The 57,671-nt window shown below is 35.0% G+C and carries 46 protein-coding genes, 1 pseudogene and 1 riboswitch (2 of these 48 cut by a window edge); of the genes and pseudogenes, 10 read left to right on the forward strand and 37 right to left on the reverse strand.

Translation table 11 applies throughout. The annotated features are described in order from the left end of the window. Together N5B56_RS10285 and N5B56_RS10290 are read left to right on the forward strand one after the other, a co-directional pair. Positions 1–206 carry the 3' portion of a GntR family transcriptional regulator gene (locus tag N5B56_RS10285; protein WP_260978878.1) on the forward strand. 517 nt of this gene lie to the left of the window's left edge, so 206 of the gene's 723 nt are visible here — the last part of the coding sequence; its start codon lies off the left edge, out of view; its stop codon occupies positions 204–206. Positions 207–456: 250 nt separating this feature from the next. Beyond that, positions 457–771: a formate/nitrite transporter family protein gene (locus N5B56_RS10290; RefSeq protein ID WP_243003047.1), complete on the forward strand. Its 315-nt coding sequence runs from the start codon at positions 457–459 to the stop codon at positions 769–771. Here N5B56_RS10290 and N5B56_RS10295 read toward each other — a convergent pair. The 16 genes and pseudogenes from N5B56_RS10295 to pcrA form a co-directional block, all read right to left on the reverse strand. Next, positions 762–1,052, reverse strand: a pseudogene (locus N5B56_RS10295) (transposase); the annotation flags it as partial. The gene N5B56_RS10290 and the pseudogene N5B56_RS10295 sit on opposite strands and share 10 nt — an antisense overlap. A 759-nt stretch (positions 1,053–1,811) precedes the next feature. Next, positions 1,812–4,256 carry an ABC transporter permease gene (locus N5B56_RS10300; RefSeq protein ID WP_260978880.1) on the reverse strand — a complete coding sequence of 815 codons (2,445 nt, stop codon included), beginning with the start codon at positions 4,254–4,256 and terminating at the stop codon, positions 1,812–1,814. After that, on the reverse strand, positions 4,253–4,927 hold the full coding sequence (locus tag N5B56_RS10305) for an ABC transporter ATP-binding protein (RefSeq protein WP_260978881.1): 675 nt from the start codon (positions 4,925–4,927) through the stop codon (positions 4,253–4,255). The genes N5B56_RS10300 and N5B56_RS10305 overlap by 4 nt, the downstream gene beginning before the upstream one ends. A 177-nt stretch (positions 4,928–5,104) precedes the next feature. After that, positions 5,105–6,370 (reverse strand): sensor histidine kinase, encoded by a 1,266-nt coding sequence (locus tag N5B56_RS10310; protein WP_260978882.1) that lies wholly within the window; start codon positions 6,368–6,370, stop codon positions 5,105–5,107. Further along, positions 6,346–7,035 (reverse strand): response regulator transcription factor, encoded by a 690-nt coding sequence (locus tag N5B56_RS10315; RefSeq protein WP_118565645.1) that lies wholly within the window; start codon positions 7,033–7,035, stop codon positions 6,346–6,348. The genes N5B56_RS10310 and N5B56_RS10315 overlap by 25 nt, the downstream gene beginning before the upstream one ends. A gap of 582 nt (positions 7,036–7,617) precedes the next feature. Next, positions 7,618–10,491 (reverse strand): ATP-binding protein, encoded by a 2,874-nt coding sequence (locus N5B56_RS10320; protein ID WP_260978883.1) that lies wholly within the window; start codon positions 10,489–10,491, stop codon positions 7,618–7,620. Positions 10,492–10,599: 108 nt separating this feature from the next. Then, positions 10,600–11,937, reverse strand: coding sequence for a response regulator (locus N5B56_RS10325; RefSeq protein WP_260978884.1), 1,338 nt, complete (start codon positions 11,935–11,937; stop codon positions 10,600–10,602). A gap of 88 nt (positions 11,938–12,025) precedes the next feature. Next, a riboswitch (cyclic di-GMP riboswitch) is annotated at positions 12,026–12,101 on the reverse strand. Between the two features lie 415 nt (positions 12,102–12,516). Then, positions 12,517–12,915, reverse strand: a complete 399-nt coding sequence (locus tag N5B56_RS10330; RefSeq protein ID WP_260978885.1) for a SymE family type I addiction module toxin — start codon at positions 12,913–12,915, stop codon at positions 12,517–12,519. Positions 12,916–13,033: 118 nt separating this feature from the next. Then, positions 13,034–14,785, reverse strand: a complete 1,752-nt coding sequence (locus N5B56_RS10335) for a recombinase family protein (protein WP_346432197.1) — start codon at positions 14,783–14,785, stop codon at positions 13,034–13,036. Between the two features lie 6 nt (positions 14,786–14,791). Beyond that, positions 14,792–15,796: a virulence RhuM family protein gene (locus N5B56_RS10340; RefSeq protein ID WP_055176168.1), complete on the reverse strand. Its 1,005-nt coding sequence runs from the start codon at positions 15,794–15,796 to the stop codon at positions 14,792–14,794. 216 nt (positions 15,797–16,012) lie between these two features. After that, positions 16,013–16,216, reverse strand: a complete 204-nt coding sequence (locus N5B56_RS10345) for a hypothetical protein (RefSeq protein WP_260978886.1) — start codon at positions 16,214–16,216, stop codon at positions 16,013–16,015. Positions 16,217–16,809: 593 nt separating this feature from the next. Beyond that, positions 16,810–17,412: a peptidase E gene (locus N5B56_RS10350; RefSeq protein WP_260978887.1), complete on the reverse strand. Its 603-nt coding sequence runs from the start codon at positions 17,410–17,412 to the stop codon at positions 16,810–16,812. Positions 17,413–17,463: 51 nt separating this feature from the next. Then, positions 17,464–17,649 (reverse strand): DUF6440 family protein, encoded by a 186-nt coding sequence (locus tag N5B56_RS10355; protein ID WP_055267402.1) that lies wholly within the window; start codon positions 17,647–17,649, stop codon positions 17,464–17,466. Positions 17,650–17,697: 48 nt separating this feature from the next. Then, positions 17,698–19,365: a 23S rRNA (uracil(1939)-C(5))-methyltransferase RlmD gene (gene rlmD, locus N5B56_RS10360; protein WP_260978888.1), complete on the reverse strand. Its 1,668-nt coding sequence runs from the start codon at positions 19,363–19,365 to the stop codon at positions 17,698–17,700. Positions 19,366–19,699: 334 nt separating this feature from the next. Further along, positions 19,700–19,942 carry a hypothetical protein gene (locus N5B56_RS10365; protein WP_022088953.1) on the reverse strand — a complete coding sequence of 81 codons (243 nt, stop codon included), beginning with the start codon at positions 19,940–19,942 and terminating at the stop codon, positions 19,700–19,702. Positions 19,943–20,008: 66 nt separating this feature from the next. Further along, on the reverse strand, positions 20,009–22,267 hold the full coding sequence (pcrA, locus tag N5B56_RS10370) for a DNA helicase PcrA (RefSeq protein WP_260978889.1): 2,259 nt from the start codon (positions 22,265–22,267) through the stop codon (positions 20,009–20,011). Between the two features lie 174 nt (positions 22,268–22,441). On the opposite strand from pcrA, the gene N5B56_RS10375 reads away from it, so the two are divergent. Beyond that, positions 22,442–23,068, forward strand: a complete 627-nt coding sequence (locus N5B56_RS10375; RefSeq protein WP_260978890.1) for a DUF1836 domain-containing protein — start codon at positions 22,442–22,444, stop codon at positions 23,066–23,068. 171 nt (positions 23,069–23,239) lie between these two features. On the opposite strand, the gene N5B56_RS10380 is transcribed toward N5B56_RS10375, so the two are convergent. From N5B56_RS10380 to N5B56_RS10400, 5 genes are all read right to left on the reverse strand, one after another. Beyond that, the gene (locus N5B56_RS10380; RefSeq protein ID WP_022088956.1) at positions 23,240–23,533 is read right to left on the reverse strand and encodes a YerC/YecD family TrpR-related protein; all 294 of its coding nucleotides are present in this window, start codon (positions 23,531–23,533) and stop codon (positions 23,240–23,242) included. 75 nt (positions 23,534–23,608) lie between these two features. Continuing rightward, positions 23,609–25,435: a family 16 glycosylhydrolase gene (locus tag N5B56_RS10385; protein WP_260978891.1), complete on the reverse strand. Its 1,827-nt coding sequence runs from the start codon at positions 25,433–25,435 to the stop codon at positions 23,609–23,611. Positions 25,436–25,630: 195 nt separating this feature from the next. Further along, positions 25,631–26,500 carry an Hsp33 family molecular chaperone HslO gene (hslO, locus tag N5B56_RS10390; RefSeq protein WP_022088958.1) on the reverse strand — a complete coding sequence of 290 codons (870 nt, stop codon included), beginning with the start codon at positions 26,498–26,500 and terminating at the stop codon, positions 25,631–25,633. A 57-nt stretch (positions 26,501–26,557) separates the two neighbouring features. Continuing rightward, a complete protein-coding gene (locus tag N5B56_RS10395) occupies positions 26,558–27,301 on the reverse strand; it encodes a class I SAM-dependent DNA methyltransferase (protein ID WP_260978892.1) in 744 nt (247 codons plus the stop codon). Positions 27,302–27,504: 203 nt separating this feature from the next. After that, a complete protein-coding gene (locus tag N5B56_RS10400) occupies positions 27,505–28,017 on the reverse strand; it encodes an SEC-C metal-binding domain-containing protein (RefSeq protein ID WP_022088960.1) in 513 nt (170 codons plus the stop codon). A gap of 263 nt (positions 28,018–28,280) precedes the next feature. Between N5B56_RS10400 and N5B56_RS10405 the strand changes: the two genes are divergently transcribed. Next, entirely contained in the window at positions 28,281–28,469 is a 189-nt protein-coding gene (locus N5B56_RS10405; RefSeq protein WP_260978893.1) for a hypothetical protein, read from the forward strand. 424 nt (positions 28,470–28,893) lie between these two features. Here the strand turns inward: N5B56_RS10405 and N5B56_RS10410 are convergent, their stop codons facing one another. Further along, positions 28,894–30,168 carry an adenylosuccinate synthase gene (locus N5B56_RS10410; protein WP_022088962.1) on the reverse strand — a complete coding sequence of 425 codons (1,275 nt, stop codon included), beginning with the start codon at positions 30,166–30,168 and terminating at the stop codon, positions 28,894–28,896. A gap of 311 nt (positions 30,169–30,479) precedes the next feature. Between N5B56_RS10410 and N5B56_RS10415 the strand changes: the two genes are divergently transcribed. Continuing rightward, positions 30,480–31,163: a TIGR00266 family protein gene (locus tag N5B56_RS10415; RefSeq protein ID WP_022088963.1), complete on the forward strand. Its 684-nt coding sequence runs from the start codon at positions 30,480–30,482 to the stop codon at positions 31,161–31,163. Between the two features lie 224 nt (positions 31,164–31,387). Here the strand turns inward: N5B56_RS10415 and N5B56_RS10420 are convergent, their stop codons facing one another. The 5 genes from N5B56_RS10420 to thiS all read right to left on the reverse strand — a co-directional run bounded on the left by N5B56_RS10420 (position 31,388) and on the right by thiS (position 35,152). After that, positions 31,388–31,804: a PH domain-containing protein gene (locus N5B56_RS10420; protein ID WP_260978894.1), complete on the reverse strand. Its 417-nt coding sequence runs from the start codon at positions 31,802–31,804 to the stop codon at positions 31,388–31,390. 170 nt (positions 31,805–31,974) lie between these two features. After that, complete coding sequence (locus N5B56_RS10425) at positions 31,975–32,598, reverse strand: thiamine phosphate synthase (RefSeq protein WP_022088965.1); 624 nt, start codon at positions 32,596–32,598, stop codon at positions 31,975–31,977. Between the two features lie 130 nt (positions 32,599–32,728). Further along, positions 32,729–33,865, reverse strand: a complete 1,137-nt coding sequence (thiH, locus tag N5B56_RS10430; RefSeq protein ID WP_346432198.1) for a 2-iminoacetate synthase ThiH — start codon at positions 33,863–33,865, stop codon at positions 32,729–32,731. 106 nt (positions 33,866–33,971) lie between these two features. Further along, positions 33,972–34,742: a thiazole synthase gene (locus tag N5B56_RS10435; protein WP_147586667.1), complete on the reverse strand. Its 771-nt coding sequence runs from the start codon at positions 34,740–34,742 to the stop codon at positions 33,972–33,974. 215 nt (positions 34,743–34,957) lie between these two features. Continuing rightward, positions 34,958–35,152 (reverse strand): sulfur carrier protein ThiS, encoded by a 195-nt coding sequence (gene thiS, locus N5B56_RS10440; protein ID WP_260978896.1) that lies wholly within the window; start codon positions 35,150–35,152, stop codon positions 34,958–34,960. A 522-nt stretch (positions 35,153–35,674) separates the two neighbouring features. On the opposite strand from thiS, the gene N5B56_RS10445 reads away from it, so the two are divergent. Both N5B56_RS10445 and gltA read left to right on the forward strand, forming a co-directional pair. Beyond that, positions 35,675–36,520: a sulfide/dihydroorotate dehydrogenase-like FAD/NAD-binding protein gene (locus N5B56_RS10445; protein ID WP_022088969.1), complete on the forward strand. Its 846-nt coding sequence runs from the start codon at positions 35,675–35,677 to the stop codon at positions 36,518–36,520. Next, on the forward strand, positions 36,520–37,908 hold the full coding sequence (gene gltA / locus N5B56_RS10450) for an NADPH-dependent glutamate synthase (RefSeq protein ID WP_022088970.1): 1,389 nt from the start codon (positions 36,520–36,522) through the stop codon (positions 37,906–37,908). Before N5B56_RS10445 ends, gltA begins: the two co-directional genes overlap by 1 nt. 183 nt (positions 37,909–38,091) lie before the next feature. Here gltA and N5B56_RS10455 read toward each other — a convergent pair whose 3' ends face one another. Both N5B56_RS10455 and glpK read right to left on the reverse strand, forming a co-directional pair. Beyond that, on the reverse strand, positions 38,092–39,024 hold the full coding sequence (locus N5B56_RS10455; RefSeq protein ID WP_022088971.1) for a glycosyltransferase family 2 protein: 933 nt from the start codon (positions 39,022–39,024) through the stop codon (positions 38,092–38,094). Positions 39,025–39,145: 121 nt separating this feature from the next. Further along, positions 39,146–40,639: a glycerol kinase GlpK gene (gene glpK, locus N5B56_RS10460; protein ID WP_147586663.1), complete on the reverse strand. Its 1,494-nt coding sequence runs from the start codon at positions 40,637–40,639 to the stop codon at positions 39,146–39,148. A 486-nt stretch (positions 40,640–41,125) separates the two neighbouring features. Between glpK and N5B56_RS10465 the strand changes: the two genes are divergently transcribed. Together N5B56_RS10465 and N5B56_RS10470 are read left to right on the forward strand one after the other, a co-directional pair. Next, positions 41,126–41,506: a Fur family transcriptional regulator gene (locus N5B56_RS10465; RefSeq protein ID WP_022088973.1), complete on the forward strand. Its 381-nt coding sequence runs from the start codon at positions 41,126–41,128 to the stop codon at positions 41,504–41,506. A gap of 42 nt (positions 41,507–41,548) precedes the next feature. Beyond that, entirely contained in the window at positions 41,549–42,094 is a 546-nt protein-coding gene (locus tag N5B56_RS10470; protein WP_022088974.1) for an NADH peroxidase, read from the forward strand. Between the two features lie 855 nt (positions 42,095–42,949). Here N5B56_RS10470 and N5B56_RS10475 read toward each other — a convergent pair. Then, positions 42,950–44,233: a leucine-rich repeat domain-containing protein gene (locus tag N5B56_RS10475; protein ID WP_260978897.1), complete on the reverse strand. Its 1,284-nt coding sequence runs from the start codon at positions 44,231–44,233 to the stop codon at positions 42,950–42,952. A gap of 236 nt (positions 44,234–44,469) precedes the next feature. Between N5B56_RS10475 and N5B56_RS10480 the strand changes: the two genes are divergently transcribed. Then, complete coding sequence (locus N5B56_RS10480) at positions 44,470–48,204, forward strand: discoidin domain-containing protein (RefSeq protein WP_260978898.1); 3,735 nt, start codon at positions 44,470–44,472, stop codon at positions 48,202–48,204. Positions 48,205–48,417: 213 nt separating this feature from the next. Here N5B56_RS10480 and N5B56_RS10485 read toward each other — a convergent pair whose 3' ends face one another. From N5B56_RS10485 to ileS, 7 genes are all read right to left on the reverse strand, one after another. Continuing rightward, positions 48,418–49,065: an SdpI family protein gene (locus N5B56_RS10485; RefSeq protein ID WP_022088977.1), complete on the reverse strand. Its 648-nt coding sequence runs from the start codon at positions 49,063–49,065 to the stop codon at positions 48,418–48,420. Then, entirely contained in the window at positions 49,049–49,342 is a 294-nt protein-coding gene (locus tag N5B56_RS10490; RefSeq protein WP_022088978.1) for an autorepressor SdpR family transcription factor, read from the reverse strand. Before N5B56_RS10490 ends, N5B56_RS10485 begins: the two co-directional genes overlap by 17 nt. Before the next feature lie 392 nt (positions 49,343–49,734). Continuing rightward, positions 49,735–50,535: a peptidoglycan DD-metalloendopeptidase family protein gene (locus N5B56_RS10495; protein WP_158562667.1), complete on the reverse strand. Its 801-nt coding sequence runs from the start codon at positions 50,533–50,535 to the stop codon at positions 49,735–49,737. A 91-nt stretch (positions 50,536–50,626) separates the two neighbouring features. Then, positions 50,627–51,649 carry a SpoIID/LytB domain-containing protein gene (locus tag N5B56_RS10500; protein WP_260978899.1) on the reverse strand — a complete coding sequence of 341 codons (1,023 nt, stop codon included), beginning with the start codon at positions 51,647–51,649 and terminating at the stop codon, positions 50,627–50,629. A gap of 186 nt (positions 51,650–51,835) precedes the next feature. Beyond that, positions 51,836–52,669, reverse strand: a complete 834-nt coding sequence (locus tag N5B56_RS10505) for an Rpn family recombination-promoting nuclease/putative transposase (protein ID WP_260978900.1) — start codon at positions 52,667–52,669, stop codon at positions 51,836–51,838. Positions 52,670–52,996: 327 nt separating this feature from the next. Continuing rightward, positions 52,997–55,468, reverse strand: coding sequence for a glycogen/starch/alpha-glucan phosphorylase (locus N5B56_RS10510; protein WP_022088982.1), 2,472 nt, complete (start codon positions 55,466–55,468; stop codon positions 52,997–52,999). 118 nt (positions 55,469–55,586) lie between these two features. Next, positions 55,587–57,671 carry the 3' portion of an isoleucine--tRNA ligase gene (gene ileS / locus N5B56_RS10515; RefSeq protein WP_022088983.1) on the reverse strand. It continues 1,074 nt past the right edge of the window, so only the last 2,085 of its 3,159 coding nucleotides appear in the window; its start codon lies beyond the right edge, outside the window — the gene reads right to left on this strand; its stop codon occupies positions 55,587–55,589.

The following is a 57,671-nucleotide window of genomic DNA, read 5'->3' on the forward strand; positions in this document are numbered from 1 at the left end:
TACGAATTTATGAAAATGAGGCTCTTGATTCTTTATCTTTAATTACAAAGCAAACCTTAAATGAGCTTTTACAATTATCTGAAGAAGACACTTTACTTCTTGTAACAAACTTTATATCTGAAGATGATGTTCCTATTGCCTGCACAGTTTCTGTATGTGTTGGAACTCGGTTAAACCTGATTGGAAATATTCATTCACCAAATTAAAAAAGAGAGATCACTGTGTGATATGCTCCCATAAGATAAAACTAAGAGATTGTGCCGTTCTTCTGCTCCGAAAATGCTTTTTTCAGATAAACTGCGTTACTTTTTATAAGGAGCTTGTGAACAGTAATACCTGTTATTGTATCTATATATAAACATACCTTTCCACTCTTGAAATCCAATATTTTCTAGTATAAAATATTCTCGTTAAATTCTTGACGAATAGCAATATAACAACGGCAGTTCTCTTACTGTGTTACCATTTAAAGCAAGAGAGCTGCCGAATTACAAAAGAATAAGGAGTTATATCATAGACAATCATTTTAACACTCCCGCAGAAGTCATTGATCTGAGTATCAAGGCCTGCGAGAACAAAACCCGTCTTCCACTTGGAAAAATGATTCTGCTCGGCATCATGGCCGGTGCGTTTATTCCTTTCGGCGGTGCTACAAGCAGCACAGCAGCGCACGCAGTAGAAAATGTTGGCATAGCAAGAGCTCTTGCCGGATGTATCTTGTACTGGTCAAGCATTTTTGTAACACTTTGTTCGATAAATACCTATCTGTAACGAGCTTCCATTGGTGTTAAATAATCATTGTATGAATGAGGACGAACATAATTATACCAATTGATATAATTTATGGTAAGTTCATCCATCATCTCCACACTTGAAAATGAGGTTACATTATAAAAATTGCTTTTAAAAGTGTTATAAAATCTTTCCATTGGAGCATTATCATAAGGGCAACCGGCCTTACTCATGCTCTGGGTTACATTATTATCTTTACAGAAATTCACAAAATCCCATGAGGTAAACTGTACTCCCTGATCTGAGTGCAGAATCACTTTAGGGTAGTTTTCTTTTTTCCAGTCTTGTATCCCAGTTTAGAATGCATGATTACGGCACATAAATTTAATTCTTTATTCATGTATTTGTGCATAGTGGTATTGCTTAATTCATAGCCATAACGTTTGATGAAAATACGCATAGCCCTATAGCCTATAACACGATTATTATTATAGTATACATATTTTATAAGTTCAAAAATGTGTTCCAAACGTTTGTGATATTCACGCTTGGTATCTTTTTTGTAGTTATAATAACAATTAGGGCTAATACCAAACTTCTTACATAACCATCTTAAACCAAATATATTTTTGTTATCGTCAATGAATCGATATACCACTAATCGATTTCCTTTGCAAAGAATGCCGCTGCTTTTTTTAGGAAAAAAATTTCCTTATCTTTTTCGTTAAGAAGCTGATTTAATCTTCGTATTTCCTTTGCGTCATTAGACTCGGATGTTGTATCGGTGGTATAAAGTCATTCTTCCCTGTATTCATTAGCCCACTTGCTAACGGAACTTTTTGCAACATTAGAATCTGCAAGGCTACTTGATAAAGTGGCAGGCAACGACTAAATAAAACTTTCCCTTATTTCCCTTACGATTATCTCATAAGGGCAAAAATAAGGGAAAATACATATCATTTCACTAATGAATGGGCTGGAAAGCCTGTAAAATAGGAAAAGTTAGAAAGATATTTCGGCAAACTGGAAATTATCTATTTCTCCTCTTCGTTAAGACCTAGTTCATTACATATTACTTGCTATCCCTGATACCTTATTCTTTCTACCAGCGTTTCCTTTTTAAGATTACTGCTTAAAACGCAGGAAAGTACAATCTGCAACAGACCGACCAAAAGAATCATAATAAAAATTGGTACGATTGGAACATGATAGATATTCATTCCAAATATTCCATTATGTTTTGCATAGGAAAAAAGTGCATAGCCGAGCGGCAGACCAATGATCAAAGCTACGCATATGGTACCAACCGTAAACATCATTCCCTGTAACTGCAGACATAAATTTAATTGTTTATTTGTCATACCCACAGCCTGTAATACACCATATTCCTGCTTTTTTGTCGTAATATTCATGATTATGGTGTTTGCCATATTCATAAAACCGATGAGTCCTACAACCGCCATAAACAGATAACAGCCAAGCTTCATCATGCGAGCTGTGAATTCTGCAGATTGTAACTGTGCATGATAGGTATCCATTTTTATATGCGAAGTATTAGAAATCAAAGTATTCAGACTCTGTTCCACAGATGCTACATCTTTTTTATCACAGTCCACCCACAGATAGCCATAGGCTGTTCCTCTCAGATTCATGGAACGGTATACACCTTCCGGAATGACAAGATAAGTGTCCGCGCTTACAAAGGATCCTGCAATCTTTCCCTGATAGGTATAAGTTCCACTTCCATTCTCAAAGTCAAATGCAATGGATTCACCCGGAGCATATCCATCTTGTTCCATCCACGTTGACCAGCCAAAGAAAATTTCACCATTCTTTACCGCCTGATCATAGTCCATAGAGCCAATGTCCCCGTCTTGGCGCATAAAATCAAAATCATTTTTACTCACAATATCAGCCGGAAATCTTGTTCCGTTCAGATTTACAGAGACAATCTCTCTCGTCATGACATCTGTCACTCCTGGAATGCTTTTGATTTCTTCAATCATTGAATCATTCAATGGATTATCCGTCAGAATCGTATCCAGATTATTCTCCGGATATCTTTCATCGTACTCAGCAGAATAGTCAAGCTGCAGTTCAAATTGTCCATGATTAACGGAAAGACGTGCTTCATGCTCCGTATCAATATTTCCTACATAATTAGAGATAATCACAAACAATGCGCAGGAAAGCCCCAGTGTGAGGATGGTACCAATGGTTCTTTTTGGATTACCCGTTACATTTGCCATTGCCATAGAAAACACGGTGACATTTTTTCTTCCATTTCGTTTTCCTTTTTTGTGTGTTTCTGCATTTTCTAAATACCGTGTTGCTTCGATAGGTGAAATCCGTGAAACAATTTTCATTGGTTTACGCAGCGCCAAAGCAACGGTAAAAAATGACACGAAAATACATAGAAGCATAACAGGCAGGGAAAACAGTGGCACCTGCTGATTTTGGACTCCCATAGAGCCAATTTGGGTTGATACAAGGTTTCCCTGTTCTACCAGCCAGTTAAAACCGCATTTTGCAATCAGAAAACCAAGAAGCAATCCAACTGGTATGGAAAAAATTGTCAAAAAAATGCCCTCTCTGAAGATCAGTTGTTTCATCTGCTTTTTTGTCGCTCCCAGAGCCTTGATTTTTCCATACTCCTGTATCTTGTTGGCAATACCGACCTGAAAAATATTATAAATGACCACAACAGAGAAAAGTACAATTGCAATAATCAAAACCCCGCATACCGCAATCGTTTCATAACTCGGCTGCAAGACCCATTGCAAATAGAGATCATTGACTATAACGTTTTTTTCTTCGATCCCACAAGCTGCTGCAATCTGCTTTATAACCGAATCAATATTATTCATAGATACATTTGCAGAATCATTTAAAGTAAAATAAATATTATACTGTCTGTCATTCTCTGCGACGTGCTCATCATAAAACTCCTGTGACCCGAAAGCAACATAAGATGCCTCGATGGTATACTCCTCCCGATCATATAGGATTCCGCTGACAACAAATTCTTCCGGCTTATATTCTGACTGCATTCCTGCGCGGTAATCCAGTGTAACCGTATCTCCAATCTTTACATCACCATACCCCATTGCACGAAAAAATGCTCTTCCTGCGGCAATTTCCTGCGTTCCCCCCGGATACTTTCCTTCCTTCAACTCATATTCTTTATTATAAGGAAGCATTTTTCTTGCAGTCTCATCCATGCAGACAAAACCACCGTTTTCGTTGCCTTTAATTATGCCTTCTGTACACATAATTCCTATTGCATCTATTTCTGCACGGCGGCGTACGTCCTTTAACTGCGAGGCATCTGCTGCGACAAACAAACCATAATTGCTTCCATATGAGCCTGCCGCCTGACTTTTCTGTAAACGGATCATTCCATTTCCTACAGTACTGATAATCACAAGCAGCATCGTAGTCAGACATATGGACATCATAATCAGTATACTTCTTGTCTTGTTCTTTTTGTCATTGCTATATGCAATCCTGCTTATTGTCTTCATCTAAAATCCACCACCTGTCCATCCTCAATTACCAGAATACGATCAGCGACCTGTGCAATTTCGTCATCATGGGTAATCATTACAATTGTCTGTCCATATTTTTTTGCTGTCATCTTAAGCAGGGCGATCACCTCATCACTGGTCTTGGAATCAAGATTTCCTGTCGGCTCATCTGCAAATATAATTTCCGGACGATTCACCAGTGCTCTTGCAATTGCTACTCTCTGCTGCTGTCCTCCGGATAACTGATTTGGCAAATTGTAAATCCTCTTTTCAATCCCCAGAGTTGCAATAATATCATTTACATACGCTTCATCCACTTTTCTTCCATCCAGCCCCAGTGGCAGTACAATATTTTCCCAGACATTAACAGATGAAACCAGATTAAATGCCTGAAAAACAAATCCGATTTTTCTTCTGCGGAAAACAGCAAGGACATCTTCCTTCATCCTGTATAAATCTTTTCCTGCTAAAGTAACACTGCCTTTTGTCGGGGTGTCTAGCCCTCCAAGCATATGAAGTAATGTACTTTTACCGGAACCTGACTTTCCAACAATTGCGACAAATTCTCCCTGCTCAATCTGAATGTCCACCTGATTGACCGCTTTGACCTGATTCTCACCTGCGCCATAAAACTTACAAAGCTGCTTGGTTTCTAATATCACACTCATGTGTTGCCTCCTTTTCAATTCTGTAAAGCGTACCTTTTCAGCACGCTTTCTTTGCCTGTTTATATATTTGGTCATTTTTCAACCTACATCCAAATTGTATCAGGGCAATCTTTCATTTCACTTTCAAAAAACGAGCAGAAATCTTACAGAATTGTAAGATTTCTGCTCACTTAAAATTTAACCAACATATGGTAATTGAATCACAAACGTGCTTCCTTTTTTCTTTTTGCCGGAGGTTACCGTAATCGTACCTGCGTGTTTTTCGATAATTTCTCTCGATAGAAAAAGTCCGATTCCTGTACCACTCTTTTCCATGACCTCCTTGGAACTTCCTCTGTAAAATCGTTGAAAAATTTTGTGATACTCATTCTGCGGAATACCAATTCCCTGATCCTCAATTTCCATTCTTACAAGATAGTTTCTTTTTTGTAACTGGATAAATATTTTTGAACCACACGGGCTGTACTTGACCGCATTATCCAGAACGTTGATCACAGCTTCACCAAGCCACCTTTTATCCTGCATAATCGTGCATGTTTCCAGCTCTTTTTCATAGTCAAAAACGAATTCAATTTCTTTCTCATCCGCTTTAGGATAAGTGCGGTTCACAGCAGATATGACAGTATCCATAAGCGGAAGTTTTTTCTTATTAATCTGAATCAGTCCAGTTTCCATCTTGGATATTTCAAGAAGTGACTGCAATAATGTCTCCAGTCCATCCAGAGCACTCCGACAACGGATACGAAACTCCTCCTGTTCTGTGGCACTTAAGTCATTCTGCATCAGCACACTAAAACAGGTATCCAAAGCTGCAACCGGTGTCTTTAACTGGTGAGAAATATCAGAAACCATTTCTTTCGTGTTCTCCTTTTCTGCCCTTGCTTCTTCCTTTATCAACTGAATATGATGTCCGATTGCTTCAAGCTGGTCATTCAATTTTTCCAGTTCTGCATGATTTTCCGTTTTCAGTAAATCATCAAATTTATTTTCACGGAATCTGATCAGAATTTCTTCCAACTGGTCTAAAATTTTCTGATGACACGCATCTTCTTTTTTCTTCCAATAAAGTAAAAAAGTCAAAAGAAGCACGCATATCACAGTGCTTACAGCACCGGTCACCATAACCTGATGCCGGAATTGCGAATAAAATGCATTCCCTTTATTCCCCCAGTATCCATATTGCTCCAATAATCGCCTTCCCTGTTCGTTGGTTTCAATATCCTTATCCTTAAGCAATTCCGAAACAGCATCCAGCCCGGAAAATTTTTCCTTTGCTGCAATTTCTGTCATAAGATTCATTTTATATTTATAATCTTCATAAAACACATACGTGGTAAAGCAATTTAATATTGCAAACAATAATATGACAGGTAATACCAAGGAGAGCACTACTGTAATCTTCTTGCGATATCTCTTTGTCACTGCCTTACCTCCTGATTCCATATATACCCAAGACCTCTGATATTCTTTATATAGACCGGTGCAGCCGGATTGTCTTCGATTTTCTCACGGAGTCTTCTGATATTGACAGCGATTGTATTTTCATCCACAAAATCCCCTTCCAGCTCAAACACATTTTCCAATATTTGTGTTTTTGAAAGAATCTGTTTCGGATTCTGAAGAAAAAAAGTCAGCATTTTCAACTCCGTTTTTGTCAGACTAATTTCACGACTCTTTATCAGGACTTTCATTTCTCCTGCGATAAATACGATATCTCCCGAAATCATCTTTCCGGCTTCCGTTTTCTCCTGTCTGCGGCGGAAATGTGCTTCTATTTTCAAAAGAAGTACCGAAAGACTAAACGGCTTTGTAATATAATCATCTGCCCCTGCTTCATATCCCATGACCTGATCCATCTCCTGATCTAGTGCTGTAAGACAAATAATGTATGTATTATAATTGCATCTCATCCACCTTACAAATTCCAGTCCATTTCCATCCGGAAGATTCACATCACAAATGGTAACATCCACATTATTATCACTTGCAATTCTTTTCGCTTTTTTCACTGATTCTGCTGAAAAAACCTCATATCCGGATTTTTTCAGTGAAAATGTAATTCCACGATTTAAATTTTCATCATCTTCAACCACAAGTATACCTGGCATAGCATATGCACCTCTCTTTATTAACTATATATATCAGCTGGGAGATGACTCCCACCTCTATAGGTGGTGAGAAACAAGCTTGTATCAGTAGGGGAGTCAATCCCCTAGCTGATATAGCCTCCGGCATGATTGCAGAGGTGTACAGTAGAAGTATGTCATGCAATTGCATGACGCGCACCTCGCAGCAAGAATGCCGAGGCATTCTTGAATTAATATCAGAGTACTGCTTCTTCAATTCTCTCATCGTTTGTATCTCCAAAAGATAAAACAATGGAACTATCGTCAGCACTGTTATCCTCTGAAAGTAGTCGTCAAATATGCTTTTGCTTTTTCAATGCCGGAAGTGTAGCAAGTTCTTCTGTCGGAGTAAGCATTATACAGCGTCTGTTTCCAATATATGCTGTGTGAAAATCATAACTCCCTTCAATATAAATAGGCAAAGAATCCTGATGATTCCCTGCTTCATATTTTATAGAAATTCCGAATACGCTTGTAAGGATATTTCTTATTCCCCTTTTAACTTAATTTCTTTCATTTTAACTTAGTGCTGTTAAAAGTCAAGTTTTTTGAGTTATTTTAATTTTATGCAGACAGTCGCACATACCTTATAATCGTTTTTATAACCTCATCAATCACAATCGGCTTTGACAAATGTGCGTTCATTCCTGCATCTAGTGATGCCTGAACATCTTCTGCAAATGAATTAGCTGTCATTGCTATAATAGGAATGTTTTTTCCATCCGGTCTGTCATTCATTGCCCTGATTGCTTTTGCCGCTTCATAACCATTCATTTCAGGCATCATGATATCCATCAGTATTACATCAAATGTGCCTTCCGGATGATTTCTGAAAATCTCAACAGCATTCTTTCCATCCACAGTTCTTTCTACATTCATCCCGAACTCTTCCAACTGCACGGCAGCAATCTCTGCATTCAGTTCATTATCCTCTGCAAGAAGGACATTCACACCTGTAAGATTCACCTTTTCAGAAATACCTGTGTCTGACTTATTACATTCCTTATCTGTAATTTCCAAAGGAATATCCACAGTAAATGTGGTTCCCTCATGCTTTTTACTCTGCACGGAAATGGTCCCACCCATCATATCTACATACTTCTTTACGATAGCCATCCCCAGTCCAACTCCATGGTACTGCGTTCTCACATCGGAATTTTCCTGTGCAAACTCCTCAAAAATTTTTTTTGTAAATTCCTCACTCATGCCAATACCAGTATCCGAAATGCGGTAACGCATATTTATATATCCATCCCCGTCCTTTTCCTGACACCGGGCTTCAAATGTAATCGTCCCTCCATCCGGAGTGAATTTCACGGCATTGCTCAGAATATTGACCAGCACATCACGCAGGCGTGCAGGATCCGCAAGTACATTTGGAATCTTTGCTTCTTCACGCTGAATCTTAAAGTTGATATCCCTGTTCGTAAGAAAGCCTTTTGTAATATCCACTGCAGAATCTGTAATGTTTTTCACATCCGCCGGTACCGGATTGTATTTAACTTTTCCACTTTCTATGCGGGTCAGATCTAATACATCATTGATCAGCGACAGTAAATGCTCTGAGCTTTCGTCAATCTTTTCCAGACAATTTTTCACTTCGTCTGACGGATTGTTTTTCATTGCAATACCGGTAAATCCTATGATTGCATTCATCGGTGTCCTCATATCATGGGACATATGTGACAGAAATGCTGTTTTTGCCTTGTTTGCAGCCTGTGCATGCTCTGCCAGTTCCGCCATTTCCTCAGCTTTCTCCTGGGCCACCTTCTGAGCTCTTTTTCTTGCACTTAGACGCACAATTGTCACAGCCATAGCAGTCAGTAGCCATCCAAAAATAAGAAGAACCCAAACAGTAACAACAGGATGCAGACGTATCCAGTCAACAAGTGTAAGCTCTGTTGCTTTGTATGTGGTATACTGTGCTGCAAGATCTTCAACAAGATTTTTGGGCATGGCATACATTGATTTCGTCAGAATACCAGCCAGCGCATGGTTCTCATTTGATGAAATTACCATACGGTAGGTGAATGTGGGCTGTTCCAGCATAGTATATGTCATGGTGCCCGTAGTGTCACTGTTCACAAACGCCTGTGCCATGTAATAGTAGACGAAGGCAGCATCTGCTTTACCCTTACGGACAGCTTCCATCATTTCCTGTCGGGTACTGCACATCAGTTTTTCTGCACCGGGTGCCATTGCATCTGCAATTGAATTTGCTACTGTCTGGTCAACAGTAGCAACAACATTAATTTTTTCATTAAAGTCACGCCGTGTCACCCTTGCCAGCTGCATCGTAATGAAAGGTGCAGTAATCCCCCATTTTTTCGTCTCAGCATAGTTATCTGTTTCCAAGCGCGCATCGATGCTAATATCTGTAGTATCCTTATTTTTCTGATAGGCAATATACTCATCTCTGGTGGCAGGTGTAAGAAACTCATAGGAAATCCCGGCATAGTCTGCAATTTTACGGAAGTAATCCGGGATAATACCCTTCATCTCACCATTTTCATTATAAGAATATGGATAACGGGTCGGATCACACAGAACATGAAGCGGGTTGTCCTTGGAATACTGTGAAATAATACTTTTTTCTTTCTTGGTATATTCCAGATTCTTAGTTTCTATGCTTTCATAATTTTTATTATGAAGTGTCGTCTTCCAGTCACCCTCAACTGCATTCATCTGGTCGATTGCATAATTGATCTCATTCAGCAATTCTATATTACCTTTTTTAACCATGACATAGAAATCGCTGCTGTCAAATTTATCCACGATACGCTCATTGTTTGTTTTTCTCAGAGAACTAGCAGCAATAGCATCAACATTTCCACTCTGAAGAGCTTCCTCCATCTTTGCTGTCGTATCAAAATAAAATGGATCATATGTAAATCCTTTGTTGCCTGCAAAATCCGCAAAACTCTTTATCTCGGAGCTTCCATTCAAAAATGCCACACGCATACCGTTGTAAGTACTGTAATTGCCATCCACAATCGTGCTGTTGTCACTGCGGGCGGTCAGAATCCCATTATTGGTTCCGATCGGACGTGAAAAATCAAACTTTTCTTCTCTTTCCTGTGTTTTGCGGGGAGATGTTACCATATCAATCTCGCCATCTTCAAGCATCTGCTGCATATCATCCCAGCTCTTATCATATCCGACATATTCGTAATCTACATCCCAATAACGGGCCATCAGCCGAAGAAAATCATAGCCATACCCGCTACGGTTGCCTTCTTCATCCATCACATGATAACCATCCATGGCAAAGAAACCGACTTTGACAGTTTCATGCTGCGAACTGTCCTCGGCTGCATATGCAGTCTGGGGAAAAAATATCATACACACGCATACAAAAGCCAGTAATACTGCCACATATTTCTTTGCTCTCGAAATCATATTAAATCTCCTGTCTGTCAAATATATTTCTCTATACATCTCCTTGTCAACCTCCTAATTTAATAAAATTGCACTGCCGCATCAATATCTTCATCTGAATCTGCCGCCCTGACCGGGTCTGCCAGAAACACAACACAAAGAATTGTCTTACTGCATTTTTTGTTTTAAAACCAATTGCAAAGTATCCTCTATTTTTTTACTGTCAATGGGTTTTGCAATATGTGCATTCATTCCGGCATCTATGCAGTCCCTGATATCATCCTGAAATGCATTCGCTGTCATCGCAATGATTGGTATCTCTTTTGTATCTATACGGTTCAATGTCCTTATCTGTCTGGCTGCTTCTAATCCATCCATTACCGGCATCATGATATCCATAAAAATAAAATCAAATCTGCCTGGAACTGACTGGGAAACAATATCCACAGCCTCCTTGCCATTTTCTGCCGTAGTCACAACCATCTTTTCATATTCCAGCAGCATTTTTGCAATTTCCAGATTTAGCTCATTATCCTCAACTAATAATACACTCTTACCCGACAGATCAGGCTTTTCCACTTTTTTTTGCTGTTCCTTCTCAGCATTATGATCAATCTCAAGTGGTATCGTAACGGTAAACGTTGTACCTACATTTTCTTTACTTTCCAGTTTGATTTTTCCATGCTCTGACAGCCATTTTTGTTCTTCTCCCGTCAGAAAATATACACTGTCCACTGACAGAAACTGCTTATGCAGTTCATCTGCATAATAAGGATCATCATCTGTGATCCTTCTCATAGCATTATCCAGCTCTGTCTTTAAATCAGAATGACTCTGGCCAATCGCAAAATATATTTTTGAACTTCCGAGATTCGTTAAGGCCACCATTCCGTACCCATCTAGACGGGAATCCTCTAACGATACAAAAGCGTCAATTTCTCCGTCTGCAATTTTCTTCAAAGCATCTTCATTATTTGAAACATTGACATGCTGTGTATGCAGATCATATTTCTTTTCCCACTCGTTCAATACCATTTCCGACAGGTAACCCATAAGCACCCCAATCTTTTTCCCATTGAAAGATGCAGTGTCAGAGGATGATATGTCTATATGATCGGGTTTTACATAGACATAATATCTTTCGTCTCCCATTGGAATAGCGGAAAAAAGCATAGTCTCTGCCCGTTCCTCCGTATAAGAGATTCCTTCTATCATATCCAGCTCATCATTTTTTAATTTGTCGAAACAATTTTCCCATGTACAATCTACATATTCATAGTTCCACCCGGTATAACCTGCGATTTTCTGCAGATATTCATAGCCGTATCCGCTTCTTTTTCCATTTCCATTTATCTTATCATATGTATCATCCGGTACACCAATCCTGACAATTTTCTCTTTCTGACTTTCTGCTGCAAAAGCATAGACCGGACAGACTGAAAAAAGGATGCAAATACACAATATAAAAATGATACCCCTTTGCAATACTGATTTATTCATTTTCATTTTTTCTCTCTCCTAGTAAAATTATTATAGTTACGCCTATGAAATAACACCACAAAAAGGCACTGTCAGACAGACAGTGCACCTCATTTTATGCAACTGGCTGCCATTTTACAGGCCCTGTAGCTTTGCGTCCCAGACTTTCATCTGGTTTGCCGATTTCCTTATTATAACTTTTAAACTTATGCAAAAAAACTGGTTTTATTATACTATAGTGCTCTACTGTACTAATCTGTATTTACTGATATCACGCTTTTCACATAAAGATGTTATTTTATCCGCAATATACTTCTCTACCTGCAAGTAACTATACCTCATTTCCACTATTACATGTTCTTATTGTACCTGTAATAATGAAAAAATATTAGTAATCAACTTTGCAAGTATTCATTCCCATTATAGGAAGTATACGGATAAAAAAATATAAAGATACTTTCGTTTCCGCAAAAGTCATTTTCGCTTATATCATTTTTATAATAACACCGACAGTTATGTTTGTCACATAAAAGTTTGAGACCTCAAACAAAAAAATAAGCCTGCCATCATCCGCAGATTTCTCCACAGACAACAGCAGGCTTCCTACTATCTCATCAACTCATTCTCTTTTCTCTGCACTGCCCCATAATCATATCCCGCAGCCTGTAGTCTCTTCTTCCTGTCCTCGCCGTTTTCCCACTTTCCGGCAATAACTTCCTTTGCCACATATTTTGCAGTAATTTCTTCTTTTTCATTCTGGTATCTGATTTTCAGTTTCTTAATCTCTTCATCCATAAATGCAGTCTTTGCTTCCTGCTCCTGTGCTTTATTCACATCCGGCGTGATAATCAGCTGACCATTTTCACATTTCACCTGTACATAATCCCCAAGATGAAATCCCAGTTCTTCCAACCATTTTCCTTTTAATGTAATTGCCGGAACCGTCTCATATTTATAACCGCTCTGTCCACAAACCTTCATATTTCTTACATTTTTCTTTGCCATAGAATTGACTCCTTTCAGATTTGACTAATAGATTTTCAGATAAAAAAAGCTGCTGATACGTTATCTTCTAACGCATCAACAGCTTCTGTCTTGCTTTGTTTCAGTGTATTATTCGGTTTTATTTAGGCTCTTTACCATTTTTAATGCGGTAGTAATCATCCATATCCACGCTGAGTTTTACCGTGGTATCTGGTTTTCGGTTGCTCAAGAGGCACACAGTCTCATCTGTACTTTCGTTGTCCCAATCCACGCCCAATACATTTCTGCCATTCATATATATCGGAAATTTAAACCGGAGACCTTTTAATATTCTGCCATCCTTTTGCTCTTCATCATAGATAAACACATCAGACAGGAAACTCCTCAAAAATGTCTTCTTTTCCAAATCTGTAAATTTATCATACAGCTTATCAAAAAATAAAAGGAACTGATACACATTATCTTCTGAGATTTTGTCCTGCTTTATATTATAAATCCTTGTCGTGACTTCTTCCATGGCATTCTCTATATCCGTAATTTCATCATACAATCTGTCAAGTCGTTCCTGCATATCATTGTACTTTTTATCATAATTCTTATCTGATACGGATAAATGATCCATCTGGTCTGCGAGTTTGTTCTTTGCCCCTGTTGTCTGGTTCAATCTGTCTTTCAGACCATCATATTCTCTGTCAAGCTCTGATGTATCAATACTGCCGCCTATCTGCTTTCTGATTTCTTCCTCAAACTTCGAATTCGTGACAAATTTACGGATTATTTCCTCTACTGCCGCATTTATCCTGTCCTCATTCCACTGTCTTTTATAGGTGCAGCGCTGTCCGTAAACCAATTTTCTATGCTTGCAGGCATAATAAAAATAATCCTTGTAATAAGCTCCGTCCGGATGCTTCTTGCGGTTCACATTTCCATACATACCACTTCCACAGACAGGACATTTGATAATTCCAGATAAAATATGCTCATGTTCAAGGCTGTGCGTTTTTATCTGTAAAACACCTGTCTCCTGACGCTTTCTGTGTGCCTGATTCCACATTTCTTCTGATATGATTGCCTCATGGATTCCATCATTTAACATGTATTCCTTTTGTTTTACGATATGATATTCATTTCTTGTACCCTGAATCTTCTCATTTTTTCTTCTTCCAAATGCAAGCTTACCGCAATATATCGGATTGTCCAGCACACCTTTGACGAATGATGTAGAAAAACCTTCAATTGTGTTATTCTGACGGAGCTTTTTCTTATAACCACTGTTGTTAAGAAATGTAGCTATCGCAGCCATTCTCATCGTTGTAGTGACAAATTTGTCATATATTATGCGGATAATCTCGGCTTCATCTTCTGCAATGATAAGTTCACCATTTACCAGCTGATAACCATATGGTGCAAAACCACCATTCCATTTACCCTCTCTGGCTTTCTGCTTTCTGCCTTCCATTGTCTGGACAAGAATATTCTCACGTTCTATCTCTGCAACCGCAGATAGAACAGATATCATCAGCTTTCCGGCATCCCTGGAGCTGTCAATTCCATCCTCTACACAGATAAGATTAACTCCATAATCCTGCATTTTCTGCAATGATGATAAAACATCTGCTGCATTTCTTCCAAATCTTGACAGTTTAAATACTAACACATAATCAACATCATCTTTAGCATTTTCTATATCCGATAACATCTGTTTAAACTGTGGTCTGCCTTCCACACTCTTACCCAATTTACCCTCATCCGAATATTCCCCGACGATAGTCATTTCCTGATAATCTGCGTATTTCTTAAGCTTGTCATTTTGTGCGTCCAGACTGTAACCATCTACCTGCATGGAAGTGGAAACTCTTGTGTATATATAACATTTCTGCTGTTTTTTCATCAGACGTTATCTCCTTTTTACTTCCTTGGAAACCTCTTTAATGCTTTCAAGATATGCTTTTTCGACTGGTGTCAAAGTAATCTCCTGATATTTTCTGTATTCTGACTTTGCTTTCTCCAATGCCTGTTTATGACTTACAGAACCGGAACCAGTTAAAAGCTTTCTGTTTCCTGATGACAAAACACTATCCAATTGCTTTACATAATCATCCATGTACATAGGTTTATGTTCAATTGCATTAATTTCTGCCAAATCAAAATAACCAGATACAAGATTATTTAATACTTTTAGTTCACTCTCATCCAGATAATTTTTTGCAATTCCTATATCTTTTAATGCTGGTAATTCACCTGAAAATGAAGTAAGGCCCATAAATGGTTTTTGTGCATCAGCACGTTGATATATAACCTCTGCCGCAGTATGACCATGAGCTGCATAGTGAAGTTTATTCTGAACAATTTTAAAGAATCTAACAGACTCTTCGCTATGAGGATTGTAATCTACACTCGTAGCATACAAATCAAGAACCTGACGATACAAGACCTTTTCTGAAGATCTGATATCCCTAATTCTGTCAAGTAACTCTTTCCAGTAATTTCCTCCACCATTTCCTTTCAAACGCTCGTCATCTATCGTAAATCCCTTAATCATATATTCTTTTAACCGCTTTGTTGCCCACTGCCTGAATCTTGTTGCAATTACTGATTTAATACGGTATCCAAGAGAGATAATCATATCTAAATTGTAATAAGTAACATTATATGTTTTTCCATCATCTGCAGTTGTTCGGAATTTCCGAACAACTGAATCCTTATCCAATTCTCCTTCTTCGAATATATGCTTTATATGTTCACTTATATTTGATTTACTGCATTGATATAATTCAGTAAGCTGCTGTTGTGTCAGCCACACTGTATCATCTTCTATTTTAACTTCTATATTTGTCTGTCCATCATCAGTCTGATATATAAGTATTTCCCCATATTCATCGGTTCCAATTTTATCTGCCATAAGCACCTCTCCAATCCATTACTTCTTAGTTGGGACAATAGTGAACACATGTGTTCACTATTGTCCCAACTAAATCTTATCATCATTCCAACCTCTGTTCAACCAAAACTTTTTCCGTTATACAGTGCAAAATAAAAGAGACTCCACTCGCCATGAATGAAGCCTCCTGATATATGTATACATCCTACAGCATATTATCTGCAGGATGCCGGCTGCCTACGCAGCCTTTTTGTCCAGAAGCTGTTTTACCCCACCTAAGTAATAACAGAACCGGTCAAATTGTTTCTGCCTGCTTACTTTCTCGTCATCAATTGAATCCTTGATCATCATACACACCTCTACTTCTTCTTTTATCTCTGGTGCATATTTAATAATCATGTCTGCAAGAAAGCTACAGCAGCGTTCAAAATCCTTGTTCATTGCCAAGCCTCCTTAAAATATTATCTTGTGAATAATTCACAGAACATATTTTATCGCAAGGCTTTTGAAAATGGAATAGATTATACTGAATGGTAGTTTTCAAATATTTCTATCTATCACAAATCAATTCTTTCAAGGTACATATCCTGCGATATAGCCAGAGTCTTCTATGTCTTTTCCTGCTCAAACAATATTCCTTCTTATATATCAGTCCCCAGCGACGGCTAGATACGCATTAGAGATGTCTCCATCCAAATGCTGTTCTAGCATGGGACTTTTCCCTTGAACCCTTTGTTTATTATATGTGGTGGCGCTTTTTGCCCCCCTTTTATCACTTTGGTGGTGCTTTCCGCCCCCACTTTATGATTTTGACGGTGCTTTTTGCCACCACTTTTTAAGTTCTGATTTCATTGTAATCTTGTTTAGATTCCAGATTTCAAAAAACGGGGGGCGCAAAATGGAGCCATTTTTGAATTCCGGGGGGCGCTTTTCGCCCCCAAATAGTGAAAGTGGGGGCACTTTCTGCCCCCACTCAGGATATGTTGCTAAATTACTGTTTAGATTTATCATACATACAAACTGGAATTTTCAAATTAGTCTTTGCAAATAACCTTTGAACCTTCACCATCAATTACAATTCCCTGCCGGTTGTTAATTGGGCATAGATTCAAATCCGAAAACTCAGTCATTATTTTCTCGGTAACTTTCTTAAATGGTGCTGTAAGATAATGCGGAAGAACATAGAAATCAATCAAATCAAGCCCTGCATCATCTTCTTGGGAGTAGTCCTCCGGCTTTTCATCCATTTGCTCGATATATTGGATGCTTGGAGCACATATAATCGCACCTGCCGATTCACCAATCATCAGTTTTTCCTTTGCCAATTCTTTCTTCAACAGCTCATCCGTTCCCGTTTTACGGAGCTGGTCTATAAGGAAAAAAGAATTTCCGCCGGTAAAATATATCACATCCGCATCTTCAAAAACATACTGTATCGTTGAATAAGCCTCCGTTGAAATATCAATTTCAGTTACGATTGCTCCCAACTTTTTGAATAATTTTCGAGCCGAACCGACATAACCGGTGTAGCCTTCACGCAGCGAAGCTGTTGGAATAAATGCGACTTTCTTATTTTCAATTTCTTCCTTTATCAGACTTCCTACACTTGAAAAATGCGAACATAAAAATAGTTTCATCAATATTCTCCTTTATAAACTCCGATTTTCTTAATTCTACAAACTTTAATTTTACTTAGTAACTATGACTTTTCCTTCAGAATCCAGAAGAGGTGTAATACCAGCCCCGTATCCAGATTTCCAACAAAGATAATTAACTCCAGTCTCCTTATCTACAAGAATTTGTCGAATCCCTTCATCTTTAAGCGAACTTCCATCTCTAAATATAACTTCAAATCTTTCTTCTTTCTTCGCCATGTTTATTCCTCCTCGTTAAGCATTAAATACCGATTTATCAAACACTTTTTATTTCCGCTGAATCATCTTAAAATGCTCTAATGCCTCAACAATCGCATCCTCTTTCTCCTTCGGACACTGTGGTTGCCTTGTATCTTTTGACTTAGGTAAATTAAAGTTCTCTCCAACCTCAATACCATACTTTCTCTTTATCTGAGCAATATACAGGTTAGATACCTTCATCCCATCATAATGCTCTGCCACGTAGGACTTAATCTCCTCATATGTCGCCTTACTTTCTGCCGAAGTAACATCTAACTCATCCATATTCAGTCTCACATTCACATGATGCTTCGCTTCATGAAGTTTGGACAAAAGACATACAGTCTCCACATGCACGGTCTGCGGGAACATATCTACCGCACAAGCTTTTTCAACCTTGTATCCATGCTCCTGCAAAATTACTAAATCCCTTGCAAGACTCGTTGGCTTACAGCTAATATATACAATTCTGTCTACGCCGAAATCAATTATCTTTTGTAAAGCCTTTGGATGAATACCATCTCTTGGTGGGTCAAGAACTATTAAATCCGGCTTGTCCTTGATATCATCAATAACTTTTAGCACATCCCCTGCAATAAATTCACAGTTGTTAAGTCCGTTTAATTCAGCATTTTCTTTTGCAGCTTCTACCGCCTCTGCAACAATTTCAACCCCTACAACTTTTTTTGCAACAGGAGCAAGAATCTGTGCAATTGTTCCTGTACCGCTGTAAAGGTCAAATATCATTTTATCATTAGTGCTTCCAACATACTCTCTTGCCTTTGAATAAAGGACTTCAGCCCCTAAAGAATTTGTCTGGAAAAATGAAAATGTTGAAATCTTAAATCTAAGTCCCAATAATTCTTCATAAATTACATCTTCACCATAAAGTACTCTTGTCTCATCACTTTGAACCACATCAGCCAGACCATCATTTATAATCTGGAGTACACCTTTAAGTTCGCACTCTAAATCAAGTTTACATAACTTATCAATTAAAATATTATAATCTGCCGCTGCCTCGCCGTTTGCATCCGATGTTGTAACAATACTCATTATAATCTGATTTGTTTTTACACCACGTCTAATAACCAAATGTCTAAGGTATCCTTCGTGTCTCATTTTATGATAAAATTTTACATTTCTTTCTGCAAAATGTTCTAATACACAAGTCAAAATTTTGTTGTAATCTTTATTTACAATTTTACATTCCTTTGCCGTAACAATATCGTGGAAACTGTCTCTTTTATGTAATCCCAATGCCAAAGGGCCATCTTTATATTCATCTCCAAATGAAAATTCCATCTTATTTCTGTATTCCCACTGAACAGGGCTTTTGAGGATTCCTTCAAATTCATAATCTTTATTTGTAATTACTCCATCTAAAATATTCTTAACCATTTCTTTTTTCAAATTAGTCTGATTTTCATAATCCATTGTCTGGTAAGAACATCCGCCACAATCCGCAAAATGTGGGCAAAGTGGTTCTGCATTTTCAAGTGGTGACTTTTCAAGCACTTCTTTTAAACGTCCAACACATTTGCCTGAACGCTTCTTTGAAACTACAAAACTTACTTTTTGGCCCGGAATAGTTCTTTTAACTAAAGCTACACCTTTCTCACCACAATCTACTGTTCCTTTATTTGGAAAATCTATTTTTTCTACCACTCCCTGGTATTCCATTCCTTTTTTCATTTATTTATCCTCTATCTGCTAATATTTTAATGATGCCAGGGGCACAATATGAGCATAAAAGTGGGATAATTCCCACGATATGCGAATATTGGATAGGATTGTGAGAGTGCATAGCACGGAACAATCCGTAGGCATCAAAATCACTACTTTTAATCTCACATGAGCTTAATCATAATTTGGTTCTTTTGCCCCGACATCATTACAAAATAAGTCCACATACACAATTCGGTCAAATGCTATACATTCCAATTGTTATATGTGGACTTAACTTATTCATCGGTTATTGTTTAAAAAACAAATCTACATGACCTGCCATTCACTATGGCGTAACGATTTATTCTTCCACAAAATCACTTTCATCTTCTTCATCATCTTCAAATAAATCATCGAAATCATCTTCAAAGTCATCATAATAATCTTCTGTAATTTTATTGTAAATTGCATAAGCTACTCCGGCAATTGCTGCCACTACTGCAAGCACTCCAAGTACGATTCCAACTATCTTAACTACGTCAGACTTCTTTTCTTCTTTGCCGATAATCTTGCCAATCTTAACTCCCTTGATTAATTCGTCCATATCCGTACTCCTTTCACTACAAGTTATATTTCATAAGAATAGTATATCATTTTAGTGCTGTTTTTACTACAGTTTTTTAAGTTTTGCAAATGAAGCCATCATAATTTTCTGACCTGCTTTGTCAAATGCTACCGTAACCTGATAATCTTTCGGACCATCCTCAATATTAAGCACTGTTCCTTCACCAAACTTAATATGTTTTACTCTGTCTCCAACTACATAATCAACCGGCTGTTTTGTAATTGTAAATGATTTACCAAATGCAGGTTTTGTGCTAGGTTCACCATACGAAGATTTCTTAAATGGCTTATTTCTAAATGCATTCTGACTTGCTCTGCTCGCATTTCCAAATTCCTCTTTCTTAGGAATCTGTCCTGCTGCGACTCTGTCTGTTACATTTTTACTATTAATAAGATGTGTTGGTATTTCCTTTATAAATCGTGAAATAATATTATATCTTGTTTCTCCATGAACCATACGTCTCTTTGCATAACTAATTACAAGATTTTCCTTTGCTCTTGTAATTGCAACATAACACAGACGTCTTTCTTCTTCAATTTCACTTTGGTCTTCGGCACAAATTGCTGAAATTCCCGGAAATAATCCTTCTTCCATTCCACATAAAAATACATTAGGAAATTCAAGTCCCTTTGCACTATGTATGGTCATAAGGACAACATAGTCACTATCCTCATCAAGACTATCTATGTCCGCTACCAAAGCAACGTCTTCAAGAAATCCTGCCAAATCCGGATTTTCTGTTGTTGATTCATATTCTACAACCTTACTTATCAATTCTTCTATGTTCTCGATTCTTGCCTTGCTTTCGTCTGTATTTTCCAAAACAAGTTCTGTCACATATCCTGTATCTTCAATAATCTTATCTACTAATTCTTTTATTGAATGCTCCTGACTGTACTCTCTTAATTCTTCAATAAAATCAGTAAATTTCTTAATCTTTGCTGAAGCTCTGCTAAGTTCAGGATTCATATATGCAAGTTCTAACGCATTATACAAATTAATGTTATGGTCAACTGCATATGCCTGCGCCTTTCCAATAGAAGTAGCTCCGATTCCTCTCTTTGGAACATTAATAATTCTTGCTACAGCAATATCATCCGTAGAATTATTTACTGTTTTCAAATAGCACAAAATGTCTTTAATTTCTTTACGCTGATAGAAATTCTGTCCGCCGATAATCTTATAAGGAACATTTGCCAAAAGAAGTTTTTCTTCTAATGTTCTTGACTGAGCATTAGTTCTATATAGGCATGCAAAATCACTGTATTTATAGTTTCCTGCATTCACTTTTTTTCTAATTTCTTTCGCAACCATGTTAGCTTCATCATAAGCATCTTCCGCCTGATACAAATCAATCTGCGTTCCTTCTTCATTGTCACTCCACAATGTTTTGTCTTTTCTTCCCTGATTGTTTGCAATTACTCCATTTGCGGCAGCTAAAATATTCTTTGTAGAACGGTAATTCTGCTCTAACTTGATAACACGTGCATTTTCAAAATATTTTTCAAATGAGAGAATATTTGTAATATTCGCTCCTCTAAACTTATAAATAGATTGGTCATCATCACCTACAACACACAAATTTCTATATTTTGATGCAAGAAGGCGAATCAACTGAAACTGTGCTGTATTTGTATCCTGATACTCATCTACCATAATGTATTTAAATCTTTCCTGATAATAATCCAGCACATCTGGAAATTTCTTAAATAATTCTACTGTTTTTACAATTAAATCATCAAAATCTAAAGCATTATTTTTCTTAAGCTGAACCTGATATTCAAGATAAATCTTAGCAACTGTATTTTCTCTCAAATCACCTTTTGTTATCTCTATTGCACGTTCAGGACTTATGAGTTCATCTTTATAAGAAGAAATCTTTCCTGCCACAGCTCTTTCTTTGTAAAATTTAGAATCTAAATTCATTCTTTTTACAATATCTTTTATCAGACTCTTCTGGTCATCTGCATCGTAAATTGTAAATCTATTATCATATCCTAAAAATTCAATATGTCTTCTCAAAATTCGTACACATGTAGAATGGAATGTACTTACCCATATCTGATCAGCACCAAATCCAACTATGTTGTTAATTCTTTCACGCATTTCTGATGCAGCCTTATTTGTAAAAGTGATTGCCATAATATTCCATGGCGAAACACCCTTTTCTTCTATAAGATAAGCTGCTCTATGTGTAAGCACTCTAGTCTTTCCACTTCCTGCACCGGCAAGAATAAGTAACGGTCCTTCCGTGTGAAATACCGCCATCTGTTGCATATCATTTAATGTATCATATCTGCTCATAAATATACCTTTTTCCTTATTTTTATATTCCACTTAGGCAAACTTTTATATACTTCTGCTATCATATCATATTTTCTAAAAAAATCGAACATATTTTCTGCTATTTGTAATAAATTTTATTTGTAGTTTTCATTACTATGTATTATAATATTTTTTGTACATAAGGAGGTATATATGGAAAGTGATAAAATAATCGAGTCTATATTAAACGATTTTAATTCATTTAACATAGACGATATACCAAACATTGATTTATATATGGACCAGGTGACAACCTATTTAAATAATAAATTTGAGGGAAGCAAACGTAACGACGACGACAAGCTCTTAACAAAAACCATGATTAATAATTATGCTAAAAGTCGTTTATTACCACCTCCCGAAAAGAAAAAATATTCCAAAGACCATTTAATTCTTTTAATGATGATATTTTATCTTAAAAATATCATTTCAATTAATGATATTGATACGGCCTTGTCCCCATTAATTAAAGATTATTTTAATGATGGAAATAATAGTCTTGAAGAAATTTTTAAATTATTCATTCAATATATGAAAGATACTGACGATAATCAGTCGATTATTGATGCGTACGTAAAATCCAATGAGTATTTTTCAAATTTGGATAATGAAGATAATAAAGAATATTTGCAGACACTTACACTAATTGCGACTTTGACTTACGAATGCCTTTCAAGAAAAATGATTATCGAAAAGTTGATTGACTCTCTTCCAAAGGAGGAAAACTCAAAAGATAAATCTGACAAAAATAAGAGTGATAAGAATAAAACTGATAAATAGTAGAATTTAGTGTAACTGTATTTTAAAAGCCTTAAATTTTGTTTCTAATTCAAAATTTAAGGCTTTTAATTTGTATAAGGTAAGACCTTATTTATGAAACTGAATTTTCAAAAAGCGAAGTGTTAATTACTTTAATATTAAATACTATCTTCTAATCCAGAATGCTCAAAGCTAATCATCATATTTGGCTCTCTTTAATACCATATCATAACCATCATTACCATAATTAAGAGATCTGTTAACTCTGCTGATTGTAGCTGTTGATGCCCCTGTATCTTCTGAAATTTCCAAATAAGTCTTTCCTTCTCTAAGCATCTTAGCTACTTCAAATCTCTGTGATATAGACAATAATTCATTTATAGTACATACATCTTCAAAAAATGTATAACATTCTTCCTTTGTTTCCAATGATAATATAGCTGCAAATAAATGATCTACTTCCTTTGTTCTAACTGACTTACTCATAAATTGCCTCCTGTGTTATCTTTTCTCTTTCACATTTTAGCACTCTAAAGTCTGAAAGTCCAGTCATTTCTTATATTATTTAACTCTTACTTTTTTACTCTTGCTCCATTTTCCGTAAATTTTCTTTCCATCCTGTTTTATGTAAGCTCTGACCTTAAAATAATATTTTTTATTTGAGCTAAGTTTTTTAAAGTTATAAATATTCTTTTTTATCTGCTTTGTGTTATAGCCATAATATTTTTTATTTGTACTATATTTGATAACATAGCCTGTAACATTAGTCTGCTTTTTAATAATTATTTTTACGCTTCTCTTCTTTTTGCTCTTTGCACTAATTATTTTAGTTTTACTATTCTGAATCTGCTGTATAGAAATGTTATCAATATTATTTACATCAGAAACATTGTTAGTTATGTCTGTGTTATTTATATTACTGTTATTTGTTTCATTATTACCGGCATTTCCATTATTAGTTGTGCTGTTGTTCCCACTATTTCCATTATTAGTTGTGCTGTTGTTCCCACTATTTCCATTATTAGTTGTCGTTTCTGCATAACTTGGGTCAGGAATTACTGCCGTTGTTGAAAATGATAAATTCGTTATTTTTGCAATAAAACTTCCATTCTGAGCCATTGGATCCCCATCACTTCTTCCAAATCCAAATTTCAAATCAAGCTTTCCTGCATAATCACTTGGTATGCTCACTTTTTTCTCATAGTTATATGGCTGGTTTTTTACCAATGTAATGTATTCTCCACTAATTGACTCTTCATCGTCTCCTGCAATTTTTACAAATACTTTTTTGCTTTCAGTTGAAACTAATGTACATTTTAATACGTAATCATTTCCGGCATAGTATTTTAATCCTTCTATATTCGCCTGAGCACTCCACTGACTATCACCTTGTATTATTCCTGCATCTGTTACATTTATAGTAACCCCATCAGTTACCTTAGCTCCATTACCAATTACATTTCCATAAGTTCCACACCATGTTTGTCCAAAGAATGAAGTCCATGCACCTGTATATTCACCTATTGCATCCTGGTTAACTGTAATTGTTGGACCTGTATATTTTGTTGATTCCTTCTCAGGCTTCTGATAAACCCTTACCCAGTCAACTTCCATTGTTGCAGGAAAACCATTTTGATTAATATTATATCCTGGGAGTTGTCCACCTACAGCAAGATTTAATATAATAAATTGAGCTTTTCTAAATTCCTCCATTTCAGACTGTGTTGAAATGGTATATCTTTCATATACATATCCATCAACATAAAATGCAGCACTATTCTCATCCCACTCCATTCCATATGTGTGCCATTGGGTTCTATCGCCTACATCATATGTTTTTCCTTTTGTATCAGCCTGACTATTTTTATATGACCAATGAAGATTTGCAAATACCGTATTATTATCATTTATTGCTTCCATAATGTCCATTTCACCACATTTAGGCCATCCTACAGAACTATAATTTGCCCCGAGTGTCCAAAAAGCCGGCCAAATTCCTGAAAATCTTGGAAGTTTCATTCTAGCTTCAATTTTTCCATATTTAAATTCCTGTTTTCCTTTAGAATTAATTCTTCCTGAAGTATAACTTTTACCACCATAGTTTTCTTTTCTGGCAGTAATCTTTAATGTGCCATCACTAACCTGAATATTGTTTGTACGGTCAACATAATACTGAAGTTCATTATTTCCTCCACCATTACCGTTAACTTCTACATTCCAATTATTTCTATTAAGCTCTGTACCATCAAATTCATCACTCCACACCAACTGGTATTCTCCGTCGGCCTTTACATCTTTTGTACTTTCGTTTCCAACAATATACATTCCACTGAACGCAATTGTTGCAGCGCACAATGACGCCATACATTTTCTAAACCACTTTCTCATATTTCTTTTCTCCTAAATCATTTTCTCTTTTTATGATATATGTATATTTAAACAAATGAAAACGTTTTTTACAATATTTTTTGTTAATTTTCACCTATTTTCTTACAAATTTGTTTACTTATATAAATAAAGACCTAATATTTACAATTTTACTTTTGCAAACAATAGGTCATAATTTATTTACTAAAAACTTTTTTACAGTAATTTTTTTAATTCTTCAACACTAAAATTATAATTTGTGTTACAGAAATGACAATTCACTTCAATGTCCTTACCCTCATTAATCATATCTTTAATTTCAGCCTTGTTAATTCCCATTAATGCCTTTGTAACTCTCTCTTTACTGCAGTTGCAATAAAACTGCGTTGGCACCTTATCCGTTATTTCTACGCCTAAATCTCCTAATACAAATTCTAAGATATCTTCCGGTGTCATTCCCTTTTCAAGCATATCTGTTACTGAAGTTATCTTTGCTATTTTTTCTTCCAATGCAGATATTACTTCTTCTTCAGCAAATGGCATAAGCTGTACTATAAATCCTCCTGCCTGCTTTACTGTGTTATTTTTTTCCATCAGAACACCTAACGCTACTGCTGAAGGAACCTGTTCTGATGTAGCAAAATAATATGTTAAATCTTCTGCGACTTCACTTGTACCAAGCGGCACCTGACTTGAATACGGTTCCTTTAATCCCATATCTTTAATTACAGTTAATGTTCCATAACCAATTGCAGCTCCTACATCTAATTTTCCTGCATAATTTGCAGGAATGATTACATTCGGATTTCCTACATATCCTTTTACATTTCCATGAGAATCAGCTGTTACCGTAACTCCATTTATCGGTCCATCACCTTTCATCATAAGTGTAAGGATGTCATTATCACCTTTCATCATAACACCCATCATCGCTCCTCCTGTAAGAAGTCTTCCAAGAGCTGCTGTTGCAACGGGACTCGTATTATGATGCTGTCTTGCTGTTTCTACTATATTTCTTGATGTAATTGCAAATGCTCTAATCTGATTATCAGCCGCCATTGCTCTTACAATATAATCTTCGCTCATTTAATTTCTCCTTTATTTTTATTTCTATATTTCATTTCCTCGATTGTTTTTCTATTTTTACTTATTTGCTCTGGCAATCACATAAACCCTTTCCTGATTATCATTTGCCAGATTTTTAGTAAATGCCTCATACGCCGTTATATATTCAAGTCCTGCTTCCTCTAAAGCCTGACGTATTTCTTCTAAATAATAAGCTTTTTCATAATGATTTTCCGTAAATTTGTCATATCTGCCATCTTCACCCTGAACAAATATTGACAAATTATATTCATTTATGCGCTCTTCTTCATAAAATGTATTTTCCCAAATAAAGCTACAGTCTTCTCTGTCTTCCGCTATTACTGACTCTCCAATCTGTTCAAACTTTCCAACAGTATTTAAGTCAAATATGAAAATTCCTCCCGGGTCTAAATAATTTCTTACGAGTTTAAATGTTTCTACAACATCTTCATATTCAGTAAGATAATTTAGCGAATCGCAAATGCTTACAACTGCAGCAACTGTTCCATATAATTCAAATCCCCTCATATCCTGAAGCAAATACAATATAGATGTATCGTCACCTCTTTTTTCCATCGCTATATTAAGCATTTCCTGAGAGTTGTCTACTCCAATCATGTCATAACCATTATTTGCAAGAATCTCTGTTATATTTCCTGTGCCACAACCAAGGTCTAATACAATTCCATCCTTCACTTCATATTCATTTAATAATTCTATTAAATATTTGCCCCATTCCTCATATGGAATATTATCCATTAATTCATCATAAACTGCGGCAAATCCGGTATAAGCATCCATATTTTTCTCCTAAAACTATAACATTCTTTTGACTAAAACCATAATAGTTTACCTTAAAGCTAATATAAAAATATACAATGTCACCACACGCATAGCAGGTGGTTTATAGTTCTAAAACAATCACACGCTGCGTGATTGTCTTACTCAGACTAAAGTCCATAATAAACTAAAGCGGCCAAGCTAACAGCCGGACCGCCCTATAATTATCTTCCACAACAGAATTTGTATTTCTTTCCACTTCCACATGGGCATGGATCATTACGTCCAATCTTCTTTTCCTTAACGATTGTTCCTGACTTTTTCTGTTCTCTATATAATTCCTTCTGTCTTTCTGGTGTAAGAATGTCATTCCATTCTTCTAAGCCGTATAACCAATCTGCCTTAGCTTCAACCATGTTCTTGTATAATAATTCAGGATCATATTCAAGACTTACTTCTGTATCTTCTTCAAATGTATCAATTGGGTTAGATACCTTTAAGCTGTCATTAATTCCATCTAAAAATCCTACCATTGTAAGTACTTCCATATTGTACTTATCAGCAAGTTCTTTAATAGTTCCTTTTACTACAACATCTTTGTTTCCAAGAATATCTTTGTAAACTTCTTTTTCCTGAACAAAATATGCATCCCAAAATGCATCAAACTGCTGCTGCGTCTGATTCTGATTGTAAGCAATCTCTCTCCAAGTTTCTAATAAGTACTTTTTCTCTGCCATTACGCAAATTCCTCCATAACTTAACTTTCATTATAATTTAATATCTGTAATTACATTTTTAATTGATTTGCGTAAACAAACTACGCATACTTTAGATATTATACGAATAAATGTTAATAATTGCAATAAAACTTTTTATTAGATTTTTCTTATTAAATAATATTTTTGTTACTTTTATGCTTTTATTTTCTAATTTATTATTCTATAATACAAAAAGTATTTGTATATAAAGAAATAATATTACTTCTTAAAGGAGCATTCTTATGGATAAAATTAAAAAAATTTTGGTTTTTGCTACAATTGGAATTCTTGCTGTTTTAATTATTGCATGTCTTGTTTTTGCGATAATGGGAAACAATTCAGCATTTATGGCCTGTGCATGGAGCATCGTTGTTCTTCCATGTTTGATATACGCTATTTTACTGATAGCTAAGGTTTTAGGTAGGAAATAGTTACATTTAGATGGAGACTGGCAATTCTATTATTATGCGTAAGCATTTAGACTTGTTTTTTCGGATATTTTTATTCTCCAACTTGGGCATCATAGATAGGCAATGTGCCATCTGTACTCATAGACCTTCGGTCTATTTCGTCAGTGGCTTCGCCCTTTTAATCTCTTTCTTTTTTGTAACATATACAGACAGGCAATTCGCCATCTGTACTCATAGACCTTCGGTCTATTTCGTCAGTGGCTTCGCCCTTTTAATCTCTTTCTTTTTTGTAACATATACAGACAGGCAATTCGCCATCTGTACTCATAGACCTTCGGTCTATTTCGTCAGTGGCTTCGCCACATACAAAAATAGAGAGAGATACTCTCTTGTGAGTAAACTCACATCGTGTATCTCTCTCTATTTTTGTGCGATGGCTCATTGCCTATCTGTATATGATTTCATGTCTTCCCGGTCCGTTTGATACCATTGTGATTGGTACTTCTAATTCTTTTTCTATAAATTCAATGTATTTACGGCAGTTTTCCGGAAGCTTGTCATATTCTGTAATTCCTCTGATTTCTTCTTTCCATCCAGGAAGTACTTTATAAACAGGTTTTGCTTTTGCAAGCTTTGCTGTTACAGGGAAGTCTCTTGTAACTTCTCCATCTATTTCATATCCTACACATACTGGAATTTCATCTAAATATCCAAGTACGTCTAATACTGTAAGTGCAACTTCTGTAGCACCCTGCATTCTACATCCGTATCTTGAAGCAACTGCATCAAACCATCCCATTCTTCTTGGACGACCTGTTGTAGCTCCGAATTCACCACCGTCACCACCACGGCGTCTAAGTTCATCTGCTTCATCTCCAAATATTTCACTTACGAATTCACCTGCTCCTACTGCACTTGAATATGCCTTAACAACAGTAATAATATCTTTAATTTCATATGGTGGAATACCTGCTCCAATTGCACCATATGCTGCAAGTGTTGAAGAAGATGTAACCATTGGGTAAATACCAAAATCAGGATCTTTTAATGAACCTAACTGTCCTTCTAAAAGAACTGTTTTGCCTTCTTTTAATGCATTGCTGATAAATAATGATGTATCAGCAACATATGGTTCAACGATATCTCTGTACTCATGTAATGTCTTTAATAATTCTTCAGGGTCAATTAATGGTTTGTGATACATATGTTCAAGCATAACATTTTTCATTTCTGCTACTCTATATACTTTTTCTTTTAAAATGTCATCATCAAACAATTCTGAAACCTGGAAACCAATCTTTGCATATTTATCTGAATAAAATGGAGCAATACCTGACTTTGTTGAGCCAAATGACTTTCCTCCAAGTCTTTCTTCTTCGTAAGCATCAAAATCAATATGATATGGCATAAGAATCTGTGCTCTGTCTGAAACAAGGATGTGTGGTTTTGGAACACCCTTTGAAACTATTTCATCTATTTCTTTCTGAAGGTATGGAATATTGAGTGCAACACCATTACCGATAATACATGTTGTATGCTGGTAAAATACACCTGATGGAAGTAAATGTAATGCAAATTTACCATAGTCATTTATAATTGTATGACCTGCATTGCTTCCTCCCTGAAATCTAACGATTATATCAGACTTTTCACCAAGCATGTCTGTAATTTTACCTTTACCTTCATCGCCCCAGTTGGCACCTACTATTGCTCTTACCATTTAGTATCCTCCTAAACTTTGTACCTGGTAAATAACTGTTTACCTGTATTAGTCAAACTCCTAAAATATGGTTTACATAACTAAAGCCCATGGTTTGACCACATACATTATACTATCTAACTGCAAAAAATGCTAGTAAATGTTTATAAACCTTATAAATTTCTTAATCTGCATCTGGTTCTTACACATTATCGGTAAGTATATGCTATAATACTTTTAAATGTCAGATAAGATTTTACAAATATCTAGCACATAACAGTCCGTATATTAAAAAGAAATACAAAATATAAACATATATAAGGAGGATTTTTATGAATTATCGTATTGAGGGAGATACACTCCCGGTTGTAATTATGAATCTTGAAGCCGGTGAAAGCATTATTACCGAAGGTGGTGGAATGTCATGGATGTCACCAAACATGTTAATGGAAACAACTACTAATGGTGGAATTGGAAAAGTACTTGGAAGAGCATTTTCAGGAGATACCTTATTTCAAAATATTTACACAGCCCAAGGTGGTCCCGGTGAAATTGCTGTTGCTTCATGTTTTCCGGGTTCTATTAAAGCATTTGAAATAACTCCAGGCAATGCAATGATCTTACAAAAATCTGCATTCTTAGCTTCATCACGTGGAGTTGAACTTTCTATGCATTTTAGAAAAAAATTAGGTTCAGGTTTATTTGGTGGTGAAGGCTTCATCATGCAAAAGGTTGCAGGCAACGGAATTGTATTTGCAGAATTTGATGGTCATGTTGTTGAATATAATCTTGAAGCAGGTCAACAAATTGTTGTAGACACAGGACATCTTGCAGCTATGTCTGAAAGCTGTCAGATGGATATTAAGACTGTTCCTGGCGTAAAGAACATCTTATTTGGTGGCGAAGGAATTTTCAATACATATATTACAGGTCCTGGAAGAGTATGGCTTCAGACAATGCCTATTTCAAATATGGCATCTACACTTGCCCAGTACATCCCAACATCTTCAAAATAATTTTTGTTTAAATTAAAAATATAAACATAAAAGCACCTACCTTTTACAACTATAGTGTATTATGCAAATTCAAATCTAAAATTTGAAATTGTTTCACGTTTGTTGAAGGATAGGTGCTTTTTATTTATAATTCATTATCTCTAGATTGAATTTTACAAAATAATTTTAACTTTCTTGATTTTATATGACTATGATTTCTCATTATTCAACTTCATGTCATCATATTAATTCTGTAAATCCATGTCATCATCCATTGAATCATTGAAAAATTCATTTCCTCTGATACGTTTTTTATCTCTCTGTTCATCTACATTATCAGAAAGCAAATCTCTTACCTTTACAGCCTCCTTTATAGGTCCAACAATAAAATTAGTTGCTGATTTATCAGCTGAATCACAGAACAATTTGCCAACTCCAAACATTCTTTCCCAAAGACTTGCCTTATATGTAATGTCTGTAATTCTGTAAAGCATGATTTCATCTTCTTTAATGTTTAAAAATCCGCTTTTAATAATAAGTCTCGTATCTGTAAGTGTATATTTTGTAAATGAAATTGGAAGTCCAAATATTGTTCTTTTCTTATCTGACCACAATTCCTTTTCTGTGCTTCTTCGTCCGTTTTCTTCTATTACTCTGCTCATAATAAAACCCTCATTTCTATCTTTGTTATTAATTACTCATTTTATTTTAATAAAATTTCTGTAATATGTAAACTAATTATCTCCTGATAGTCTTTCTCATTTTTTAATCAACTGGCAAAATCTTTATTCCATATCTCCTAATTTCAGTTTCATCATTCCTGGCAAAATCTTTATTCCATATCTTCTAATTTCAGTTTCATCATTCCTGACATTATACATCCGCCTGCTGCCCCACAATCTGTAATTAACTTTATTTGTTCATCTGACAGCTTAATTCCCCCAATTGCATAGACCGGAATGTTTACCGCTTGACACACTTCTTTTAAAAATTCTAATCCTCTTGGTGGAACACCTTTTTTGCAATCTGTTGCAAATATATGTCCTGCACTTATGTATGTCGCACCTAGATTTTGTGCTTCAATTGCTTCCTCTACCGAATGAACCGAAGTCCCTATTATTTTAAATCCTGATAAGCATTTCTGATTTTCTCTAAGTTTAAAAAGAGGCAGATGGATTGCATCACACTCTAACTTTTTTGCCACATTAGGATAAAAATGTAATATGCACTTAACATTATTTTTTTTGCAAATATCAAGTATCTCATTTGCAAGAGTCATATACTCATCCTCCGGCAAATCTTTTTCTCTCAAAATTATAGCTTTTGGATGAAATTTGCACACTATTTCTACCTGCCTGGCTAATGACTTTTCGCTTAAATGTCTGTTTGTAACGCATATAACTTTATCATTTATATATCCGTTTTCTTTGATTTTATTTTCATATGTGTCACTCATAAACTTCACCTACCACAAAAATAAACTCTCTTCCCTTCCACTTGTTATACATAACAAATTTTGTGTGTTATGCATAATAAGCATTTATAAGTTTTCTTACTTTTCTAAAATAGCTCATAAACTCCATCTGCTATACATAAATATAATCACTCATTACAGGTTGCATTCCAACCTTTAATAAATCATTATATATTTCATCAACCGAACGTCCGTCGGAAATTTCAAATTGGTCATCACCTTTATCTTCAATGTCCTTTGCATGACTTCCAATTCCTGTACTAACGCCGGCTGAAATCTTAGTAGCGGCTATCTGAACAAGATTATCTCTGACTCTTGCACATTCTCTTGTTGATACTGTTATGCTTGCAAATGGCATAAATAATCTGTATGCGCATACAACCTGCAAAAGCTGAGTCTCGTGAACATCCATAGGATTAATTCTATCGTTATTAATAATCGGTCGCAATCTTGGACACGAAAACGCAATCTCTGCATGTGGATATTTTCTCTGTAAAAGATATGCATGATATCCTGTAGCAAATGCATCTTTTCTAAAGTCATCAAGTCCTAAAAGTGCACCGAATCCAACACCTCTCATGCCACCTTTTAATGCTCTCTCCTGTGCATTCACTCTATATGGGAAAATTCTCTTATGCCCCGCTAAATGCAAAGTTTCATATTTGTCTGAATTATAAGTTTCCTGAAATACCGTAACATAATCAGCTCCACATTCATGCAAATATGCATATTCGTCTGAGTTTACAGGATAAATTTCAAGTCCGATTACCTTAAAATATTTTCTTGCTATTTTGCAGGCATTTCCAATATATTCAACTGTTGATTTTGCACGGCTCTCCCCTGTTAAAATCAAAATTTCCTGAAGTCCTGTATCAGCGATTGCCTTCATTTCCCTATCTATTTCTTCATCATTAAGGCAAGCTCGTTTTATTTTATTGTGGCAGTTAAATCCGCAGTAAATACAGTAATTTTCACAATAATTTGCAATATAAATTGGTGTAAACATATAAGTGCTGTTTCCAAAATGTTTTCTTGTTTCTATCTGTGCTGCCTTGGCTATCTCTTCAATAAATGGAAGCGCTGCCGGTGATAGTAACGCCTTAAAATCCTCAACACTTCTTTCTGTATTGTTAAGTGCTCTCTTTACATCATATTCTGTATATTTGTCATAGTCATAATTGTTCATTTCGCTAACAACTTTATCCATTATTTCTGAACCGATGTTTTCCATCCCCGGCAAATATTCCATATGATTAATTCTGTTTTTCTTCTGGTCTTCTAAAATCTGTTCGCTTAAAATACTCTCATTTACATGATTGTTATTCTGTTCATTTTTCATTTTTTAAAGCCTCCTGTTAATCATGCAAAAATCCTGTTAATGGTGATGATGCACTTGCACCTTTTTCTATAGTCTGTCCAAGTCCGGCTAGATATGCACTTCTTCCGGCCTCAATTGCTTTCTTAAATGCTTCAGCCATAACTTCCACGTCTCCTGAAGTAGCAATTGCCGTATTTGCCATTACAGCAGTAGCTCCCATTTCCATTGCCTCACACGCCTGTGAAGGTCGTCCAATTCCTGCATCTACAATAATTGGCAAATCAATTTCATCTATAAGTATCTGGATAAACTCTTTTGTTGCAAGTCCTTTATTTGAACCAATTGGAGCTCCTAACGGCATTATGCAGGCTGCCCCTGCTTCTTTTAACGCCCTTGCTGCATTCAAATCAGGATACATATATGGCATAACAACAAATCCTTCTTTTGCTAAAATTTCTGTTGCTTTAATCGTCTCATAGTTATCCGGAAGCAAGTATTTAGAATCATGAACTACTTCTAATTTAACAAAATTGCCACATCCCATTTCTCTTGCCAGACGTGCAATTCTTACTGCTTCATTTGCATTCCTTGCTCCTGATGTGTTAGGTAATAAAGTAACATTGTCCGGAATGTAATCCAGTATATTTGCCATTCCACCTTCATTTGCACGGCGAAGTGCTAATGTAACAATCTGTGTCTGTGCTTTTTCAATACATGCTTTAACTAAATCAAGAGAAAATTTTCCTGATCCCAAAATAAAACGAGATTCAAACTCATGTCCTCCAATTGAATATGTATCCTTATTCATAATGTTCCTCCTTTAACACTGCTTCTAAATCAAAATCTTAACTCTACAATATTCTTAAAATAAATGTTGCAATTACCTATCGCTATAATTTTTCCTGCTTAAATGTCACAGTTTCATATCGCTATAATTTTTCCTGCTTAAATGTCACAGTTTCATATCGCTATAATTTTTCCTGCTTAATTAAACATCTTAGCCTGACATATTATATTTTCAAATCAGCCTCCACCCATAAAAGTTAGGATTTCAAGGCAGTCTTCGTCTTTTAAATATGTTCTTTCATACATATCTTTTGGCAAAATCTTTTCATTTAATTCAACAACTATATGTGCCTGAACATATCCGTTTTTTTCTAAATACTCGCTTACTGTAGTTGATTTATTCAAAACAAAATCTTTTCCATTTATCTTCATTATTTTCCTCCTTCCATATCACTAGCCAAATAAAAAAGGAGTCCACAAAGAAACTACACCCGTGGTGGTGTACCCCTTCATGAACTCCTGTTCAATCTCAACTGTACAATATTTAAATTTAAATTATTTTAATTTAATGATGTCAAAATTGTATGAATGCTTTGTATATTATCTCCTACAAGCCACACTTTTTTCTAACATCATTTACTGTTCTTAAGTCTTGACTTTATTTAATCTATTTTAGACTCGTCTTAAAGTATAAAATACATAAATTTAATTGTCAACATGCTTTATTGGCTTAAAATTGTTGCTTATACTAAATCTATTTTTTCAAAAGCAATTTTTTTGACAAATTACATAATTGATATAATTTTAACTTTCTATTTTTGCTCAATAACAGGATTTTTATACAATTCTTTCTATATTTATGCAGTTTTTGGAATTGCGTACTTTTTCCTACTATGGTATACTAGTGAAGATTTTAAGTAGAATATAAATATTTATTATGTTAAGGAGTTTACTATGTACAAAATTTTAAGAAGAAAACAGCTTAACGATACAGTTGTACTTTTAGAAATAGAAGCACCTTTTATCGCAAAAAAAGCAAAAGCTGGACAGTTTATTATTCTTCGTATTGATGAATATGGTGAAAGAATGCCTCTTACAATCGCAGATACAGATCCCAAAAAGGGTTCTGTAACAATCATTTTCCAGATTGTAGGTCAGACAACAATGATTCTTTCTAAGTTAAATGAAGGAGACGCTTTATTAGATTTTGTTGGGCCATTAGGTGCAGCAACAGAATTAGACGGAGTAAAGAAAGCCTGCGTTATCGGTGGTGGTGTTGGATGTGCCATCGCTTACCCATCAGCTAAAGCTTTATTTAATAATGGTGCTAAGGTTGATGTTATCGCCGGATTTAGAAATAAAGATATCGTTATTCTTGAAGATGAATTCAAGGATGTTTGCGACAATTTATATATAACAACTGATGATGGTTCTTATGGCGAACAGGGATTTGTAACAAACAAATTACAAAGCCTTATCGATGCCGGAAATGACTATGATTTAGTTATCGCCATCGGACCTGTTCCTATGATGAAATTCGTTGCAAAAGTAACAGAACCATACAATATTAAAACTTTAGTTTCATTAAACCCTATTATGATTGATGGAACAGGTATGTGTGGTGGATGTCGTGTTACTGTAGATGGAAAAATTAAATTTGCATGTGTAGACGGTCCTGACTTTGACGGACATAAAGTTGATTTTGATGAATTAATGAAACGTAATTCTACATATAAAGAAAAAGAAGCTCACGACAAAGAACATTGTCGTATGTATAAAATGGCTGGAGGTGACAAATAATGGCAAATATGTCTTTAACAAAAGTTCCTATGCCTGAGCAGGAACCAAATGTAAGAAATAAGAATTTTGAAGAAGTTGCCATGGGATACACTCCTGAAATGGCTATTGAAGAAGCAACAAGATGTTTAAATTGTAAGCACAAACCATGTGTAAACGGTTGTCCTGTAAATGTTAGAATTCCTGAATTCGTTGAACAGGTAGCTGCCGGAGAATTTGAAAAAGCTTATGAAATCATTACAAGCACAAACGGGCTTCCTGCTGTATGTGGTCGTGTATGTCCACAGGAATCACAGTGCGAAGGAAATTGTGTTCGTGGTATAAAGGGTGAACCTGTAGCAATCGGACGTTTGGAAAGATTCTGTGCTGATTACCATATGGCAAACAGCCTTGCTGCACCGGAAAAACCTGTTAGCAACGGAAGAAAAGTTGCTGTTATCGGTGCCGGTCCTTCAGGACTTACATGTGCCGGAGATTTAGCTAAGAAAGGTTACCAGGTTACTATATTTGAAGCATTCCACAAAGCCGGTGGTGTTTTAGTTTACGGTATCCCTGAATTCAGACTTCCAAAGGCTATCGTTCAGAAGGAAGTTGATAACCTTGCTGCTCTTGGTGTTGACATTGAGACAAATATGGTTGTAGGTAAGGTTCTTTCAATCGATGAAATTTTTGATATGGGCTATGAAGCATGTTTCGTAGGTTCAGGTGCCGGACTTCCATCATTTATGGGAATCGAAGGCGAAGCTTTAATCGGTGTTTATTCAGCAAATGAATACTTAACACGTGCTAACCTTATGAAAGCTTACTTACCTGAATATGATACACCTATTATTAAGAGCAAAAATGTTGCTGTTGTAGGTGGTGGTAATGTTGCTATGGATGCTGCAAGAACTGCAAAGCGTCTTGGTGCTGAAAATGTATACGTAGTTTACCGTCGTGGTATGGAAGAAATGCCTGCACGTAAGGAAGAAGTTCATCATGCAATTGAAGAAGGAATCATCTTCAAGAACTTAAATAATCCTGTAAAACTTATCGGCGACGAAAATGGTCGTGTTTCTAAAATGGAATGCGTTAAAATGGAACTTGGTGAGCCTGATGCTTCAGGAAGAAGACGTCCTATCGAAGTTGAAGGAAGTAATTTTGAACTTGATGTTGATACAGTTATCATGTCAATCGGTACTTCACCAAACCCATTAATCAGAACAACTACTGAAGGTTTGGAAGCAAATAAGCGTGGATGTTTAGTTGTAAACGAAGAAACTCTTCAGACAACACGTGAAGGAATCTACGCAGGTGGAGATGCTGTTACAGGTGCTGCTACTGTTATCCTTGCTATGGGTGCAGGAAAACAGGCTGCTGAAAGCATTGATGCTTACTTACAGAATAAATAATTAATTAATATATAATAAAATGCCAGGGTGTGTTTAAATGCGTAGCGTATGACAATCCGTAGGCATCAAAGTCAAGGATTTTTGACCCCGACTATATAAAAAAGACCTGCTCAATTTAATATACATTTATAATCTTAAATGTATATTAAATTGAACAGGTCTTTTTATAACTTATGCCATCAGTTATTTTTCATTATTATCATCTGTTGTTTTTGCCACAATGTATCGTGGTCTCATTTTTACTTCCTCATAAATCTTTGAAATATAGAAACCAATTACACCTAAACTCATCATCAAAATACTACCTATAATAAGTAAAAGTAAAATAACTGTTGTAAATCCTTCTAATGATTTTCCACTAAAATATTTCACTAATGAAAAAATTCCGAAAATAATAGAGAACACAAATAAAAACATCCCACAACCGGTAACTATCTGCATAGGTGCAACTGTAAATGACGTAATATTGTTAATTGCATATTTAAAAAGAGATTTAAATGACCATTTTGATACTCCGGCTTCTCTTTCCTGGACATCGAATTCCACATATGTAGTTTTAAATCCAACCCATGATGACAATGCTCTGAAAAATACCTGTCTTTCAGGTAAAGCAATAAACGCATCTACAACCTGTCTATCTAACAGTTTAAAATCTGATGCCCTTGACATATCAATCTTTGTTGCATCACTTATAATTTTATAAAATGTCTTTGCAAATAATTTATGAATTGCACTTTCTTTTCCTCTTGTCGCCTTTACTCCTTCAACAACCTGAAATCCCTGCTTCCAAAGTTTATACATTTCCACTAAAGTTTCAGGCGGATGCTGCAAATCGCAATCCATAACTGCGCAACAATCACCATGAGCGAATTCAAGCCCCGCAAATACTGCTCCTTCTTTTCCAAAATTTCTTGAGAAGCAAATTCCTTTAACTTTTGGATTAGCCTTACTTGCTATTTCAATTTCTTCCCATGTATTATCTTTTGAGCCATCATTTACAAATACTATTTCATAATCTATATTATTTTCCTCTAAAATAGTTGATACAACATTTGCTGTTTTATGAAGCATCGCTCCCTCATTGTATGCCGGAATTACCACCGATAAAATACTCATTTTTTTAGTTTCTCCTTGTAGTCCAATTATTTTTAATACTGCATTAGTAAATACTTATCATCTTAATTGCTTTATTATTTATTTTAAATCTTCATATAGTCAGAAAACTTTCGTTTTTAACTTATTCTTCACTATAGAAAATGGCACATTTGACAGCTTTATGCCACCCTTTTACCATTCTTTCTACCTTTTTTTTATCCATATCAGGCTCAAATGTTTTTTCAATTCCCATATTGGCTTTTATTTCTTCCTTGCTTGCCCAATACCCTGTTGCAAGTCCTGCAAGATATGCTGCACCTAAACCTGTAGTTTCAATTACATTTGGGCGTGCTACATTTGTCTGCAATATATTTGACTGGAATTGCATAAGAAGGTTATTTGCGCAAGCTCCTCCGTCTACTTTTAACGAATTAATTGAAGTATCTGAATCACTTTCCATTGCCTTTACCAAATCATATGTCTGATATGCCAATGACTCAAGTGTTGCCCTTACAAAATGTTCTCTGCTTGTTCCTCTTGTAAGTCCTACAACCATTCCACGGGCATTCTGCTTCCAATATGGAGCGCCCAAACCTGTAAAAGCAGGTACAACATAAACTCCATTTGTATCTTCAACTTTAGAAGCCATATCCTCACTCTCCGGTGCACTTTCCACAAGTTTCATTTCATCACGAAGCCACTGAATCGCTGCTCCCGCTACAAAAACACTACCTTCAAGTGCATACTCAACTTTTGCATCGGTTGATGCTGCTATTGTTGTAATAAGCCCATTTTGCGATTCAACAGGTGTGTTTCCTGTATTCATCAATAAAAAGCATCCTGTTCCATATGTATTTTTAACATCGCCTTTTTCAAAACATCCCTGTCCAAACAATGCTGCCTGCTGGTCTCCTGCCACTCCTGTAATCGGAATATTATTTCCCAATATATCTTTGCTTGCATAACCAAATATTCCACTTGAAGGTTTAACCTCAGGAAGCATTTGCTTTGGTATGTTTAACAATTCAAGCAATTCATTATCCCATTTCAATTCCTTAATGTTAAATAACATTGTTCTTGAAGCATTTGTATAATCTGTTACATGAACACTTCCACCACTTAATTTCCATATAAGCCATGTATCAATAGTTCCAAATACAAGTTCTCCCGCTTCCGCTCTCTTTCTCACTCCGGAAACATTGTCTAAAATCCATTTAATCTTTGTCCCTGAGAAATAAGCATCGGGAATCAATCCTGTCTTTTTCTTTATCAAATCACTCTTTCCCTGTTTTTCCAAATCATCAATAATATCAGCAGTTCTTCTACACTGCCATACAATCGCATTATACACCGGTTTTCCTGTATTCCTGTCCCACACAATTGTAGTTTCTCGCTGATTAGTGATTCCTATTGCTTCTATATTATTGCCACTAACTCCAGCCATATTCATTACTTTTCTTATTGAAAGTAACTGTGTCAGCCAAATTTCTTCCGGATCATGTTCAACCCAGCCGGGTTTTGGGAATATTTGTGTAAATTCCTGATTTGCCTGAGCTATTATTTCACCTTTTTTATTAAACAAAATGCATCTTGAACTTGTAGTTCCCTGATCAAGTGCCATAATGTATTTTTCCATATGTAACTTCGCGTAATTCCAAATAATCATCACACAGAAATATTTAAATTACGCTCCTCCTTCATTATTTTCACGTTCTAAAACTCATATATAATTGTACCATATTTTATTAAGATGAAATATTAATATTTTCTTTTTATATTGTAAATTTATTCTTTATAAATGCAAGAATTCATGCTTGCATTGCAAATGATTTTTCGTCTTTCATTTACTACGTTTCCTCCATTTTTCAATTCACAATTGTTAAATGTTTTATTATAACAGAGTCAAAATGTCTAAATCCACATGAACATAAGCTGGCAAAAATTCTTAGGCACGTCCCGATACGCTCATTAAAGGCGATTGCTTTTTACCCCGATGTCATATTTCCCTAACATAATAGCTAAATATTTTATCATATTTTTAAAAATAAGTGTTGACAAATTAGGATTCATTAGATATTATAATATCAGTAATCGTTACTATTATTGTTATGGAGGAAAGCAAATGGTCAAATACAGTAAGCAACGTGAGTTAATCAGAGAAAACTTATTAAGCCGATATGATCATCCTACAGCAGACGATGTTTATGCAAGTGTTAAGCTAATACTTCCTAACATCAGTCTTGGAACTGTATATCGTAATCTTTCATTTCTGGTTGAACAAGGTGAAGTCCTTTCATTAAAATTAGGCGATGGTAAGGAACATTTTGATGGGCACACAGAACCCCACTACCACTTCATCTGCACAGAATGCGGTAAAGTTGAAGATATATTTATGAAAGAGTTACAGATTAACAAGATAGCTCAAGATCATTTTGACGGAATAATAAAAGGTCACCAAACTTACTACTACGGCATTTGTCCTAAGTGCAATAAGAAAGATTAGTAAGTCACTAAAAAATAATTATATATAATGGAGGAATTAAAAATGGCAAAATTTGTATGTTCAGTATGTGGTTATGTACATGAAGGAGATTCAGCACCTGAAAAGTGTCCAGTATGTGGTGTAGGTGCAGATAAGTTTAACAAAGTTGAAGAAGGCGAAAAAGAATGGGCTGCAGAACACGTTGTAGGTGTAGCTCAGGGAGTAAGCGAAGATATTCTTGCTGACTTAAGAGCAAACTTTGAAGGTGAATGCTCAGAAGTTGGAATGTACCTTGCAATGGCAAGAGTTGCTCATAGAGAAGGATATCCTGAAATCGGTTTATACTGGGAAAAAGCTGCTTATGAAGAAGCTGAACACGCTGCTAAATTTGCAGAATTACTCGGTGAAGTTGTAACAGACAGCACAAAGAAAAACCTTGAAATGAGAGTTGAAGCTGAACACGGTGCAACAGCTGGAAAATTTGACCTCGCAAAGAGAGCAAAAGCTGCAAACCTCGATGCAATCCATGACACAGTACATGAAATGGCAAGAGACGAAGCAAGACACGGCAAAGCATTCGAAGGCTTATTAAAGAGATACTTTGGCTAATTACGAGCAACGTTAAAATAAATAGCTTACACCTGGGAGTTTACTCACAAAGGTGTAAGCTATTTTATTTTAATGTTGTGACAATCTCCAGCGAGAAGTAGTGAAGCGGATTCGAGCTGGAGGTTGCTCGTAATTTATACGACAGCCGTCCATGAAATAGCCCGCAGGGCTATGAATGGTGCTCGGCTTTTTTAATGTTGTGACAATCTCCAGCGAGAAGTAGCGAAGCGGATTCGAGCTGGATGTTGCTCGTAATTTATACGACAGCCGTCCATGAAATAGCCCGCAGGGCTATGAATGGTGCTCGGCTTTTTTTAATATTGCGACATAAACTGCTCGTAATTTACCATTGAATTATTTATATAAATTTGATACTATAGATATAGAAAAAGGTACTACCGATAGACGGTTAGTCACAAATATTTTAGTTAAAAAAGTAACCAAACCATTTGCAGACGGCGGTTACTTTTTTAAGTTATTTATATATTCTATAAGTATGGTAACTATAATCGAAATAATCATCAACACTATGTATAAAATCTCAAAATCACTCATTAAGTAAATCCAGATTTCTTCCTATGAAGATTTCCATGTAATCAGAGGATTTAGTCCCTCTTCTGAAGGACTAACCGCCTACCGTTTCTAGGTAGTACCCAAAGATATCATATCAAATCCGCTAAATTGTTGCAACAAATTGTTTGTGCATCAGCTTAATCTCATTATTTATTTACAAAATTCACTAATATAAAAATATGAAAAATTACTACCGATAGATATTTCGCCCTCAATAATTTTATTTAGAATAAAATGTGCATAAATAATGATGTATCTATTACTTCAACTTAATAAAAACTCCTACTCCTCTATCTCCTCGAACTTTAATCCATATTCTATGGCATAGGCCTCTACAAGAGAACCTTTAACTCCAATAATTGTACATTCAAGAGGTATTGGCTCTTCATCCCTAGAATAATTAGGATTTTTAATCCATGCATCTTTCAGTATATCTACTTCTCCCGCATAAACAGTTACACTTTCTAAGAAAGTACATCCGGCAAAAGCTCTCATTCCTATTTTTTCTAAAGTTTCCGGTAAAACAATATTTTTCAAACTTGAGCAATTTTCAAATGAAAGAAATCCAATTGCTCTTGTTTTCTTTCCTAAAGTAACGCTTTCTAAATTTTTACAATTCATAAACGTTTTAGAAAGAATAGCTGTAACTTTATCAGGAATAACAATATTTGTAATTCCACTTCCATTAAATGCGCTACTATCAATTTCTTCTAAATCATCAGGTAACTGTATACTAGTTAAAGAACTGCAACCCATAAATGTCTCTTCACCTATAGTCTCTACACCCGATGGCACATTAACACTCTCTAACTCATAACAATTTTTAAATGCTCTATCACCTATTCCTGTAACACTTTCCGGTAAAACAACTGTCTTTAAATAATCACATCCTTCAAAAGCTGAACTTCTGACAATCTGAATTCCATATGAAACTACGACTTTCTCTACATCCATATTGTCCATAAATGCGTCAGAATCAATCAACCACACTTTCACGCCATTAAGTTCATTAGGAACAGTTATTTCTTTATCACTTCCATGATAACCTTCTATTGCATATCTTCCATCTAAATCCATCACTATCCATTTCCCTATGGTAATGTTATTGTTCGTTTCTTCTTCATTATCTGTCCCGTTATCAGATGGCCTTTTCGTTGTGACTTCTTCTTTTACCGCTTCTTTAATAATAGATTCTTTAGTAGTAGTCTCATTTACAATTGTATCTTTATTATCATTCTTAATAACATCTTTATTTGTCACCTTTTCATTAACTATAATCTTGCATTTTAATACTTTCTTCCCAAATTTAGCATAAATTACAGTTCTACCTTTCTTTACTGCCTTAACCTTTCCTTTTTTAGTAACTACGGCTACCTTTTTATTCTTACTGCTCCACTTAATCTTAGACTTTGTTCCCTTAACCTTTAAAAATATGCTGTCACCTTCATACATAGCTACACTTTTCTTAGTAAGCTTTACCTTAGTGGCTGCGTCAACAGTTACAAATACTGCACATAAGCTAATAATCATTGCAGTTAAAACAACTAAAATTTTTTTCTTGTTCATATACCCTCCATTAATTAATACATTTTTAGTTCCGATTAATTTTAACATAACAATATCGTCTTTGCAACATTTAGTATATGTGACATTTCTTATTTATATTGCAACTTTTATTTTCCTGATAACTTGACTAAATTTAATTTATTTTTCTTGTATCATTATCTAAAAGCATTTATAATTTTATTGGGGTAAGAAATAGGTTCAATAGAACCATAATAAAAGTATTGGAGGTAGTACATATGTACAAATTTTTGCGTGCAACATTATGGACTGTTGTCTTAATGTTGTTTGGCTCTACAGTGGCTTTCTGTGCCACTACAGACTTTGGCAATGTAGGTGAACCATCTTATAAACTTGTTCACACTCTAGATTCGTCAGAGGTATTCGTGGCAACATATGATGTAACCGATTACGGTGCCGTTGCCGACGGACAGACAGATAACACAAATGTTTTTCAAAAACTTCTAAACAAAGTTGGAGATTTAGGAGGCGGTATTGTATATGTTCCAAGCGGGCGTTATGCAATAAAAGGCGCTCTTTCCATTCCTAAAGGAGTTACACTTCGTGGTGACTGGCAAAAGCCTAGTCGAAATAACAGTGCTCCAATTGGGACATTACTTATGGCCTATACAGGACGAAATGGAAATGAACGCACAACACCATTTGTTGAAATGGCTCCTGAAACAGGAATTATGGATTTAACAATATGGTATCCTGAACAGGACCCGAATAACATTACTCCATATTCACCAACTATTCGTTATGGATTCAACAATTATTTTGGAAATGAATATTGTAATACAAAAAATGTCACTTTATTAAACTCATATATTGGCGTTTTATTTAACTATGATAACGGTGGTGCTTCACCGGTAGTTAACGGACTTTATGGAACTACATTATGTAAAGCTATAGAAATTGATAAAATAGCCGATGTTGGAAGAATTGAAAATGTAAACTTATCACCTGACTACTGGAAGAATTCAGGTGTTGCAAATGCCCCAACTACAACTTCTTTCAACGATTACATGTACAACAATTCAATCGGTATCGTAATGAGACGTAACGATTGGTCATACACATGTAACATTAATATTAATGGTTATAATATCGGATACGATACAGAAAAAACTTTATCAACTGATGACAATGCTACACCAAACGGCCATCACTATAACTTTGATTTATCCGAATGTAAAACAGGTATTCAGATTAATGCAACTAACTCTGTAGGTATTTTATTTGACGAGATAAATATTCATAATTGTGAAAACGGAATCGTGCTTGGCGAAAACACATCAGATGCAGCACAATTTACAAAAACAACAGTAGACGTATCTAAATATGCTATACAAATCCCTGATACTTCAAGTACAAAACTTACATTTAATTCATCAAAAGTATCAAGAGGTCGTGTTGCAATTAACAGTGGAACATTTGTTGCAAATAATACAACATTTAGCAACAGTACTCCACAGATTTATTATGGTACTTCAGGTCGTGGAAACATAACAGAATGTGCATTTACTAAAGGTCGAAAAATCACAAATAAATCTGTTTATGAATCTACTTTAAGCGATAGTACGGTAGTAACCGGTGAAGTTTCAGATTTCACTAAAGTAGAATATGACCCACATACACCTGCAAGAACAGTTTTATATAACGCCACTGTTTCGCCATATAATGCCACTACAGATTCAAATGATAATACTTCTGCTATTCAGAAAGCATTAAATCAGGCTTCTAATGATGGTGGTGGAATCGTATTTTTACCTAGTGGCAAATACAAAGTTCGTGGACATTTGACAATTCCATCAAATGTTGAGCTTCGCGGTGCCGTTGATTTATGGAGCGTTCCTCATGGTTCAGGCACAATACTTGAAGCATATGAGAATAGAAACAATCCGGATGGTGATTCTTTTATTCAGCTAAAGGCTGACAGTGGTATCCGTGGCATTGTAGTCGACTATCCTGAACAGGTATTTTCAGGAAGCGCAGACTGGCTTCCGGCAAAGTACCCTTACACAATTCAGGGACAGGGAGCTAATGTTTATGTAATTGATTCAGGCGTTCGAGCTGCTTATAAAGCATTAGACTTATTTACATATAAATGCGACAACCACTATGTTGATTTTTTAGGTGGTCACGCCTTTGATACGGGTGTGCGTGTAGGTGGAAATTCAGTTAACGGAAAGCTTTATAACCTTATGTTTAACGTAATTGTTTATGCCTGCGGAAATGAAAGTAAATTTGGAAGCTTTAGTAATATGCCAAATGGCGTTTCTAACGCGCCTTTGTATTCATATGGACTTGAGCATTTAGATTTTCTTATTTTAGGAGATTGCGATAACGAAACATTATACAATGATTTCCACTATGGTTCATACCGTGGAACTTCATTACAAAATGATGGTAACGGTGGTCCTTCCGGTAGAAGTATGGGATTAGGTGTTGATGGTTCAACAAGAGCTGTCTATTGGACTTCAGGTTTAACTAAGAGTTTTGACTTTGACAATTCCCAGATTGTTTCCATTGGAGATAACAATCCAAAGACAGCTTATTTCTATTCAGAGGAAAATAGCAATTTTAAATCAACATTTAATAATTGCGATTTTTGGGGACAGCCACAACGTGGACTCATTTTAGATTCAGGTAATTTAACATTATACGGTGCTCATTTTAACAATCCGGGACAGCAGACATTAGCAAGTGTATCAAATGCAAATTTAAATATTCTTGCCAGTGCTTCTAACCAAAATGGTAGTGCATTTGTTGATTCAGGAAGTGAAAAGAATATTTCCATATCAGGTTCTATTCTTAATAATAGAAATAATAATGCCGACTCATTTAAATCATTTGATAGCAATATGGGACTTGGTTCAACAGTATCTTCATCAGGTGCTCTTGCTCAGGTTTCAGGACGTGATTCATGGAAAGCTACTGCTTGTAACAATAACAACAATGCTAAAAATGCTTTAGATGGAAATGCAGCAACAAGATGGGATACAAGCGGTTCTCAGACTCCAGGTCAATGGTTTATGGTTGACTTTGGAAAAACATTAACATACAACACCATTATTTGCGATGTTGGCTCAAGTACTTCAAGCGATGCTCCTGCAGCTTATGAAATATATGTATCTTCTAATGGAACAGACTGGGGAAATGCAATCGCAAGTGGTACAACTACTAACGGAATTATTAAAGTAAATGTTCAAAATTCAAGATATGTCAGAGTTGTTCAGACCGGTTCAAAATCTAACTACTGGTCAATTCATGAATTTTATGCATTAAATGCTGCCGCAAATAATGACCTTATTTCAGATGAAGATGAGAGTAAAACACCAGAAGAAACTACTACAGAAGAGACTACTAAGCCTCAGGAAACTACTACTGTGAAACCAACTACTAAGCCTGAAGAAACTACTACTGTAGAACCAAAAGGTGAATTCATTAGTAATGATGTAAAAGTCATAGGCTATCAGATTAGTGCTGTACTTAGAGGTTCAAGAGTACTTTATTCATCTGAAGCTACTATAAAGGGACAAAAAGTTGTTTCATCCGGATTAATTTATGGTTTTGCTAATGGTCCGATAACCAAAAATGATGTTGTATTTAATTCAGATAACAAATATATTGCTTCATACGAAGCTACTGCTAAGGGTGTAATTTCAAATTATAATGGTGATTCAGCAACTGCAACCTACTATGTCCGCACAATGACACATAACGGCTATGGTGCTGCAAGATATAATGCTAAATATTATGTACGTGCATACTCAGTTCTTGAAAACGGAGCTATTGCTTACAGCGAGGTGTATGACTTCTCATTATATAGCATTGCTGATACATTATATCAGAATAACTTAATGCCTACTTATGACGGACATCAATATTTATTCTACAATATATTAACTGTTGTACACCCTGATTATAAAGAAATTCCTTATAAATGGGAGAATACAGTTAACAAATAATTATTGGACTGACACTAAATTTATTTAAAGTGTCACTATAATATACAACAAAAAAGAGACTTCATTTACCAAGTATATAACGGTAAATCCAGTCTCTTTTTCATATTACAGTTTCATATTACAGTTTTATATTTCATTAATATGATAAAAATAGATTATACTCCAGGCTTTTATAAGTTATCTCATATTAATTTAACATTTTTTATTCCGGTACTACTTATGCCTTTTATTTTTATATAGTAAAAACGAATAAGCTGTAGGCACACAAACCATAACAATAATTAATATTATAATTGACACTTCTCCCACTCTTCCTAAAAATGCACTTATTGCAAAGAGTATTCCACATATTATCCACAAAACTCCTGCCATTCTGTGTGTTTTGTTCCAATTATTTATATCATTCAAGGTCCATGGTAGTTTTATTCCTACTGTATAATTCTGTCTGCATTTAGGAAGATAATTTCCAATGAATATAATTAAAATTCCAACTGCAACAATTACATATTTTGTAGAAGATAAATTATATCCTAATCCGTAAATAGAACATAAAGCAAAAACTATAACTGAAACTACCGGTATTGTCCATTTACTTATAGTAGCCACCACACTACCTCCACCATTATTTTTGGGGTCATTATTAATAATCACATGTAAAAGCAAATTAGCAAGTAACATAATTAACGGTAATGCAAAGCATACAAAAGCTTTAGGAGCATAATTATCTGCATTTCCTGAATAATTAAAATGTATCGGCATCTGCTTCGGTAATTTACTATATATAATTGCTCCGATAATCATAGGTAAAACACATACAATAGATGTAATTATCATCTGTTTTTTATTATTTATCTTCATCATTATTTTCCTCCCTTTCACTCTCTCCAAACTGTGAAAGCCATAATATTATTTCTTCCATAACTGATGTATTAAGCTGGTAATAAATGTAGTTTTTCTCTTTATTTTCATACACTAATCCGGCTTTCTTTAACTGATTTAAATGATATGACATTGTCGCTCCCGTCAAATCAAAATGCTCACCTATCTCTCCAGCTGACATTGCTTTATCTCTTAACAAAACAAGTATATCCCTTCTCACAGGATCAGACAAAGCCTTAAAGGTTTCATGAAAGCTCATATATTATACTCCTTTCTGCTATTTAGATTTTTTTCTAAATAGAATATACCACTTCAGAAATAAAAAAGCAATATCTATTTAGATTTTTTTCTAAATAGATATTGCTAACTAAAGAACTTTACAGTTCTAATCTATTTAAAGCAACAGACGGTTAATGTTATTGAACGATTGCTCGTCGTAAAAAAGTCTTATTGCTTGTTGTAAATAGATTATATTTGTGTCTATTTGTATAACACTTATTAAATTATTATTTCATACATAATCTGTAAAAGTTTAAATTTTCTAATCTTTTAACACTTATTACATTGTATGCTCAACTTATCAGTTTGTGATTTAACCATAAATCATTTCTGAATATATTTCATAATATTTTGTAATATATCTCAATATACTTAATCCTGATAATCCATATATTTGAGAGGGTCTTTCGGTTTATTTTTCTTTGTTACCTGGAAATATAAATTATCTCCTTCTTTTTCATAACTTGATGTTGGTTTATTTACATAGCCTATTACGCTACCTGCTTCTACAGTCTGTCCAACCTCATACTGTGGGTTTATTATCTGTCCATAAGTTGCAAAATAGTCATTTCCCATAGCAACTTTCATATAAACTCCATATTCATCATTTTGTCCTAATTCAGTTACCACACCCTTTGCCGCTGCTTTTACTTCGGCACCTTCTTTACTTTGGATGGCTATCGCAGGACTGCATTTGTACTCATCAAGAGTTGAAAAGTAAACTGTATTTTCCATATTATATTCAAGTAAAATATTTCCTTCTACAGGCCAGAGCAATTTACTGTTTTTATTGAATTTTAAATTGCTTACAACTGCTGCTGCCTCTGAAGAAAGTCCATACATATTATCTTTTTCATCCATATTTGATGCTGTATTTTCCTCTACAACCTTAGCAGTTGTAGGTTCTTCATTTACAATTTTAGTTTCTCCTTCATAACTTGAAGCTTCTTCCTCTGCCATACTTATTCTGTCACCTTCTGTTGTAACTTCTTTGCCTAAAGCATTCTGAGCAGCTTCAATGTTTTCAGAATCTACTGTTGTCTCAACCTTTGCAATTTTTTTTACATTAATTGTCTTTTCGTCTTTTTTCTGACCAATATAATAAGTACCCGCCGCAACCATGGTAAGTGCAACAAAGCACACCACTAATGAGGCCATAAATTTTTTGTCCATAAAACTATCGCATGTCATATTTTATAAAATAATCCATGCTCTCCTTTCTTTAACTTTGTTATAGTTAAAGTATGGACCAAAATATTATTTTCTATTCAGCTATCGTCACATCATAAAATTTTTTTAATATTTCTTCGTATCCCATTCCCTGCTCTCCATATTTTTCAGCCTGATTCATGCTTAATCCAAATCCATGCCCTTTTCCTTTAGTAGTTATTTTTATTTTGTCATCTATGTACTCTAACGTGATATTTGAACTATCTACATTTAAAGCATTCGCAAAATCTTCACCCGATATACCGGTTTCAAATATTTTTACAGACACAGCATATTCACTACTATCCTTTGCTATATTCGTATTTTCTATCATTTCATTTACCGTTATGTTTTTTAAATCGATTTCATTCTTTTCATTATCGTAAATTATAATTTTAGCTTTTTCCATTTTATCCGCTAATTCAGCCATTGTAAAATAACGTTCCATTTTGTAATCACTATTGTTATAGTCATCCTGACATACACCTGCTAACAAATAGCCATATTTTTCTCCTAATACTTCTAATCCGTTTCTTGTCATTCCTCCACTTATTTCATGATATAACGGAAGAATTATTTCTCCCTTATTTTTCATTACCATCAGTGCTGTTTCATTCATTACTTTATCAATTATCTGCATTTTACTTTTAAATTGCTCATTATTACTACTTCCCACAATATTTTTCACTACACCTAATGCACTTTTTTTACCTTTTAATTTTTTTTCATCTTTGCACACTTTAATCATTTTTTCATATGACATATAAGGAAGTCCTAATTCATCCGCTTCAATTTCCTTCTTATTTTTCATCATGTAAGCTATATACGTTCTGTCTACAACTGCCTGCGCTTTAATTGTTTCTATATTATTTTCCAAACTCATTTGTGCAAATAAGACACAGGGAATAAATTGTTCCACATCCATTTTTGTTTTATAACCATTTCCATCTATAACAATATATTTATTAAATTTTTTGCCATCATCCTGTTTTGTTCCTGTCCCCTTTATATAAATCAATAATCCTATCAAAGTTATTAATACAAATATAGCTCCAACAAATTTTTTATTAACTTTCATATATACTTTCAACCAAAGTTATTATTATATTGTATTCCTTTTTATTATCTATAATTCAACTTATATTTTTTATCATACACTAATCATTTTTTAAATACAGGTAAAAAAATACCACCTAATCTTTCGACTGAGTGGTATCTACTTTAAATAATATTTTTGTGGATATGATTCTTTTTTTCTACTCCATTATATAATGTCATATTCTTTCATAAGTTTATTCTGGTACTCAATATCCTGGGCTGATTTTTCTAAGTCATCGTATCTTTTTTCTGACAGCAAAATTTTATTAAGTCTGTTAATATTTTTCTGAGTTTCAATTTTACCTTCACTTTGACCTAATGCCCTTCCTTTTTCTTCTCCAGCCTTCAGACCCTCTCTATATTTTAGATTCATTTCCATCTGTAATGACATATACTCTCGCCTCCATCTCTCATTTTTTCTGGCTGCGATTACCTTTCTGTCTATACTTCTCGTAAGTTCACTTTCAGGTTCGCTGCCGTCAAAATATTCCAATAATGATTTCAGTTCCTTATTTATGTCACTTTTATCGCCTTTTGTGTTTAGAAATATCTTATGCGTTCCATCATTTAACTTGATTTCACTATCTTCCAGGCATACATTTTCAAACTCGTAAACACTTCTTCCTTTTTCAAAAAAATCAAATGTACAGATAAATATGACATAACTTTCCTTAAGTATATCATATGATTCGCCTTTTTCAATCATGTTTAAATCTATTATTCCCTGATAATATCTTGATCTTTTTGGTAATTCTTTATAAGTTGTCGTCTGCATTTCGAGATTGAATACTGTGTTGTTGTCATCCTCAACATATATGTCGAGTCTTATCCCTTTTGACTTCACTGTCATCTGTATTGTTTCTTCATAATCAACATATACAATATCCCTTATTTTTATGTTTAATATATTTTCCAACAGTGGTTTGCACAATTCTTTTTCACTCATGACTTTCGCAAAAATGAATGGGTCTGTTATGTCTAATTCTTCGTACTTCTTCAATAATCTCCTCCTTGACGCTTTATTTTAATAGAACTTATTTTTATTACAGTTTCATCACAGTCTCACATTGTATATGTTTTTTCATATATTATACATATGTTTAGTGATATGTCAAGATGTTTAATTAAATATAATACAAAGCAAAAAAATGCTATTACATCTGATTTCTCAAAATGTAATAGCATTTTTATATATTATAATTTACCCTTTAGACAATTGTAATTGTCTTCTATTTTTTCATATAAGCATAAAATCATAAAACTTTACACTTTCATATTTTATATACATAAGATATATGTAAATGTAAATCTATATTTACATCATATCCTACATATCTACTTTCACTTTTTCAAGATGCCAGATATCATCTACATATTCCTGAATTGTTCTGTCAGATGTAAATTTACCAACATGAGCAACGTTAAGCATTGCCTTCTTAACCCAGCCTTCCTGATCTTTATAAGCTTCTTCTACTCTCTTCTGAGCTTCAGCATAAGATCTGAAATCCTTTAAGATGAAATATCTGTCTGCTTTATCTGTTGACTGTGTATTCAACAATGAATTGTAAATATCTCTAAATCTTTCAGGATCATCAGGTGAATAGAATCCATTGATTAACTGCATTAATACTTTTCTGATATCCATATCTTCATTGAATATCTGCATTGGATCATAACCACCATTATTTTCATAATTGATTACTTCATCACTTGATAAACCAAATATAAATGCATTATCAATTCCAACCTCTTCAACGATTTCAACATTAGCACCATCCATTGTTCCAAGAGTTAAAGCACCATTTAACATAAATTTCATATTACCTGTTCCTGATGCTTCCTTAGATGCTGTAGAAATCTGTTCTGAAACATCTGCTGCCGCAAAAATAATTTCTGCATTTGATACACGATAATTTTCAATAAATACAACCTTAATCTTACCATTAATTGATGCATCGTTGTTAATTACATCAGCAACGCTATTGATTAACTTAATTGTAAGTTTAGCAATCTTATAACCTGCAGCTGCCTTTGCACCAAATATAAATGTTCTTGGATAGAAATCCATATCCGGATGTTCTTTAATCTGGTTATATAAGTACATAACATGTAAAATATTAAGTAACTGACGTTTATATTCATGAAGTCTCTTAACCTGAACGTCAAATATTGAACGTGGGTCTACATCAATACCATTATGTTCTTTAATGTATTTAGCAAGACGAACCTTGTTCTGATATTTAATATTTGCAAATTCAGCCTGAGCTTTCTTATCATCTGCATAAACTTCAATTCCCTGAATCTTAGGTAAATCAGTAATCCAGTCATCTCCTACTTTTCCTGTTACCCATTCTGCTAACAATGGATTCCCGTGAAGCAAGAATCTTCTCTGTGTGATGCCATTTGTCTTGTTGTTAAACTTCTCTGGGAACATTTCATAGAAATCTCTAAGTTCCTGTTTTTCAAGAATTTCTGTATGAAGTTTTGCAACACCGTTAACTGAAAATCCTGCACAAATAGCTAAGTTAGCCATCTTAACCTGACCATCATAAATAATAGCCATCTTTTCAATCTTTCTATGATCTCCAGGGTATTTATTTTCAATGTCTATAATGAATCTTCTGTTGATTTCTTCAATAATCTGATAACATCTTGGAAGTAATCTTGAGAATAATTCAATTGGCCATTTTTCAAGTGCTTCACTCATAATTGTGTGGTTAGTGTAAGCACAGCACTTAGATGTAATTGCCCATGCTTCATCCCATTCTAATAAATATTCATCCATTAATAATCTCATAAGTTCTGCAACTGTAAGTGTAGGATGAGTATCGTTCATCTGGAATACTACCTTTTCAGGAAGCTTGCTTAAATCATCATGTTTTGTCAAATATTTCTTGATTGCTGTCTGTAAGCTTGCTGAAATAAAGAAATACTGCTGTTTTAATCTTAATTCTTTACCTGCATAATGATTATCATTTGGATAAAGAACTTCAGTGATTGTCTTAGCAAGATTTTCCTGTTCAACAGCTGCCATATATGCACCTTTGTCAAATTCATCTAAATTAAAATGTACAATTGGTTCTGCATCCCAGATTCTAAGTGTATTAACTACGTTGTTTCCATAACCTACGATAGGCATATCATAAGGGATTGCACGAACTGCCTGATATCCCTCCTGGATAAAGTAGTTTCTTCCGTCTCTGTGTTCAACTCTTACGAATCCGCCAAATTTTACTTCGCAGGCATATTCTTCTCTCTTTATTTCTAATGGATTAACATGTCTTAACCAATCTTCAGGGATTTCCTTCTGATATCCATTTTCAATCTTCTGCTGGAACATACCATATTTGTATCTTATACCACAACCGTAAGCCGGATATCCTAATGTAGATAAACTGTCAAGGAAGCAGGCTGCAAGACGACCAAGACCACCATTTCCAAGTGCTGCATCAGGTTCCTGATCTTCAATTACGTTTAAGTCTAAACCAAGTTCTTCGATAGCTTCTTTGATTTCATTTCTACTTGATAAATTGATAATCATATTTCCCAATGCTCTTCCCATAAGGAATTCCATTGATAAATAATATACTGTTTTAGCATCAGCCTTTTCATATGCTTTCTGTGTAGCAATCCACTGATCAATAACGATATCTTTTACTGCATATGCAACTGCTACAAACTTATGTCTGTCTGACACTTCTTCCAGAGTTTTTCTGTAAAGCATCTTAGCTTCATCACGGACTTTTTTCTTAAATTCTTCTTTAAAGATTTCAGCCTCTGTCTTCACTGTTTTTGCCATTTAGTTTTCCTCCATAATTATTTACGGTACTTTTCTTATCTTAAGTATTAAGTGACGAATAGAATATTATCCGTCACTTTACAAAGCTATCTGTTAGTATATTTATTCGGGTTAAGTATTACTGCACTTTTTCTACACCAAGAGTAACTTTCTCACCGTTAATATTCCACTCTTTCGAGTACCCTTCGATTTTATCAAAAACGATTTCATTTGCCAACACTTCAGCCTTAATTTCGTCTAAATTGTCAGTAACTACTTTAATAATTGAATCGTTTTTAGAAACATTAACTACGATTTTATCCATGACCTCAAATCCGGCTTCTTTTCTCATAGTCTGAATCTTACTGATTATTTCTCTTACAAAACCTTCTTCAATTAATTCAGGTGATAAATTAGTGTCTAACACTACAGTAATATTGTTGTCACTTTCTGATACATATCCTTCAACCTGAGCTGTATCAATTAATAAATCATCTTTTTCAAGAACAACTTCTGTTCCATCGAAATCAAATTTTAATGCGCCTTCAGCATTTAACTGTGCCATTGCTTTATTTCCATCTAATTCAGCAAGTGCAGCCTTAATCTTTCCTAATACTTTTCCATATTTAGGTCCAACTGTCTTAAGCTGTGGTTTAAATGAATATGAAGTAAATGCACTTACATCATCTGTAAATTCAACAGTCTTAACATTTAATTCATCTTCAATGATTTCTTTGTAGAATTCAGATAAATCAAATTCTGCCTTAACCATCATCTTTCCGATAGGCTGTCTGTTCTTAATACCTGATGCATTTCTACATGCTCTACCCATTACTACAACTTCAAGAACATTTTCCATGTTTTCTTCTAATTCTTTATCAATGAAAGCTTCATTAACTTCAGGGAAGTCACATAAATGAATACTTTCAGGTGCTGTTGCGTCTACATTCTTAACGATATTCTGATAAATATCTTCTGTCATAAATGGAATCATAGGTGCTGCTGCCTTTGATACAGTTACAAGTGCTGTATATAATGTCATGTATGCATTAATCTTATCCTGTGGCATATCTTTCGCCCAGAAACGTTCTCTTGAACGTCTTACATACCAGTTACTCATATCATCTACAAAATCATCTAATGCTCTTGCAGCTTCAGGGATTCTGTAATTTGCAAGATTATCATCAACTGATTTAACCATAGTGTTAAGTTTTGATAATAACCATTTATCCATAACACTTAACTTATCATAATTAAGTGTGTATTTTGTTGGGTCAAACTGGTCAATTTCAGCATATAAAACATAGAAAGCATATGTGTTCCAAAGTGTTCCCATGAATTTACGCTGTCCTTCCTGAACTGCTTTTCCATGGAAACGGTTTGGAAGCCATGGTGCTGAGTTAGTATAGAAATACCATCTTATTGCATCTGCTCCATACTGTCCTAATGCTTCGAATGGATCAACCGCATTACCCTTTGACTTACTCATCTTCTGACCATTTTCATCCTGTACATGACCAAGTACAATAACATTCTTATATGGTGCTTTGTCAAATAATAATGTTGATTCAGCCATTAATGAATAGAACCATCCTCTTGTCTGGTCTACAGCTTCTGAAATAAAATCTGCCGGGAACTGCTGTTCAAATAAGTCCTTATTTTCAAATGGATAATGATGCTGTGCAAATGGCATTGCTCCTGAATCGAACCAGCAGTCAATAACTTCCGGTACTCTCTTCATTGTGCCACCACATTTTTTACATTTGAATGTAACTTCATCAATATATGGTCTGTGTAATTCTACTTTTGCATCATCAGGATTTCCACTTCTTTCTGCTAATTCTGCACGGCTGCCAATTGATTCCTGACATCCGCAATCGCAGCATTCCCAGATATTAAGCGGTGTACCCCAATAACGGTTTCTTGAAATACCCCAATCCTGTACATTTTCAAGCCAGTTTCCAAAACGTCCTTCACCTATTGATTTTGGAATCCAGTTTACTGTATTGTTATTTGCAACAAGCTTATCCTTAACTTCTGTCATCTTGATAAACCATGATTCTCTTGCATAGTAGATTAATGGTGTATCACATCTCCAGCAGTGTGGATAATCATGTTCAAACTTAGGTGCGTCGAATAACTGTCCTCTCTTATCAAGGTCAACTAATACCTTAGGGTCAGCATCCTTAACAAATAATCCTGCATAAGGTGTATCGTCTGTAAG

Source organism: Eubacterium album, from assembly GCF_025336545.1.
Taxonomy (GTDB): Bacteria; Bacillota; Clostridia; order Lachnospirales; family Lachnospiraceae; genus Eubacterium_U; species Eubacterium_U album.

What these genes read in the sequence shown, in the direction of transcription:
- N5B56_RS10300 (WP_260978880.1), bottom strand. Translation starts at nt 4,256, where the DNA reads ATGAAGACAATAAGCAGGATTGCATATAGCAATGACAAAAAGAACAAG.
- N5B56_RS10305 (WP_260978881.1), bottom strand. Translation starts at nt 4,927, where the DNA reads ATGAGTGTGATATTAGAAACCAAGCAGCTTTGTAAGTTTTATGGCGCA.
- N5B56_RS10310 (WP_260978882.1), bottom strand. Translation starts at nt 6,370, where the DNA reads ATGGAATCAGGAGGTAAGGCAGTGACAAAGAGATATCGCAAGAAGATT.
- N5B56_RS10315 (WP_118565645.1), bottom strand. Translation starts at nt 7,035, where the DNA reads ATGCCAGGTATACTTGTGGTTGAAGATGATGAAAATTTAAATCGTGGA.
- N5B56_RS10320 (WP_260978883.1), bottom strand. Translation starts at nt 10,491, where the DNA reads ATGTATAGAGAAATATATTTGACAGACAGGAGATTTAATATGATTTCG.
- N5B56_RS10325 (WP_260978884.1), bottom strand. Translation starts at nt 11,937, where the DNA reads ATGAAAATGAATAAATCAGTATTGCAAAGGGGTATCATTTTTATATTG.
- N5B56_RS10330 (WP_260978885.1), bottom strand. Translation starts at nt 12,915, where the DNA reads ATGGCAAAGAAAAATGTAAGAAATATGAAGGTTTGTGGACAGAGCGGT.
- N5B56_RS10335 (WP_346432197.1), bottom strand. Translation starts at nt 14,785, where the DNA reads ATGAAAAAACAGCAGAAATGTTATATATACACAAGAGTTTCCACTTCC.
- N5B56_RS10340 (WP_055176168.1), bottom strand. Translation starts at nt 15,796, where the DNA reads ATGGCAGATAAAATTGGAACCGATGAATATGGGGAAATACTTATATAT.
- N5B56_RS10345 (WP_260978886.1), bottom strand. Translation starts at nt 16,216, where the DNA reads ATGAACAAGGATTTTGAACGCTGCTGTAGCTTTCTTGCAGACATGATT.
- N5B56_RS10350 (WP_260978887.1), bottom strand. Translation starts at nt 17,412, where the DNA reads ATGAAACTATTTTTATGTTCGCATTTTTCAAGTGTAGGAAGTCTGATA.
- N5B56_RS10355 (WP_055267402.1), bottom strand. Translation starts at nt 17,649, where the DNA reads ATGGCGAAGAAAGAAGAAAGATTTGAAGTTATATTTAGAGATGGAAGT.
- rlmD (WP_260978888.1), bottom strand. Translation starts at nt 19,365, where the DNA reads ATGAAAAAAGGAATGGAATACCAGGGAGTGGTAGAAAAAATAGATTTT.
- N5B56_RS10365 (WP_022088953.1), bottom strand. Translation starts at nt 19,942, where the DNA reads ATGGACGAATTAATCAAGGGAGTTAAGATTGGCAAGATTATCGGCAAA.
- pcrA (WP_260978889.1), bottom strand. Translation starts at nt 22,267, where the DNA reads ATGAGCAGATATGATACATTAAATGATATGCAACAGATGGCGGTATTT.
- N5B56_RS10375 (WP_260978890.1), top strand. Translation starts at nt 22,442, where the DNA reads ATGGAAAGTGATAAAATAATCGAGTCTATATTAAACGATTTTAATTCA.
- N5B56_RS10380 (WP_022088956.1), bottom strand. Translation starts at nt 23,533, where the DNA reads ATGAGTAAGTCAGTTAGAACAAAGGAAGTAGATCATTTATTTGCAGCT.
- N5B56_RS10385 (WP_260978891.1), bottom strand. Translation starts at nt 25,435, where the DNA reads ATGAGAAAGTGGTTTAGAAAATGTATGGCGTCATTGTGCGCTGCAACA.
- hslO (WP_022088958.1), bottom strand. Translation starts at nt 26,500, where the DNA reads ATGAGCGAAGATTATATTGTAAGAGCAATGGCGGCTGATAATCAGATT.
- N5B56_RS10395 (WP_260978892.1), bottom strand. Translation starts at nt 27,301, where the DNA reads ATGGATGCTTATACCGGATTTGCCGCAGTTTATGATGAATTAATGGAT.
- N5B56_RS10400 (WP_022088960.1), bottom strand. Translation starts at nt 28,017, where the DNA reads ATGGCAGAGAAAAAGTACTTATTAGAAACTTGGAGAGAGATTGCTTAC.
- N5B56_RS10405 (WP_260978893.1), top strand. Translation starts at nt 28,281, where the DNA reads ATGGATAAAATTAAAAAAATTTTGGTTTTTGCTACAATTGGAATTCTT.
- N5B56_RS10410 (WP_022088962.1), bottom strand. Translation starts at nt 30,168, where the DNA reads ATGGTAAGAGCAATAGTAGGTGCCAACTGGGGCGATGAAGGTAAAGGT.
- N5B56_RS10415 (WP_022088963.1), top strand. Translation starts at nt 30,480, where the DNA reads ATGAATTATCGTATTGAGGGAGATACACTCCCGGTTGTAATTATGAAT.
- N5B56_RS10420 (WP_260978894.1), bottom strand. Translation starts at nt 31,804, where the DNA reads ATGAGCAGAGTAATAGAAGAAAACGGACGAAGAAGCACAGAAAAGGAA.
- N5B56_RS10425 (WP_022088965.1), bottom strand. Translation starts at nt 32,598, where the DNA reads ATGAGTGACACATATGAAAATAAAATCAAAGAAAACGGATATATAAAT.
- thiH (WP_346432198.1), bottom strand. Translation starts at nt 33,865, where the DNA reads ATGGAATATTTGCCGGGGATGGAAAACATCGGTTCAGAAATAATGGAT.
- N5B56_RS10435 (WP_147586667.1), bottom strand. Translation starts at nt 34,742, where the DNA reads ATGAATAAGGATACATATTCAATTGGAGGACATGAGTTTGAATCTCGT.
- thiS (WP_260978896.1), bottom strand. Translation starts at nt 35,152, where the DNA reads ATGAAGATAAATGGAAAAGATTTTGTTTTGAATAAATCAACTACAGTA.
- N5B56_RS10445 (WP_022088969.1), top strand. Translation starts at nt 35,675, where the DNA reads ATGTACAAAATTTTAAGAAGAAAACAGCTTAACGATACAGTTGTACTT.
- gltA (WP_022088970.1), top strand. Translation starts at nt 36,520, where the DNA reads ATGGCAAATATGTCTTTAACAAAAGTTCCTATGCCTGAGCAGGAACCA.
- N5B56_RS10455 (WP_022088971.1), bottom strand. Translation starts at nt 39,024, where the DNA reads ATGAGTATTTTATCGGTGGTAATTCCGGCATACAATGAGGGAGCGATG.
- glpK (WP_147586663.1), bottom strand. Translation starts at nt 40,639, where the DNA reads ATGGAAAAATACATTATGGCACTTGATCAGGGAACTACAAGTTCAAGA.
- N5B56_RS10465 (WP_022088973.1), top strand. Translation starts at nt 41,126, where the DNA reads ATGGTCAAATACAGTAAGCAACGTGAGTTAATCAGAGAAAACTTATTA.
- N5B56_RS10470 (WP_022088974.1), top strand. Translation starts at nt 41,549, where the DNA reads ATGGCAAAATTTGTATGTTCAGTATGTGGTTATGTACATGAAGGAGAT.
- N5B56_RS10475 (WP_260978897.1), bottom strand. Translation starts at nt 44,233, where the DNA reads ATGAACAAGAAAAAAATTTTAGTTGTTTTAACTGCAATGATTATTAGC.
- N5B56_RS10480 (WP_260978898.1), top strand. Translation starts at nt 44,470, where the DNA reads ATGTACAAATTTTTGCGTGCAACATTATGGACTGTTGTCTTAATGTTG.
- N5B56_RS10485 (WP_022088977.1), bottom strand. Translation starts at nt 49,065, where the DNA reads ATGATGAAGATAAATAATAAAAAACAGATGATAATTACATCTATTGTA.
- N5B56_RS10490 (WP_022088978.1), bottom strand. Translation starts at nt 49,342, where the DNA reads ATGAGCTTTCATGAAACCTTTAAGGCTTTGTCTGATCCTGTGAGAAGG.
- N5B56_RS10495 (WP_158562667.1), bottom strand. Translation starts at nt 50,535, where the DNA reads ATGGACAAAAAATTTATGGCCTCATTAGTGGTGTGCTTTGTTGCACTT.
- N5B56_RS10500 (WP_260978899.1), bottom strand. Translation starts at nt 51,649, where the DNA reads ATGAAAGTTAATAAAAAATTTGTTGGAGCTATATTTGTATTAATAACT.
- N5B56_RS10510 (WP_022088982.1), bottom strand. Translation starts at nt 55,468, where the DNA reads ATGGCAAAAACAGTGAAGACAGAGGCTGAAATCTTTAAAGAAGAATTT.